This is a genomic window from Labrys sp. LIt4, from assembly GCF_017813775.1.
Lineage (GTDB): Bacteria > Pseudomonadota > Alphaproteobacteria > Rhizobiales > Labraceae > Labrys > Labrys okinawensis_A.
The window spans coordinates 1-57671 of sequence record NZ_JAGIPY010000004.1 but is presented as its reverse complement, the minus strand read 5'-3'; the positions used below and the strand labels follow the sequence as shown (position 1 = coordinate 57671).

General features: G+C 64.6%; 45 protein-coding genes. 21 read left to right on the top strand and 24 right to left on the bottom strand.

Annotation, left to right across the window (positions count from 1 at the left end; genetic code table 11):
• Positions 1 to 177 precede the first annotated feature (177 nt).
• The 4 genes from J8I29_RS08630 to J8I29_RS08615 form a co-directional block, all read right to left on the bottom strand.
• The gene (locus J8I29_RS08630; protein WP_209431341.1) at positions 178 to 666 is read right to left on the bottom strand and encodes a DUF417 family protein; all 489 of its coding nucleotides are present in this window, start codon (positions 664 to 666) and stop codon (positions 178 to 180) included.
• 170 nt (positions 667 to 836) lie between these two features.
• Positions 837 to 1427, bottom strand: coding sequence for a PqiC family protein (locus J8I29_RS08625; protein WP_105860850.1), 591 nt, complete (start codon positions 1425 to 1427; stop codon positions 837 to 839).
• Positions 1427 to 3130, bottom strand: coding sequence for an MlaD family protein (locus tag J8I29_RS08620; protein WP_105860849.1), 1704 nt, complete (start codon positions 3128 to 3130; stop codon positions 1427 to 1429). The genes J8I29_RS08625 and J8I29_RS08620 overlap by 1 nt, the downstream gene beginning before the upstream one ends.
• Positions 3127 to 4413 (bottom strand): paraquat-inducible protein A, encoded by a 1287-nt coding sequence (locus J8I29_RS08615; protein WP_181161025.1) that lies wholly within the window; start codon positions 4411 to 4413, stop codon positions 3127 to 3129. The genes J8I29_RS08620 and J8I29_RS08615 overlap by 4 nt, the downstream gene beginning before the upstream one ends.
• Before the next feature lie 392 nt (positions 4414 to 4805).
• On the opposite strand from J8I29_RS08615, the gene J8I29_RS08610 reads away from it, so the two are divergent.
• Positions 4806 to 5696, top strand: a complete 891-nt coding sequence (locus J8I29_RS08610; RefSeq protein ID WP_209431340.1) for a choline kinase family protein — start codon at positions 4806 to 4808, stop codon at positions 5694 to 5696.
• 138 nt (positions 5697 to 5834) lie between these two features.
• Positions 5835 to 8279: an FAD-dependent oxidoreductase gene (locus tag J8I29_RS08605; protein WP_209431339.1), complete on the top strand. Its 2445-nt coding sequence runs from the start codon at positions 5835 to 5837 to the stop codon at positions 8277 to 8279.
• A gap of 170 nt (positions 8280 to 8449) precedes the next feature.
• Here J8I29_RS08605 and J8I29_RS08600 read toward each other — a convergent pair whose 3' ends face one another.
• On the bottom strand, positions 8450 to 9484 hold the full coding sequence (locus J8I29_RS08600; RefSeq protein WP_209431338.1) for an aldo/keto reductase: 1035 nt from the start codon (positions 9482 to 9484) through the stop codon (positions 8450 to 8452).
• A gap of 30 nt (positions 9485 to 9514) precedes the next feature.
• Complete coding sequence (locus J8I29_RS08595; protein ID WP_105860844.1) at positions 9515 to 10696, bottom strand: MFS transporter; 1182 nt, start codon at positions 10694 to 10696, stop codon at positions 9515 to 9517.
• Between the two features lie 115 nt (positions 10697 to 10811).
• On the opposite strand from J8I29_RS08595, the gene J8I29_RS08590 reads away from it, so the two are divergent.
• Entirely contained in the window at positions 10812 to 11720 is a 909-nt protein-coding gene (locus J8I29_RS08590) for a LysR family transcriptional regulator (RefSeq protein WP_209431337.1), read from the top strand.
• A 149-nt stretch (positions 11721 to 11869) separates the two neighbouring features.
• Here the strand turns inward: J8I29_RS08590 and J8I29_RS08585 are convergent, their stop codons facing one another.
• Positions 11870 to 13234 (bottom strand): NAD(P)/FAD-dependent oxidoreductase, encoded by a 1365-nt coding sequence (locus J8I29_RS08585; protein WP_209431336.1) that lies wholly within the window; start codon positions 13232 to 13234, stop codon positions 11870 to 11872.
• Positions 13235 to 13678: 444 nt separating this feature from the next.
• Here J8I29_RS08585 and J8I29_RS08580 point away from each other — a divergent pair, with 444 nt between their 5' ends.
• Entirely contained in the window at positions 13679 to 13885 is a 207-nt protein-coding gene (locus J8I29_RS08580) for a DUF1674 domain-containing protein (RefSeq protein WP_209431335.1), read from the top strand.
• Positions 13886 to 14094: 209 nt separating this feature from the next.
• On the top strand, positions 14095 to 14331 hold the full coding sequence (locus J8I29_RS08575) for a hypothetical protein (protein WP_209431334.1): 237 nt from the start codon (positions 14095 to 14097) through the stop codon (positions 14329 to 14331).
• Positions 14332 to 14349: 18 nt separating this feature from the next.
• Here the strand turns inward: J8I29_RS08575 and J8I29_RS08570 are convergent, their stop codons facing one another.
• On the bottom strand, positions 14350 to 14547 hold the full coding sequence (locus J8I29_RS08570; protein WP_209431333.1) for a hypothetical protein: 198 nt from the start codon (positions 14545 to 14547) through the stop codon (positions 14350 to 14352).
• Positions 14548 to 15009: 462 nt separating this feature from the next.
• On the opposite strand from J8I29_RS08570, the gene J8I29_RS08565 reads away from it, so the two are divergent.
• From J8I29_RS08565 to J8I29_RS08555, 3 genes are all read left to right on the top strand, one after another.
• A complete protein-coding gene (locus tag J8I29_RS08565) occupies positions 15010 to 17490 on the top strand; it encodes a PAS-domain containing protein (RefSeq protein WP_245196814.1) in 2481 nt (826 codons plus the stop codon).
• Between the two features lie 76 nt (positions 17491 to 17566).
• Complete coding sequence (gene tsaE / locus J8I29_RS08560; protein WP_105860839.1) at positions 17567 to 19099, top strand: tRNA (adenosine(37)-N6)-threonylcarbamoyltransferase complex ATPase subunit type 1 TsaE; 1533 nt, start codon at positions 17567 to 17569, stop codon at positions 19097 to 19099.
• Positions 19096 to 19818 carry a nucleotidyltransferase family protein gene (locus tag J8I29_RS08555; protein WP_209431332.1) on the top strand — a complete coding sequence of 241 codons (723 nt, stop codon included), beginning with the start codon at positions 19096 to 19098 and terminating at the stop codon, positions 19816 to 19818. Before tsaE ends, J8I29_RS08555 begins: the two co-directional genes overlap by 4 nt.
• Before the next feature lie 38 nt (positions 19819 to 19856).
• Here the strand turns inward: J8I29_RS08555 and J8I29_RS08550 are convergent, their stop codons facing one another.
• Both J8I29_RS08550 and J8I29_RS08545 read right to left on the bottom strand, forming a co-directional pair.
• Entirely contained in the window at positions 19857 to 20141 is a 285-nt protein-coding gene (locus tag J8I29_RS08550) for a type II toxin-antitoxin system RelE/ParE family toxin (protein WP_209431331.1), read from the bottom strand.
• Positions 20138 to 20437 carry an antitoxin of toxin-antitoxin stability system gene (locus J8I29_RS08545; protein WP_105860836.1) on the bottom strand — a complete coding sequence of 100 codons (300 nt, stop codon included), beginning with the start codon at positions 20435 to 20437 and terminating at the stop codon, positions 20138 to 20140. The genes J8I29_RS08550 and J8I29_RS08545 overlap by 4 nt, the downstream gene beginning before the upstream one ends.
• A gap of 172 nt (positions 20438 to 20609) precedes the next feature.
• Between J8I29_RS08545 and J8I29_RS08540 the strand changes: the two genes are divergently transcribed.
• Together J8I29_RS08540 and gyrB are read left to right on the top strand one after the other, a co-directional pair.
• Positions 20610 to 21227 (top strand): LysE family translocator, encoded by a 618-nt coding sequence (locus J8I29_RS08540; RefSeq protein ID WP_209431330.1) that lies wholly within the window; start codon positions 20610 to 20612, stop codon positions 21225 to 21227.
• Between the two features lie 117 nt (positions 21228 to 21344).
• Positions 21345 to 23771, top strand: coding sequence for a DNA topoisomerase (ATP-hydrolyzing) subunit B (gyrB, locus tag J8I29_RS08535; protein WP_105860834.1), 2427 nt, complete (start codon positions 21345 to 21347; stop codon positions 23769 to 23771).
• Between the two features lie 103 nt (positions 23772 to 23874).
• On the opposite strand, the gene J8I29_RS08530 is transcribed toward gyrB, so the two are convergent.
• Positions 23875 to 24372, bottom strand: coding sequence for a DinB family protein (locus tag J8I29_RS08530; protein ID WP_209431329.1), 498 nt, complete (start codon positions 24370 to 24372; stop codon positions 23875 to 23877).
• A gap of 594 nt (positions 24373 to 24966) precedes the next feature.
• Here J8I29_RS08530 and J8I29_RS08525 point away from each other — a divergent pair.
• The 4 genes from J8I29_RS08525 to J8I29_RS08510 all read left to right on the top strand — a co-directional run bounded on the left by J8I29_RS08525 (position 24967) and on the right by J8I29_RS08510 (position 29591).
• On the top strand, positions 24967 to 25917 hold the full coding sequence (locus J8I29_RS08525) for a phosphoribosylaminoimidazolesuccinocarboxamide synthase (protein WP_209431328.1): 951 nt from the start codon (positions 24967 to 24969) through the stop codon (positions 25915 to 25917).
• Between the two features lie 806 nt (positions 25918 to 26723).
• Positions 26724 to 27797, top strand: a complete 1074-nt coding sequence (locus J8I29_RS08520; protein WP_209431327.1) for an acyltransferase — start codon at positions 26724 to 26726, stop codon at positions 27795 to 27797.
• 460 nt (positions 27798 to 28257) lie between these two features.
• On the top strand, positions 28258 to 28488 hold the full coding sequence (locus J8I29_RS08515; RefSeq protein WP_105860830.1) for a helix-turn-helix transcriptional regulator: 231 nt from the start codon (positions 28258 to 28260) through the stop codon (positions 28486 to 28488).
• A 371-nt stretch (positions 28489 to 28859) separates the two neighbouring features.
• Positions 28860 to 29591 carry a glycerophosphoryl diester phosphodiesterase gene (locus J8I29_RS08510; RefSeq protein WP_105861311.1) on the top strand — a complete coding sequence of 244 codons (732 nt, stop codon included), beginning with the start codon at positions 28860 to 28862 and terminating at the stop codon, positions 29589 to 29591.
• A 4-nt stretch (positions 29592 to 29595) separates the two neighbouring features.
• Here J8I29_RS08510 and J8I29_RS08505 read toward each other — a convergent pair whose 3' ends face one another.
• From J8I29_RS08505 to J8I29_RS08485, 5 genes are all read right to left on the bottom strand, one after another.
• Entirely contained in the window at positions 29596 to 30339 is a 744-nt protein-coding gene (locus tag J8I29_RS08505) for an MBL fold metallo-hydrolase (RefSeq protein WP_209431326.1), read from the bottom strand.
• Positions 30340 to 30589: 250 nt separating this feature from the next.
• Complete coding sequence (locus J8I29_RS30390; RefSeq protein WP_209431325.1) at positions 30590 to 31666, bottom strand: ABC transporter ATP-binding protein; 1077 nt, start codon at positions 31664 to 31666, stop codon at positions 30590 to 30592.
• Positions 31663 to 32454, bottom strand: a complete 792-nt coding sequence (locus J8I29_RS08495) for an ABC transporter permease (protein ID WP_209431324.1) — start codon at positions 32452 to 32454, stop codon at positions 31663 to 31665. The genes J8I29_RS30390 and J8I29_RS08495 overlap by 4 nt, the downstream gene beginning before the upstream one ends.
• Positions 32455 to 32456: 2 nt before the next feature.
• Positions 32457 to 33320, bottom strand: coding sequence for an ABC transporter permease (locus tag J8I29_RS08490; RefSeq protein ID WP_209431323.1), 864 nt, complete (start codon positions 33318 to 33320; stop codon positions 32457 to 32459).
• A gap of 134 nt (positions 33321 to 33454) precedes the next feature.
• Positions 33455 to 34540, bottom strand: coding sequence for a spermidine/putrescine ABC transporter substrate-binding protein (locus J8I29_RS08485; RefSeq protein ID WP_105860825.1), 1086 nt, complete (start codon positions 34538 to 34540; stop codon positions 33455 to 33457).
• Positions 34541 to 34648: 108 nt separating this feature from the next.
• Between J8I29_RS08485 and J8I29_RS08480 the strand changes: the two genes are divergently transcribed.
• Positions 34649 to 35272 carry a TetR/AcrR family transcriptional regulator gene (locus J8I29_RS08480; RefSeq protein ID WP_105860824.1) on the top strand — a complete coding sequence of 208 codons (624 nt, stop codon included), beginning with the start codon at positions 34649 to 34651 and terminating at the stop codon, positions 35270 to 35272.
• 141 nt (positions 35273 to 35413) lie between these two features.
• Here J8I29_RS08480 and J8I29_RS08475 read toward each other — a convergent pair whose 3' ends face one another.
• Positions 35414 to 36712, bottom strand: coding sequence for an MFS transporter (locus J8I29_RS08475; RefSeq protein WP_245196812.1), 1299 nt, complete (start codon positions 36710 to 36712; stop codon positions 35414 to 35416).
• A 238-nt stretch (positions 36713 to 36950) separates the two neighbouring features.
• Here J8I29_RS08475 and J8I29_RS08470 point away from each other — a divergent pair, with 238 nt between their 5' ends.
• On the top strand, positions 36951 to 38618 hold the full coding sequence (locus tag J8I29_RS08470) for an amidohydrolase (RefSeq protein ID WP_209431321.1): 1668 nt from the start codon (positions 36951 to 36953) through the stop codon (positions 38616 to 38618).
• Between the two features lie 94 nt (positions 38619 to 38712).
• The gene (locus J8I29_RS08465) at positions 38713 to 40053 is read left to right on the top strand and encodes a hypothetical protein (protein WP_209431320.1); all 1341 of its coding nucleotides are present in this window, start codon (positions 38713 to 38715) and stop codon (positions 40051 to 40053) included.
• Between the two features lie 39 nt (positions 40054 to 40092).
• Here the strand turns inward: J8I29_RS08465 and J8I29_RS08460 are convergent, their stop codons facing one another.
• From J8I29_RS08460 to xdhA, 5 genes are all read right to left on the bottom strand, one after another.
• Positions 40093 to 40458: a hypothetical protein gene (locus tag J8I29_RS08460; protein ID WP_348535992.1), complete on the bottom strand. Its 366-nt coding sequence runs from the start codon at positions 40456 to 40458 to the stop codon at positions 40093 to 40095.
• A 251-nt stretch (positions 40459 to 40709) separates the two neighbouring features.
• Positions 40710 to 42653 (bottom strand): solute carrier family 23 protein, encoded by a 1944-nt coding sequence (locus tag J8I29_RS08455; protein ID WP_209431318.1) that lies wholly within the window; start codon positions 42651 to 42653, stop codon positions 40710 to 40712.
• 189 nt (positions 42654 to 42842) lie between these two features.
• A complete protein-coding gene (xdhC, locus tag J8I29_RS08450) occupies positions 42843 to 43757 on the bottom strand; it encodes a xanthine dehydrogenase accessory protein XdhC (protein WP_209431317.1) in 915 nt (304 codons plus the stop codon).
• Positions 43750 to 46119 carry a xanthine dehydrogenase molybdopterin binding subunit gene (gene xdhB, locus J8I29_RS08445; protein WP_209431316.1) on the bottom strand — a complete coding sequence of 790 codons (2370 nt, stop codon included), beginning with the start codon at positions 46117 to 46119 and terminating at the stop codon, positions 43750 to 43752. The genes xdhC and xdhB overlap by 8 nt, the downstream gene beginning before the upstream one ends.
• Positions 46112 to 47590, bottom strand: a complete 1479-nt coding sequence (xdhA, locus tag J8I29_RS08440; protein ID WP_209431315.1) for a xanthine dehydrogenase small subunit — start codon at positions 47588 to 47590, stop codon at positions 46112 to 46114. The genes xdhB and xdhA overlap by 8 nt, the downstream gene beginning before the upstream one ends.
• 866 nt (positions 47591 to 48456) lie before the next feature.
• On the opposite strand from xdhA, the gene guaD reads away from it, so the two are divergent.
• Together guaD and J8I29_RS08430 are read left to right on the top strand one after the other, a co-directional pair.
• Positions 48457 to 49788, top strand: coding sequence for a guanine deaminase (gene guaD / locus J8I29_RS08435; protein WP_348535991.1), 1332 nt, complete (start codon positions 48457 to 48459; stop codon positions 49786 to 49788).
• A 335-nt stretch (positions 49789 to 50123) separates the two neighbouring features.
• Positions 50124 to 51581 carry an NCS1 family nucleobase:cation symporter-1 gene (locus J8I29_RS08430; protein WP_105860814.1) on the top strand — a complete coding sequence of 486 codons (1458 nt, stop codon included), beginning with the start codon at positions 50124 to 50126 and terminating at the stop codon, positions 51579 to 51581.
• Between the two features lie 219 nt (positions 51582 to 51800).
• Here J8I29_RS08430 and dctA read toward each other — a convergent pair whose 3' ends face one another.
• Positions 51801 to 53111: a C4-dicarboxylate transporter DctA gene (gene dctA, locus J8I29_RS08425; protein WP_105860813.1), complete on the bottom strand. Its 1311-nt coding sequence runs from the start codon at positions 53109 to 53111 to the stop codon at positions 51801 to 51803.
• Positions 53112 to 53490: 379 nt separating this feature from the next.
• Between dctA and J8I29_RS08420 the strand changes: the two genes are divergently transcribed.
• Positions 53491 to 54453: a hypothetical protein gene (locus J8I29_RS08420; RefSeq protein ID WP_209431314.1), complete on the top strand. Its 963-nt coding sequence runs from the start codon at positions 53491 to 53493 to the stop codon at positions 54451 to 54453.
• Positions 54454 to 54466: 13 nt separating this feature from the next.
• On the opposite strand, the gene J8I29_RS08415 is transcribed toward J8I29_RS08420, so the two are convergent.
• Positions 54467 to 55369, bottom strand: coding sequence for a LysR substrate-binding domain-containing protein (locus J8I29_RS08415; RefSeq protein ID WP_209431313.1), 903 nt, complete (start codon positions 55367 to 55369; stop codon positions 54467 to 54469).
• Between the two features lie 402 nt (positions 55370 to 55771).
• On the opposite strand from J8I29_RS08415, the gene gcl reads away from it, so the two are divergent.
• A complete protein-coding gene (gene gcl / locus J8I29_RS08410; protein WP_209431312.1) occupies positions 55772 to 57547 on the top strand; it encodes a glyoxylate carboligase in 1776 nt (591 codons plus the stop codon).
• The last annotated feature ends 124 nt before the right edge of the window (positions 57548 to 57671 follow it).

The following is a 57671-nucleotide window of genomic DNA, read 5'->3' as shown; positions in this document are numbered from 1 at the left end:
ACATGACGAGCCAGCCTCCGCCGCTGTGACATGGCGGCGAAATTTTCTCGAGACAGACTTCCGAACAAGCGCATTGCGCGCCGGAAGTTGCGATCGGACGGATCGCTAACCGCTATAACCGATTGTTTTGAAACGCTGTCTCGGCCGAAAAGCCGATTGGTGCTTCCGGCAGGTGATTCAAGCCGTCGGTGGCCCTGCGAGCGGCCGCGGCAAAGAGGCCAGAAACAGAACCACGCAGACACAAAGCAGGACGATATCCTTGAATAGGAATTCGCCGGTCAGATTCCAGGCCATCGGGTCGGTCGACAGGCTCCATTGCACGACCCCGGGCGTCGTGAAGAAGAACGACCATGTGATCGCGAAGGTGACGATGCCCATCAGGGAACCGGCGGCCGACAGGATCGGGCTGAAAGCACCCGCCGCAAGCAGCGCCGCAATGACGAACTCGGCAACACCGAGAAAATACGCCTCGCCCCGCAGACCCAGCAGCGACAACCATGAGATGAAGGGGCTGTTGCTGATGAACTGGGCAATGCCCTGAGCCGACTGCAACGTGAATTTTTGCATGCCGAACGACACGAAGATTACGACCATGACCCAACGCAGAATGGCCAGAAAACGATAAGAGCCGCTTCCGTTTTCAGAGGTGTGGAAGAATGTATTCATGCGGGTCACTTCTTTCCTTTTAGGCATATTGATTGCGAGGGCACGCAGATGCGCGTTCCTCGCAAAGCACTACGTTCGGAAAGAACAAGCGTTACGCTGATCCGGAGTTTGGCGGCTCACAATGATGTGTATGGGCGACGCAAGATTCTTGCGTGCGACCCGCGCGCGCCTCAGCGCAGCTTGGCGGCGATGTGTCCGGCGAGCTGGTCGAGGGCCGAACTCATCGCCTCGACCTGGGCGGGTGCTCCGGTATCGGCCGGGGGAACGGCGATATTGGCCTGGGCCGCCGCACTGCGTCCGCCATTGCGGTAATGCAGCCGCCATTGGGCCTGCAGCACCACCACGCCCTGGGCATTGGTGTCGAAACGGCTCACCGAGAGTTCCAGCGTGGCCGATTCCTTGCCCGACAGGGTCTGGCTGGTGGTCACCAGCGAGCCGGCGGGCAGGCGCCGGCGCAGATCCTCGGCCAGCACGCGCTGCACCATGGAGCCCAGCGGCTCACCCCAGCGCTCGAATTCGGAGACGCCGAGCTGCACGTCGCCGGAGCGCCGCACCAGCTGCGGCCGGTCGAGATATTTGGCGACGTCCACCGTCTCGATCGACAGCGAGACCGGCCGGCCCGTCACCCTTTGCCCGCTTTGGGCGGCCAGGGTGTAGATCTTGGCTTCCGGCGATGCGCAGGCCGCAAGCAGAGCGAGAGCCAGGCCGAGGCCCGCGAGGGCCGCGACGCGTCCAGGGCGGCGGGAGGAGACGAACGGCATCAGTTGCTTCCTCTGGTCTTGCCCCGGATCAGGGATTCGGGGTGCTGCTGCATATAGTCGGTGAGCACGCGGATGGAACGCACGGCATCGTCGACCTGCGACATCAGGCGGGTGAGGTCGCGCTTGAAGGCGGACGAACCGCCATAGCCCTGGTCGAAGGAGCCCAGCGTGGAATTAATGCGCTTCATCGACTGCTGGGCGGTGTCGAGCACCGGCTGCAGCCTTTGCATCGCCGGCGCGAGATCGGTCTTGGCCTTGTCGATCAGCTCGCGCGCGGAGGTGAGGGCCGCGGCGAGCGAGCGCAGCGATTCCTTGATCTCCGGCCCGGCGGCCAGATCCTGGAACGACTTCATGGTGTCGTTGGCCTGGATCACCAGCTTGTCCAGGGGCAGTTTCGAGATGCGGTCGAGGATGTCGTTGACCGAACGCAGGGCGGAGTCGAACTGGTTCGGGCTGGTCGGGATGACCGGATAGGTATCGCCGGTGCCCAGTTCTGCCGGTCCGGCCTTGGGGTCGATGTCGAGCGACACCACGCTCTGCCCGGTGAGATAGTTGCTGGTCTTGATCTCGGCGCGCAGACCCTTGGCGACCAGCGACTTCAGCACGGTTTCGGGATTGATTGGGCCGTCCGCGCCGACGAGCTGGATCCGCTGCGGCTCGATCTCGATCAGCACCGGCGCGCGCGGAGCGTTCTTGCCGACGTCATATTGCAGGCTGACATTGACGACCTGCCCGATCTTGAGGCCGTGCCACTCCACGTTGGAGCCGGGGACAAGGCCGCCGACGGAGGAATCGAAGTAGACGAGGTAGCGCAGACGCACGGTATATTTGGCTTCGTCGGCGCTGGCTTGGTCCCGGTAGAGCGTGAACGTCGCCTTGGGAGGCGCGCGCTCGTTCGAGGGCATGTCGATGGGTGTGTCGAAGGCGATGCCGCCCGCCAGCAGGGCCTGGATGGAATCGAGCTGAAGCCGGAAGCCCTGGGGACCCGTGGTGAGGGAGACACCGGATGCGTTCCAGAAATTGGTGCTGGTGCGCACTTCCTTGTCGTAGGGGTCCCGCACGAAGGCGCGGATGGTGATGCCGTCGGCGAGGTTGGAGGAATCGTAACCGAGCACCTGGCCGACCTCGAGGCCACGATGGAAGATCGGCGATCCCGCGCTGATCGAGCCGATCTGGGTGGTCTTCAGGGAAAACTCGGTGCCGGGCGCGTCGGTCGGAATGACCGGGGGAAGCTCCAGGCCGGCGAAGGTGTCGGCCGTCGTGCCGGCCTTGCCCGGATCGAACTCGATATAGACGCCGGAGATGATGGTCGACAGGCCGGAAATGCCGGAACTGGCCGACAGGCGCGGCCTGACGACCCAGAACAGCGTGCCCTCGCGCATCAGCGGTTCGGCCTGCTTGGTCATGTCGGCGGTGACGATGACGTGGCTGCCGTCCGGCGCAAGGGCGATGCTCTTCACCGTGCCGAAGACGATGGCCTTGTAGCGGATCTGGGTCTTGCCCGGCTCCAGCCCCTCGGCCGTGCGCATGGTGATGGTGATCTCCGGCCCCTTCTCCGACAGCGTGACCCAGCCCAGATAGAGCGCGATGGCGGCCGCCACGATCGGGATGAGCCAGATCGCGGACAGGCGGCGACGGCGCGGCGGATCGAGATCCGGCGTGGCCGTGTCGCTGCCGTTCTTGGAGGTGTCAGAGTCGGTCAATGGCCCTTCTTTCCTGTGTCGCGGCCCGACGCATCGTGGCGGTTCAACACATCCCACATCAGCCGTGGGTCGAATGATTCAGAGGCGATCATGGTGATGATGACCACGCTGGCAAAGGCGATTGCGCCGATGCCGGGCTCGATGGTGGCGATCTCGCCCAGTTGCACCAGCGCCACCAGGATCGAGATCATGAAGATGTCGATCATGGACCAGCGCCCGACGAACTCGATGATCCGGTAGAGCACCGTCCGATCCTGCAGGCGCCAGGTCGAGCCGCGCTGGGTTGTGATCAGCAGCACCATCAGGCCCACCAGTTTGAGCACGGGAACCAGGATCGAGGCGAAGAAGACCAGCGCGGCCAGCGGCCACAAGCCGGCATCCGCCAGGGCGATGACACCGCTGATGATGGTATCGGGCTCGCCATGTCCGAGCGAGATCACCGTCATGATCGGGAAGAGATTGGCCGGGATGTAGAGGATGGCGGCGGTGATCAGCAGGGCCCAGGTTCGGGTCAGGCTGTTGGGCTTGCGTTGATGCAGGGGGGCCGAGCAACGCGGACAGGTCCCATGCCCTGAAGCGGGCAGGTTGGAAACGAGCCAGCAGGCTTCGCACAGGGCGGTCGGCCGCCTGGGGTCTACTTTGGGCGGTGGCGGGGCCAGCCCCTTGCGCGCAAAGCTGCGCCAGATGGTTTCGTCGTCCAGGAGCGCGCCGGTCGCCACCGTGACCAGCATCAGTGCCACCACGGCGAACACGGCGGGGCCGAGATCGACATGCGCGAGATCGATCAGCTTCACATAGGCCACGAGAAGGCCGAGCATGTAGACTTCGATCATCGCCCAGCGGCCGACGAAAGAGGCGCCGCGATGGACGAGCGGCAGCCAGCGCGGCGGGCGCCTCATCCTCAAACCGGCCAGGACGGTGAGGCGGGCGAGGATCTGCAAGCCGGGCGCCACCAGCATGGTGAAGGCGACGACGATGGCCAGTTCCCAAAGGCCCTGGTCGTAGAGCGCCTTGATGCCGGTGACGAGGCTGGCCACCTGCGCGCGACCGGAAATCTCCAGCCGGATGAAGGGCAGGAAATTGGCCATGGCGAAGCAGATGGCCCCGGCCAGGCTATAGGCATAGGCATGGCTCAGCGAGATGGCGCGGAAATGTTCAAGCGTGGCGCCGCAGCGGGAACAGCGCGCCCGCATGCCGTCCTGAAGCGGCGGCACGTCATGCAGCAGCCCGCAATCGTGGCACTCCATGATCTGGGTGGCACTTCGCGTCGTCGGGGTGATCACCCGATCTGTCCGGCCGGTCGCCATATTACCGTTGCACTCGAATCACAAAAGAACTCCGGCCTTACCGCAGCGTCATTTCATCAATGGAGATTGCGAATCTTCCCTGAAGTCTCCCTTCGGGTCGACCGTAACTCCGATGTCTTGCACCCGAAGGGCTCTTTCCAAACATTCGCAAGCGGGCGACTGCATTGCCGCAATACGTCGCCCCCGGTCCCTTTTGTCGCATACGGCGCGAAAAGCCAAGGCTTAGACGCTTCTGGAATTGGCAGGCGCCGGCTTGGAAGACGCCGCCGGGGCTTCGTCACCCCGGCCATTTCGGGCATGCCGTCTGGACGATTTGATCCCGATCGGGTTAGGTTGCCATAACATTGAATAAACCATCCGGAGCTGCCATGCCCACGGTGCCGCTTCACAGCCCCCGCGAGAAAGCGGCGGCCTTGGCCTGCTGGCGCGGCAAGGTCGAGCCGCAGCCGCTCGGCGGCGGCATCACCAACACCAATTTCACCGTGGTGGACGGCGACGGCAAATATGTCGTGCGGATCGGTGACGACATCCCTCTCCATCAGATCAGCCGCGCCAACGAACTGGCCGCCAGCAAGGCCGCTTTCGCCGCCGGCATCTCGCCGGAAGTGGTGCATCACGAGCCGGGCGCGCTGGTGCTGCGCTTCATCGAGGGGCGTACCTTCACGCCGCAGGACGTGCGCGATCCCCGCAACCATCAGGCCATGATCGAGCTCATCAGGCGCTGCCACCGCGAAATGCCTCGTTTCTTCCGGGGGCCGGCGGCGATCTTCTGGGTGTTCCAGGTCCTGCGCGACTATGGCCATACGCTCAGGGAAGGGGCCAGCCGGCACCTGGCGCTCTTGCCGCGCCTGCTGGCCGAGAGCGAGCGCCTGGAGAAAGGCGTCGGTCCCGTCGACATCGTCTTCGGCCACAACGACCTGCTGGCCGCCAATTTCCTCGACGACGGCAAAAGGCTCTGGCTCGTCGATTGGGACTATGCCGGATTCAATTCGCCCTTGTTCGATCTCGGCGGCCTCGTTTCCAATTCCGAGCTCGATGTGGCCGCGCAGGACAGTCTGGCAGAGGCCTATTTCGAGCGTCCGCTCGACGACGGGTTGCGCCGCCGCCTGGCCGCCATGACGGCGGCCTCGCTGCTGCGCGAGACGATGTGGAGCATGGTGTCGGAAATCCACTCCACCCTCGATTTCGACTACGCCGCCTATACGGCCGAGAATCTCAGGCGCTACGAGGCGGCGTATCGGGCGTGGCAGGATGGGTAAGATCCGCCCGGCGTGCCGATCTCCAGATCGGCGTCCTTTTACGACGAACGAAGCGTTTCCCAGAATGCCGATCTGGAGATCGGCACACCAGGATTGGTGCGCTGAACCTAGGTAGGTCCGCGCTCCCAGGAGATCTCCATGTCCGACCTGCCCTCTTCCGCGAAAATCGTCATCATCGGTGGCGGCATCATCGGCTGCTCCACCGCCTATCATCTCGCCAGCATGGGGCTGACGGATGTGCTGGTGCTCGAACGCGGCAAGCTCACCTCTGGCTCGACCTGGCATGCGGCCGGGCTGGTGGGCCAGCTCAGGACCAATGCCAACATCACCCAGCTGCTCGGCTATTCCGTCGCTCTCTATGACCGGCTGGAGCAAGAGACGGGCCTTGCCACCGGCTGGAAGCGCAATGGCGGCCTCAGGCTCGCCTGTAATCAGGAGCGCTGGACCGAGGTGAAGCGCCAGGCCACCACCGCGACCTCCTTCGGCCTGGAAATGCAGCTGCTCAGCCCGAAGGAAGCCCAGGATCTGTGGCCGCTGATGCAGGTGGACGACGTGGTCGGCGCCGCCTTCCTGCCGACGGACGGGCAGGCCTCGCCCTCCGATATCACCCAGTCGCTCGCCAAGGGCGCGCGCATGGGCGGCGTCACCTTCCGCGAGGGCATCACCGTCACCGGCATCGAGGTCGAGGGCGGCGTCGCCAAGGCCGTGCTGACCGACCAGGGCCGCATCCGGGCTGAAAAGATCGTCCTTTGCGCCGGCCAATGGTCGCGCGAGATCGGCCGCATGGCCGGGGTCAACATACCCCTGGTGTCGATGCAGCACCAATATCTGATCACCGAGCGGATCGAGGGCGTCACCTCCAATTTGCCGACCTTGCGCGATCCCGATCGCCTGACCTACTGGAAGGAGGAGGTCGGCGGCCTGGTGATGGGCGGCTACGAACCCAACCCCAAGCCGTGGGCCAATACCGGGGCGACCGAAAAGTTCGAGTTCCAGCTCCTGGAGAACGATCTCGACCATTTCGAGCCGCTGATGGAGCTCGCCATCGGCCGCGTGCCCGCCATGGAAAATGCTGGCATCAAGCAGTTCATCAACGGTCCCGAGAGCTTCACGCCGGACGGCAATTTCATCCTCGGCGCCGCGCCGGAAACCAAGGGCGTCTATGTCGGCTGCGGCTTCAACGCCTTCGGGATCGCCTCGGGCGGCGGCGCCGGCATGGCCCTGGCCGAATGGGTGGCGAGGGGCGAACCGCCCTATGATTTGTGGGCGGTCGACATCCGCCGCTTCGGCAAGAATACGCTCGATACCGGCTGGGTGCGCCAGCGCACCATGGAGGCTTATGCCAAGCACTACACCATGGCCTGGCCCTTTGAGGAGTATCAGTCCGGCCGTCCCCTGCGCCGCTCGCCGCTCTATGACCGGCTGAAAGCCCAGGGGGCGGTGTTCGGCGAAAAGCTCGGCTGGGAGCGGCCCAACTGGTTCGCTGCTGCAGGCGAGGAGGCCAAGGACGTCTATAGCTATGGCCGCCAGAACTGGTTCGAGGCCGTCGGCCGCGAGCACAGGGCCTGCCGAGAGGCTGCCGTGGTGTTCGACCAGACCTCCTTCGCCAAGTTCACGGTGAAGGGGCGCGATGCGGACAAGGCCCTGTCCTGGCTCTGCGCCAACGACGTGATCAAGAAGCCGGGCAGCCTCACCTATACCCAGATGCTCAACCGCAAGGGCGGCATCGAGACCGATCTCACCGTCGCCCGCCTCGGCGACGGCAGCTACTACCTCGTCACCGGCACCGGCTTCGCCACCCATGATCTCGACTGGATCCGGCGCAACGTTCCTGACGGGCTCGACGTGCAGGTCGAGGAGGTCACCTCCCAGTTTTCCGTGCTGGTGCTGATGGGCCCGAAGGCGCGCGAGATTCTCGGGGCGCTCACCAGCGAGGATCTTTCCAACCAGGCCGCGCCCTTCGGCAGCGCCCGGCCGCTTCACATCGCCGGGGCACGCATCCTAGCCCTGCGGGTGACCTATGTCGGCGAGCTCGGCTGGGAACTGCATGTGCCGATGGAATTCGCGCTGACGGTCTATGACGCGCTGATGGCCGCCGGAGCCCCGTTCGGCCTCGTCAATGCCGGCTATCGCGCCATCGAATCGCTGCGCCTGGAAAAGGGCTACCGGGCCTGGGGTGGCGAGATCGGGCCGGATCATTCGCCCCTGGTGGCCGGGCTCGGCTGGGCGGCGAAGCTGAAGAAGGGCATCCCCTTCCTCGGTCGCGAGGCGCTGATCGAGCAGGCCGCCAAGCCGCTGCCGCGCCTGCTGGCAGGCTTCACCGTCGACGATCCCGCCGTGATCCTGCTCGGCCGCGAGACCATCTATCGCGACGGCAAGCGCTGCGGCTGGCTGGCCTCCGCCGGCTATGGCTACACGGTGGGCAAGAATATCGGCTACGGCTATGTGCGCGATCCCGCCGGCGTCGATGCCGACTATGTGCTTTCCGGGAACTACGAACTCGAAGTCGCGACGGAGCGGGTAAAGGCGCGGGTGTTCCTCGAGCCGCTTTACGATCCCAGGATGGAGCGGGTGAAGGGATAGGGGAGGTGTCCTCTGGGACCGCCAGCATCCTGCTGGCTCTGCTTTCCCGCAAATGCGACCTTTGCGGGTATTCGCTGCCGACGAAGAGCCAGCAGGATGCTGGCGATCCCAGGAAAAGCGCCTCGCCGGGACAGCGAGGTGCTTGCGGTTATTGGCGGTAACGCGCCCCCTTACACCGCCGGCGGGTTCAGCCGGGCGAAGCCTTCCTGGCGGCGATAGGGGAAGTAGGGATAGGCCGCTTCCACGCTGCTGGCGGCATCGAGCTTCTGCCGCTGCTCGGGCGTCAGGCTCCAGCCGATGGCGCCGAGGTTCTGCCTGAGCTGGTCCTCGTTGCGGGCGCCGATGATCACCGAGGATACGGTGGGTCGGCTGGTGAGCCAATTGATGGCGATCTGCGGCACGCTCTTGCCGGTTTCCCCGGCCACCTCGTTCAGGGCGTCGATGACGCGGAATAGGCGTTCGTCATCCACCGGCGGGCCGAAATCGGCGGTCTGGTGCAGCCGGCTTCCTGCCGGCAGGGCCTGGCCGCGCTGGAGCTTGCCGGTGAGGCGGCCCCAGCCGAGCGGGCTCCAGACCAGGGCGCCGACACCCTGGTCGAGGCCCAGGGGCATCAGCTCCCACTCATAGTCGCGGCCGATCAGGGAGTAATAGGCCTGGTTGGCGACATAGCGCGTCCAGCCATGCCGGTCGGCGATGGCGAGCGACTTCATGATCTGCCAGCCGGAAAAGTTGGAGACACCGAGATAGCGCACCTTGCCGGCACGGACGAGGCCGTCCAGCGTCGAGAGCACCTCTTCGATCGGCGTGCCCGCATCGAAGGCGTGCAGCTGCAGGAGATCGATATGGTCGTTGCCGAGGCGGCGCAGTGCAGCCTCGACGGAACGGATGAGGCGTTCCCGCGAGGTGCCGTAGTCGCCGGGCCCGTCGCCCATCGGCAGGGCAGTCTTGGTCGAGATCAGCACCTCGCTGCGCCGGCCCTTGATGGCGGCGCCGAGAACTTCCTCGGAGGCGCCGTTGGAATAGACGTCGGCGGTGTCGAACAGGGTCACGCCGGCCTCCAGACAGATGTCGAGAAGGCGGCGCGCCTCCTTCTCATCCGTGCTGCCCCAGGCGCCGAACAGGGGCCCCGAACCGCCGAAAGTACCGGCACCGAAACTGAGGACCGGCACCTTCAGGCCGGATAAGCCGAGACGACGATAGTCCATGGTGATGTCCTTTCGAAAAACGCAGCAGGATCAAACCGACTGGCCGATCGGTTCCGGATGGCGGTCGAGGGCGGCGCTCCACAGCGTCAGCAGGAGGGCTGCAACAACCAGGGCGGCGCCGACCAGGGGTGTCAGCCCGAGGCCGAGCGGGGAGGCGACCACCAGCCCGCCGACCCAGGCGCCCAGGGCGATGCCGAGATTGAAGGCGGCGATGTTGAGGGCCGAGGCGACGTCGACGGCGGCCGGTCGATGGATCTTGGCGAGCTGCACCACATAGAGTTGCAGGCCGGGCACATTGGCGAAGGACAGGAAGCCGAGGGCGGCCAGAGTCACCAGGGTCAGCACGGGTGAGGTCGCGGTGAAGGCGAAGGCGGCCAGCACCGCGGCCTGCAGAGCGAACAGGCCGATCAGCGCCTTGGCGGGATTGCGGTCGGCGATGCGGCCACCCACGAGGTTGCCTACGGCGATTGCCGCGCCATAGAGCACCAGGATGAGGCTGACGCTGCCGGCGGCAAAGCCGGTGATCTTCTCCAGGATCGAGGCGAGATAGGTGAAGGCGACGAAGGTGCCGCCATAGCCGAGGGCCGTCATGGCGAAGACCAGCAGCAGGCGGCCGCTGCCGAGAACCCGGACCTGGTCGATCAGCCGGGCCGGGGGGGCCTTGCGGAGCGTGGCCGGCAGCAGCACGGCGATGGCGATGAAGGCGACCAGGCCGAGGCCCGCGACGCCCCAGAAGGTGGCGCGCCAGCCGAAGCTCTGGCCGATGAAGGTGCCGAGCGGCACGCCGGTGACGATCGCCACCGTCAGGCCCATGAACATCATGGCGATGGCCGAGGCGCGGCGATCGGGCGCGACAAGATCGGCCGCGATGGTAGCGCCGACCGAGAAGAACACGCCATGGGCGAAGGCCGAGAGCACGCGCGCGACCAGCAGCAATTCATAGCTGGGGCTGAGCGCCGCGGCGCTGTTGCCGGCGATGAACAGCGCCATCAGGCCGAGCAGCAGGCCCTTGCGGCCGAGACGCCCGGTGAGGGCGGTGAGGATGGGAGCGCCGAAGGTCACGCCGAGGGCGTAGACGCTGACGATCAGGCCGGCGAGCGGCAGAGTGATGCCGAGATCGGCGGCGACCGTCGGCAGCAGGCCGACGATCACGAATTCCGTAGTGCCGATCGCATAAGCGGCGATCGTGAGGGCAAGGAGGGCGAGGGGCATGAGAATGGTCCCGAAAAGGGTGAATGCTTGTCGGGCCAATATGATCGCTACGCATTGCCACGATAATCAGGCATAATGGATGAATAGCTTTGAATTAAATTCATAAGAGGCTGTCATGGACAACCGGGCCGGCGAAATGGAAGTGTTCGTCACCGCGGCCGAATTGCGTAGTTTCTCGGCGGCGGGGCGCAAGCTGCATCTCTCGCCCTCGGCGGTCAGCAAACTCGTCACCCGCATCGAGGATCGGCTCGGTGCCCGCCTGCTGGTGCGCACGACGCGAACCCTGCAGCTCACCCCCGAGGGAGAAACCTATCTTGGCCGCGCCCAGGCCATTCTGGCCGACATTGCCGAAACGGAGCGGATGATCTCGAGCGGGGGGCAGGTCGTGCCATCGGGGCGGCTGCGCGTCAGCGCCTCGGTGGGCTTCGGGGCGCGCTGCGTCGTGCCGGTGCTGCCCGACTTCCTGGCGCGCTATCCCAAGGTCGAGCTCGACCTTTCCCTCACCGACGAGGTCATCGACCTCGTCGAGGAGAAGGCCGACATCGCCATCCGCTCAGGAGCCCTGCGCGATTCGACGCTGAAGGCGCGCAAGATCCTGGAGAGCCGGCGGGTGATCACCGCTTCGCCCGGCTATCTCGCCCGTCATGGCATGCCCGCCAGGCCCGAGGATCTCGAGCGGCATAATTGTCTGCTGTTCAACTTCCGGCGCGGCCTCGACAGCTGGCCCTTCCGCGATCCCGGTTCGGCTTCCGTACGACACGTGCAGGTTGCCGGCAATCTCAAGGCCAATAATGGGCCGACCATGCGCAAGCTCTGCCTGGACGGCCTCGGCCTGGTGCGCCTCGGCCGGTTTCATGTCCAGCCCGACATCGATGCCGGCCTGCTGGTGCCGCTCCTGGAGGACCACAACCCGCTCGACGTCGAGCTGATCCATGCCGTGTTCGTCGGCCACGATCACCTGGCCGCCCGTATCCGCGCCTTCGTGGATTTCCTGGCTGAAAGAATCGGGGGAGCGGGGCACTGAACCCCTGGGATCGCCAGCATCCTGCTGGCTTTTCCTCCCACCATGCAGCGGTTCCAAGAGCCAGCAGGATGCTGGCGGTCCCGGGAAACGCGAACGCCGGCCCCGCATCGTCTCGGGCCGGCGCCGCAACTGCCTCTCATCGAGAGGCGTTACGCTACCTTGGTGGCTTCCGCCGGCTCGGTGCGCAGATAGGTCTCCAGGCTGTCGTCGAGCGCCTCCACCCAGCGCGTATGGTGTTTGGGGGCCATGGTGCCGGTCATCAGCGAGCGGTAGCCATGGTCACGGAAGCCCATGATGTCTTCCATCTTGTGGTGCTCCCACTCCATGAAGGTCTTGTTGGTGGCCTCGATGTCGAATTGCGGATAGTCCGTCTCGGCCAGCAGCTCCTTCACATAGTCGCCCTGGTACCAGATCATCTGCTCGGCATTCTCGAGGGTTTCCTCGCGGGCCCGCCATTTGTCGAAATTGGCCTTGAGCTCGGCTTCAGGCGGCAGCTCGATGCGGCCCATCATCACGTCGCGGGCCCACCAGGCTTGCACGTCGAACATGTTGAAGGTGTAGAACTGGTCCTGCATGCCGATATAGAAGAGCTGCGGATTCTGGTCGAAGATCACCCCCTTGTAGAGATGGTCGGCCCATAGCCTGTTGGCGGTCTTCAGGCGCAGGTCGTCCGGCAGGAACGGGAAGTGATGTTGATAGCCCGTGCATAGGATGAGGGCGTCGACCTCCTTGCTGGAGCCGTCGGCGAAATAGGCCGTGCGGTTCTCCAGGCGCTGCAGCAGCGGACGCTCCTCGAAATTTTCGGGCCATTTGAAGCCCATCGGCTTGGAGCGGTAGCTGGTGGTGACCGACTTCGCGCCGTATTTCCAGCATTGCGAACCGATGTCTTCGGCTGAATAGCTTCGGCCGACGATCAGGATGTCCTTGCCCTTGAACTCCAGGGCGTCGCGGAAGTCATGGGCATGCAGCACGCGGCCGTTGAAGCTCTTCACACCCTCGAAATAGGGTACGTTCGGCGTCGAGAAATGGCCGGAGGCCACCACGACATAGTCGAACTCCTCGTCATACATGCGGTCTTCGGTGCGCTCATGCGCGGTCACCGTGAACTTCCTGGTGCCCTTGTCGTAGCGTACCATGCGCACCGGGGTGTTGAAGCGCACCCATTTGCGCACATCCGCCTTCTCGACACGGCCCTTGATGTAGTCCCAGAGCACGGCGCGCGGCGGGTAGGATGGGATCGGCTTGCCGAAATGCTCCTCGAAGGAGTAGTCGGCGAATTCCAGGCATTCCTTGGGGCCGTTCGACCAGAGATAACGGTACATGCTGCCATGCACCGGCTCGCCATATTCGTCGAGGCCCGTGCGCCAGGTGTAGTTCCACAGCCCGCCCCAGTCCGATTGCTTCTCGAAGCAGACGATTTCGGGAATGGCAGCACCCTTGCGGGCCGCCGATTGGAAGGCGCGGAGCTGAGCCAAGCCCGAGGGACCGGCACCGATGACGGCTACTCTTGTCATATATTCTTCCCCTCTGCCGTTATGGCGGTTGGTTTGAGCGTCTGGATTTCGTACTTGTTGACGCTGCGCCCGCCTCCTCCGAAGCCGGCGCAGCGCTATTCGCCGCCCTTGGCCTGATGGGGCTTGCTCGCATCCGCCGGATGGAAGAGGCTTTACGGCATGCATCCAAGCCCCGCAGACTTCACTGCGGATAATATTTATTTCCTGACTATAATCTCACCTGCCGCCATGACAAGTCGGCTCTTCGTTTTTTTGATTCGCGCTCCCATCTATGGAAGCCTGCGGTGCGCATTTGCCCTCCCCGGCATCGTGGACCTCGGTTCCCGAAGGTCAGCCTCATGGCCGGTGGGAGCGGGCGGGGCATTGTTCGACGCCGCGGGCGAAATCGAGCCGATTTTCGCAGAAGTGCTTGATCGAACATAGCATATTGGCGATGGAGAACCCATGTCCGCTTCTGAATCCGATACGCCTCCCCATGCTGCGCCCGGCAAGGTCTTGAGCGAAGCGGCCAAGCGCGCCCTCACCGAGGCGGCCGAGCGCCGCAAATCGGAGAAGCCGGCCGAGCGTCCGCGCGAGATCAACGGCCGCGACGGTCCCGAACCCGTGCGCTATGGCGACTGGGAAGTGAAGGGCATCGCCTCCGACTTTTGAAACCGCCGTTACCAGAACGGTGGCTTTCTGCTGACCATGGAATTGCCACAAGTATTTCTGACGTGTTTCTGGTCTATCCCTATCCGTCAATTCGCCATCACGAATAATTCACGCATCGTATGCTTCTCGTGAATTGCACGTCAGGACATCGCCTCGTAGATTAGGATCATTGCTTGTTCACCTTGCTGTGAATTTTCAAGGAGATGATCATGAAGATCTTTACGATTTCTACGATTGCGGCGTTTGGTATTGTTGTTGCTACGACGGCCGCGAATGCCCATGGCCATCTGGTTACCGGGCCTGAACTCTATGGCGCACCCGCGACAACTCAGCAGATGGGTGAGAATGACCATCAGGCTGGCAAGAACGATAGCGCAGTCCAGCCCCGCAAGGTGAATGCCGTCCGGCACGGGGCGCACCGGCTGCGCAATAGCGAGGCCTATTGAGGCCGTTCGCGCCGGATTTCATTCACCAAGGTGTAAGAAGAGGTTCTTTTCCACCACATCATAGTGAAGCGATATGGCACCGCCGCCCCGTTCCTCGGGGCGGCTTTTTTGTTGGCGGGCCGATCCCTGTTCCCTCGGCGATTTCCGCCGGCAATCGAGGCTTGTTAAGCCCGTGGTAACCATGATCGGTGCCAAGATGACGGGTCGCTTCGTCATGTCTGGCTCCCCTGTGGGGAGCCTGCACCCGCAAATTTCCTTGCATGCCGCCGAATGACCTCTTCCGGCGGGAGTCAAGGGGAGGGTAAAGTGAACTGATTCGGAGGACGGGTTCACGGTCATCAAGGCCGCGAAGCCGGGCTTCCGCGCAAGGCCGGACGTCATTCGCAGTGACGACCGGTACCCTTTGCGGGCAGGACCGGTCTTCATTCGGTCCGCGCTGCCCGCAGATGTGCGAGGGCGTGGCATGTCGGTGCTCGCGCCCCTGGCAGACGGGGTCGCAGCAGCCTGGTGGTTTCCGCCCATCCCGAGGAGGGGCGAAGGCCGCAGCGGTCCTGCCAACGTCGCGTTGCGTTTCAGGGTGAGCGGAACGTCATTCGCCGGCGCCTGTCCGGTACCGAAGGGATTCGTCGAAACAAGATGCGACAGGACAGACGGCAAGGCAGGCGCAAGGAAAGGGAATTGCCGAGGTGGCCCCGGCTGCCGGCCCGCCTATACGTCGGCATTTTCCTGGCCGTCGTCCTGCCGGTTTCCGCCGCACTGGCCGCCGACACCGTGCCGGCAGCATCGGGCCTGTTCGGCAATCTCACCAGCGCCGACCGCCGCATCCTCGCCATGCTGGCCCTGTTCGCCGGCCTGCTGATCCTGGCGACGGGTCTTGCCGTGTTCTATCTGCGCGCCCGCAATGCCTGGCTCAAGCGCGACCGCGCGGCCAAGGCCGAAGCGCAGGCGCTTGCCGCGCGCGCCGAACGCGCCGAAGCGCTGCTGATGTCCGAACCGCAGCTGATCGCGGTCTGGTCCGGCACCGAGGACCTGCCACTGCTTTCCGGAGAGTTGCCGGGGGTCACCATCTCGCCCTCCCGGCGCGGCCTGATCGGAACCGGCTGGCTCGATTATCACGATACCCGCACGCTGGAAGAGCATATCGCGGCACTGCGCGGGCGCGGTGAGAGCTTCCATATGGTGGCGCGCTCGCGCCATGGCGGCTATGTCGAGGCAGATGGCCGCGCCATTGGCGGACGCGCGGTGCTCAGACTGCGCGACGTCACCGGCGATCGCCTGGAACTCGCCCGTCTGGCTGACCGGCATCGCCGCGCCAGCGAGGAGATCGAGGCGATTCGCTCACTGCTCGACGAGGCGCCGGTGCCGCTCTGGCTGCGCAATGCCAATGGCAAGCTGGTCTGGGTCAACAAGGCCTATGCCAGGGCGGTCGACGCCCAGGACGAGAACGACGTCCTCAGCGGCGACGTCGAGCTGCTCGACCGGCCGGCCCGCGAGGAAGCCAATGCCGCGCGTCTCGAAGGCAAGCCCTTCCTCAAGCGCGTGCCGGCAGTGGTCGGCGGTGCCAGGCGCACGCTCGATGTGATCGACATTCCCTCCTCCCGCGGTTCGGCCGGCATGGCGATCGACGTGTCGGAAGTCGAGACGATGCGGGCCGATATCGGCCGCCAGATCGAGGCGCATGTCCGCACGCTCGATCAGCTCGCCACCGCCGTGGCGATCTTCGACGCCGACCAGCATCTGACCTTCTATAATGCTGCCTTTGCCGCGCTCTGGCAGCTCGACGCGGCCTTCCTCGACGGCAAGCCCACCGACAGCGAGATCCTCGACCGCCTGCGCGCCCAGCGCCGCCTGCCCGAGCAGGCCGACTTCAGGGCCTGGAAATCGAAGCTGCACGAGGCATACCGGGCCTTCGAGCCCGCCGAACATTGGTGGCATTTGCCCGACGGCCGCACCTCGCGGGTGGTCACCACGCCCAACCCGGCCGGCGGCGTCACCTATCTGTTCGAGGACGTCACCGAGCGCATCGATCTGGAGGCCCGCTACAAGGCCTTGTCGCGCGTCCAGGGCGAGACGCTGGAAAACCTGAAGGAGGGCGTCGCCGCCTTCGGATCCGATGGCAGGCTGCGCCTGTCCAATCCCGCCTTCGCCGCGATCTGGCGGCTGCCGCAGGAGATGCTGGAGCAGCGCCCCCATATCGACGACGTGGTGTCGCGTTGCTCGATCCTGTTCCGCGACGAGGCGGTGTGGCAGGCGCTCAAGGGCGTGATCACCTCCTTCGGCGATGCCCGCCATTCCACCGACCAGCGCATGATGCGGGTGGACGGCACCGTCATCGACGTCGCCACCGTGCCGCTGCCGGACGGAGGCACGCTGGCCACCTTCACCGACGTCACCGATTCGGTGAATTTCGAGAACGCCCTGGTCGAGAAGAACGAGGCGCTGGAGGAAGCTGCCCGCCTCAAGAACGACTTCGTGCATCACGTCTCCTACGAGCTGCGTTCTCCCCTCACCAACATCATCGGTTTCGTGCAGCTGATGGCCGATGGCGCCGCCGGGCCGCTGAACGAGAAGCAGCGCCAATATGCCGGCTACATCAAGACCTCGTCCGATGCGCTCTATGCCATCATCAACAACATCCTCGATCTCGCCACCATCGATGCCGGCGCCATGACGCTGGACCTCGGCAAGGTCGACATCCGCGAAGCCATGCAAGGCGTGGCGGAGGCGGTGCAGCCGCGTCTGGCCGAGACCGGCGTCAGGCTGGAGATGAAGGCGAGCCAGGCGATCGGCAATTTCGAGGCCGACGGCCAGCGCGTGCGCCAGGTGCTGTTCAACCTGCTCTCCAACGCCATCGGTTTCTCGCAGGCCGGCGGCACCGTGACGCTCTCGGCCCTGCGCAAGGGCCAGGAGATCGTCTTCCGCGTCGAGGATCGCGGCCGCGGCATTTCCCAGGCCGTGATCGACCGCGTCTTCGACCGTTTCGAATCGCATGGCGGCTCGAGCGGCCACCGCGGCGTCGGCCTCGGCCTGTCCATCGTGCGCTCCTTCGTGGAACTGCATGGCGGCACGGTCGAGCTGGTCTCCGAGGAAGGCCGCGGCACCATCGTGACCTGTCGCTTCCCGGTCGACGCATCCGTTCACAGGGAGGCGGCGGAATGACGAAAAGCCTGCCTGTCGGCATGGATCGCCCTCCGCCCCCCAAGATTAAGCTCCGACGATCTGAAGGCCCAGCCCATTGACCGATCTCCTGACCCACCAATGGACCGTCGACCTGCCGAGCGAAGCGGCGACCGAGCTGCTGGCCCGTGACTTGGCGGCTACGCTGCGGGCCGGTGATCTCGTTACCCTCTCGGGCGATCTCGGTGCCGGCAAGACCGCCTTTGCCCGCGCCCTGATCCGCGAGATCGCCGAGGATCCGGAGCTGGAAGTCTCCAGCCCCACCTTCACGCTGATCCAGCTCTACGACACGCCGACTTTTCCGATCGTGCATGCCGATCTCTATCGCATCGGCCATGCCAGCGAGCTCGACGAATTGGGCTGGGACGAGGCGCCCGACGGCGCGCTGGTGCTGGTCGAATGGCCGGAGAAGGCGGGCGAGACGCTTCCGGCCGACCGGCTCGACATCCGTTTCGTGCATGCCGGCCGCAGCGAGACCGCGCGGCGCGCGACGCTGACGGGGACGGGCGACTGGTCGTCCCGCCTGCGCCGCTTTTCCCAGACCGGCGATTTCCTGCGCCATGCCGGCTGGCAGGATGCATCGCGCGAGCATGTCCAGGGCGATGCCTCGACCCGCTCCTATGCCCGGTTGAGGCGCGGGCAGAATACCGTGATCCTGATGAATTCGCCGGCCCGTACCGACCGCACCCCGGTGCGCTACGGCAAGACCTACAGCCAGATCGCCCATATCTCCCAGGATGTGAAGCCCTTCGTGGCGATGGCGAAGGGCCTGTCGGAACGCGGCTTCTCGGCGCCGCAGATCCTCAAGGAAGATCTGCTGCACGGCCTGCTGCTGCTGGAGGATTTCGGCACGGACTTCATCGCCGAGGGCGGCAAGCCGGTGCCCGAGCGCTACGGCGTGGCCATCGACCTGCTCGCCCGCCTGCACGGCATGGATCTGCCGGATACGCTGCCCGTGGCTTCCGCCATCAATCACAAGATCCCGCCCTTCGACCATGGCGCCCTCGATATCGAGGTCGAGCTGCTGATCGAATGGTACATGCCGATGATCGGCGCGCCTCAACTGTCGCAGCGCAATCGCGACCATTTCACCGCGCTCTGGCGCGCGGCGCTCGCGCCCGTCGTCAAGGGTGAGCAGAGCTGGCTGCTGCGTGACGTCCACTCGCCGAACCTGATGTGGCTGCCCCAGCGCGAGGGCATCAAGCGCATCGGCCTGCTTGACTTCCAGGACGCGATGATCGGTCCGCCGGCCTATGACGTGGCCTCGCTCTGCCTCGATGCGCGGGTGACGGTGGATCAGGAACTCGAACTCCAGCTCCTGACGCGCTATGTGAAGGCCCGCCGCAGCGCCGATGCCGCCTTCGATCCCGCCGGCTTCGCGCGGGCCTATGCGGTGATGGCGGCCCAGCGCAACACCAAGCTGCTCGGCCTGTTCGCCCGGCTCGACAAGCGCGACGGCAAGCCTGCTTATCTCAAGCATATTCCGCGCATTCGCGCCTATCTCGATCGCGCTTTGGCCCATCCCACCCTGGCCGACCTCAGGGAATGGTTCGAGACCTTCGTCTTCGCGATGGAAGCCAGAGTATCATGAGCCGCCCCTTTTCGACCGCCATGCTGCTGGCCGCCGGCCTTGGCAAGCGCATGCGTCCCCTCACCGATATCCGCCCCAAGCCGCTGATCGAGATCGCCGGCAAGCCGCTGATCGATCATGTGCTCGATCGCCTTGCCGCGTCCGGCGTCGAAAAGGCCGTGGTGAACGTTCACTATCTCGCCGAGCAGATGGAAGCCCATCTTGCTGGTCGGCAGCACCCGAAGATCCTGATCTCCGACGAGCGGGCGGGCCTTCTGGATTCCGGCGGCGGCGTGCGCAAGGCCCTGCCCCTGCTCGGCAAGGCGCCCTTCATCGTCTGCAATTGCGACAGCTTCTGGATCGAGGGCCCGCAGAACAATCTCGAGGCCCTCGAGGCGGCCTGGGATCCCGAACGCATGGACATTCTCATGCTGGTGGCCGCGACGGCGACCAGCGTCGGCTTCGACGGGCGGGGCGATTATCATCTCGACAGCGCCGGCCTGCTCTCCCGCCGGCGGGAGAACGAGACCGCGCCCTTCGCCTATGCCGGCGTGCTGCTGATCAAGCCGGAATTGTTCGAGGGGACCCGCGAGATCTTCTCCCTGAACCGCCTGTTCGATGCGGCCGAGACCAAGGGGCGGCTGTTCGGCCGCCGCCTCGACGGTATCTGGCTGCATGTCGGCACGCCTGAAGCGGTGGGAGAAGCCGAAACCAAGATCGCACAGTCGATGGTCGAATAAGCCCATTCCGGAAAACGCGCAGGGTAAAGGCAACCCTGTCAAAGAGCGGAAGGCCGGCGCTGCGCGCCATGGAGAAGGCGGAGAATGACAACGACATCGCCTTCGATTCCGTAGGCAGCGATAAAGGGCGTGCCGCCCACCACCAATTCCCGAGTACCGGGGACGCGACCCGGCCTTCCCAGGCGAGGGTGATCAGCGAGCCGCAGAACGGCAACTTCGATGGCATCGCCCATGTCAATGGCGGCCCAAAGATTGCGTTCGGCGATGAAAGCCAATTGGCTTTCTCGATTTTGCTCCGCAATCGGCAGCCATTCTATTCTCATCGGGATTTTCCACCGGCGCGCTCGACTAATTGCGCTCGCTGGCGCCGCCAGTTGTTCGATACCTCGTCCTGCGAGATGCGTGCCACGCTCGGGTCGTCCGCCTCTCGCATGGCTTGCGCCACCTCGGAGCGAAACCAAGCGTCATGCTCTCGGGCCTGCTGCTGGCGCTCAATGAACTCGCGCATCAATTCGCGAACGACCTGCGAGGCCGGACGATGGGCGGCTTCAGCCTCGGCCATGAAGGCGTTGCGAAGCTCGGGCTCCAGCTTCAGCGTGAACATGGTCTCCTTCGACATGCCGGACCTCTCGATATCTAAACGATACTATACAACGTATATACGACGTATAGTACCTTTCAAGCAATCTTGTGGCCATTAGCCTGTCGAGGCCAGCATGCAGGGACAGTGCGCGCAAAGCTTCCCACTCCGGCCGCGACCGGCTATAAAGGCCTCCCACCGGAGCCTTTCCATGCTCGATCCCACCGCTCTCGCCGTCTATGCCGGCGCGCTGTTCGTGGCCGCGGCTCTGCCGGGGCCGGGCGTCGCGGCGCTGGTGGCGCGCGTGCTCGGCAGGGGCGTGCGGGAGAGCCTGGGCTTTGCCGTCGGTATCGCCCTTGGCGATCTGGTCTGGCTCGGTTTCGCCGCGGCGGGCCTGGCCGTGCTGGCGCAGAGCTTTTCGGGCGTCTTCCTGGCGATCAAATATGCGGGCGTTGCCTATCTGCTCTATCTGGCCTGGAAATTATGGACGACGGCGAACCTCGCCCAGGTCGTCGAGCGCGATGCAAGCCGCGAAGGCGGCTGGCGCAGTTTCCTCGGCGGCCTGTCGATCACGCTCGGCAATCCCAAGGTGATGGTGTTCTACACCGCCCTTCTGCCCAACCTGATCGATCTCGGCCGTCTCTCCCCGGCAAGCTTCGTCGAGCTTGCCATCGTCACCGAAGCGGTGCTCGCCTCCGTGTTCGGCTTCTACATCGTCCTGGCCGGCCGGGCTCGCTCCCTGTTGACCAGCCCGCGTGCCATGCGGCTTCTGGCAAGGAGTTGCGGCACCATCATCGCCGGCACGGCGGTGACGATCGCCACGCGATGAAAGATCGCCGTCATCCACCGATAAATATCTGATAAATCACAAAAATGTGCCGTTTTGGCATGAAATTCGGCACGGGAATCCCTATATTTCCTTCCGAATCAAGGAATGAGTTGCTCAATGGCTGAACCCGCTTTGTCCGAAACGCCCGAAAATGACTACGGCGCCGACAGCATCAAGGTGCTCAAGGGCCTGGATGCCGTGCGCAAGCGCCCCGGCATGTATATCGGCGACACGGATGACGGCTCGGGCCTGCATCACATGGTCTATGAGGTCGTCGACAATGCCATCGACGAGGCGCTGGCGGGCCATGCCGACATCGTCACGGTGACGCTGAACCCCGATGGCTCGGTCACCGTCACCGACAATGGCCGCGGCATCCCCACCGCCATCCATCCCGAAGAGGGGGTGTCGGCGGCCGAAGTGATCATGACCCAGCTTCATGCCGGCGGAAAGTTCGACCAGAATTCCTACAAGGTCTCGGGCGGCCTGCATGGCGTCGGCGTATCCGTGGTCAACGCTCTCTCCTCCAAGCTCACCTTGCGCATCTGGCGCGACGGCGGCGAGCACGTCATGAGTTTCAGCCATGGCGATGCCGATGCGCCGCTCAAGATGGTGGGACCGGCCGGCGACAAGCGCGGCACGGAGGTGACCTTCCTGCCGTCGACCGAAACCTTCACCAAGACCGAATTCGACTATGCCACGCTGGAGCGGCGCCTGCGCGAGCTCGCCTTCCTCAATTCCGGCGTGCGCATCGTGCTGACGGATCGCCGCCATGGCGGGGAGAAGAGCGAGGAGCTGATGTATGAAGGCGGCCTCGACGCCTTCGTGCGCTATCTCGACCGCTCCAAGACCGCCCTGGTGCCGGCGCCGATCTATGTGAAGGTCGAGCGCGACGGCATCGGCGTCGAGGCGGCGATGTGGTGGAACGACAGCTATCACGAGACGGTGCTGTGCTTCACCAACAACATCCCCCAGCGCGACGGCGGCACCCATCTCGCCGGGCTGCGCGCCGCGCTGACCCGCCAGGTCACCTCCTATGCCCAGTCCTCCGGCATCTCCAAGAAGGAGAAGGTGGAGATGACGGGCGACGATTGCCGCGAGGGCCTGACCTGCGTGCTCTCGGTGAAGGTGCCCGATCCGAAATTCTCGTCGCAGACCAAGGACAAGCTGGTCTCCTCCGAGGTGCGCCCGGTGGTCGAGAGCGCCATGAACGAAGCGCTGTCGACCTGGTTCGAGGAGCATCCGGCCGAAGCCAAGACCATCGTGGGCAAGGTGGCCGAAGCCGCCGCCGCCCGCGAAGCGGCGCGCCGCGCCCGCGAACTCACCCGCCGCAAGGGCGTGCTCGACGTCGCCTCCCTGCCCGGCAAGCTCGCCGATTGCCAGGAGCGCGATCCGGCCAAGGCCGAGCTCTTCATCGTCGAGGGTGACTCCGCCGGCGGCTCGGCCAAGCAGGGCCGTGCCCGCGAATACCAGGCCGTGCTGCCGCTGCGCGGCAAGATCCTCAATGTCGAGCGCGCCCGCTTCGACAAGATGCTGTCGTCGGAACAGATCGGCACGCTGATCACCGCGCTCGGCACCGGCATCGGCTCGGAGGAGTTCAATCCGGACAAGCTGCGCTACCACAAGATCATCATCATGACGGACGCCGACGTCGACGGCAGCCATATCCGCACGCTGTTGCTGACCTTCTTCTTCCGCCAGATGCGCGAGATCATCGATCGCGGCCACGTCTATATCGCCCAGCCGCCGCTCTATAAGGTATCGCGTGGCAAGTCCGAGCAATATCTCAAGGACGAGCGGGCACTCGAGGACTATCTGATCGATACCGGCGTCGAGGGTGCTGTCCTCCGGCTCGGCGGCGGCGAGGAACGCGCCGGCCAGGACCTGCGCGCCGTCATCACCGATGCCCGCGCCATCCGCACGCTGCTGGGGCAGCTCCACAGCCGCTATGATCGCGTGGTCGTGGAACAGGCGGCCATCGCCGGCGCACTGAATATCGGGGTGGTCGCCGATCCCGAGCAGGCCCAGCAGGCCGCCGAGGAGACGGCGCGGCGCCTCGATGCCATCGCCGAGGAATTCGAACGCGGCTGGACCGGCCGGGTCGACAAGGGCGGCTACGTCTTCGAGCGCATGGTGCGCGGCGTCAAGGAAGCCCATACGCTCGATGCCCAATTGCTCGCCACCGTCGATGCCCGCCTTCTCGATGAGCGTGCAACGGCGCAGCGCGAGGTCTATGGGGTTCCTGCCAGCCTTACCCGCCGCGGCGAGGAGACCGAGATCCACGGCCCCGTTGCCTTGTTCGAGACGCTGACCAACGCTGCCCGCAAGGGTCTGTCGCTCCAGCGCTACAAGGGCCTCGGCGAGATGAATCCCGACCAGCTCTGGGAGACCACGCTCGACCGCAATGTCCGTTCCCTGCTCAAGGTGCAGGTCAAGGAAGTGGTCGAGGCCGAAGACATCTTCACCAAGCTGATGGGCGACATCGTCGAGCCGCGCCGCGAATTCATCCAGGACAATGCGCTGACGGCCCAGGTCGACGCCTGAGCCGCGAGCCCGGCGCAATTTCTCGAAAAGTCGAGGTCCGCTCCGCCGGGGAAGCGGATCTTCACCCTGGACCGGACGCCCGGCTGCGGCGCGGGCCGGTTGGCTATGGCAGCATCTCGAGGTCGGTCGGCCCCGGCAGCGTCCCTGTTGCCGTCAGCATCGCGTGGATCTGGCCGCGGTGGTGGGTCTGATGGTTGAAGAGTTGCATGACGCACAGAGCCCTTGGCTTCTCGACCCGCGTTGAACCTTCACCGGGACGCCAGGCGACCATGCCGGCGAGATCCGCGTCGAGCAGCCGGGCTGCCCACGCCTCGATCTCTTCGTCACGGCGCGAACGGAGCGTCTTGAACTCGTCCCAATCCGATGGGCTCGTGAGCGAGTGCTCGATGTGGTCCTCCGGGCGCTCATTTCCCTTCAAGCGCTGCAGGATCAGGGCATCGGCCCAGTAGAGATGGTTCAACGTCGCTGCGATCGATCGGAAGAAGGCGCCGCGGTCCTTCCAGCGATCCTGATGGGTGAGCCCATCGGCGGCCGTGACCAGGGAGGTGTTCTGCCAGGTGTTGTACCTTGCCATGAGGCGGCAATAGGCGGCTGAGATCATCGTCTCGGGCTCCTTTGGTTGAACGGAGACTGGCTGCAGGTCTCCAACGGCGGGCCTGCGTGATGGAAAATGACGGCGGGTGAGTTTTGCGGGACGGCCGCCAATGGCTGGTGCGAGCGGCAGCCGCCGGCGTGGGAACGGACCGCGCGGCGGGCAAACCTATAGCGTTTTGCGATTAGACGGAGTCACCTAGAATCGGAAAGACGCGTCATAACAATGAGTTAGAGCAAATAAGCGTTCACGCTTGAACGCGCTTTGCTCTAGCGAATGCAAGGATGGCGGGGAGGAGGAAGGAAAGGGGCGGTTTGCTCTGAAGCCGCCAAAGTCGCGCCTAGTCATCCGGCGTTCGATAGGCCTGAGGCCTCATGGACTGGTCTGACCTGTCCTGGCTGAGTCTATGGGCTCAGTCATCGAAACGGATCCGTTTCCCCGCGATCCGTTGCCCATGATAATAGCAGAACTCCGGGGCGAATTGAACCCTGGAATCGCCTCTTGGCCCCGACGTCCGGGAATCGCCCGGAGCGGCCTGCGGGTGTGACATGACGGGCTGGCCATGTCATAAGCGGCTTTCCCATGCCTCGACACGGTCTTCCCATGCCAAATATTGCCGCTCTGCAAGATGCCTTCATTCCGGAATTGCCGAATTACTATCGCGGCAAGGTCAGGGAGAACTATGATCTTGCCGATGGGCGCCGCATCATCATCGCCACGGACCGCCTGAGCGCCTTCGACAGAGCGATCGCCAGCATTCCCGGCAAGGGGCAGGTGCTGACGCAGACCGCACGCTATTGGTTCGAACATACCGGCGACATCTGCCCCAATCATGTGCTCGACTATCCCGATCCCAATGTCGTGGTCGGGCGGAGATTGACGATCCTGCCGGTGGAGATCGTGGTGCGCGGCTATCTCGCGGGCACGACGGGGACTTCCATCCTGACCCTCTACAAGCAGGGCCAGCGCGAAATGTACGGCACGCGCTTTCCCGACGGGCTGCGCGACAACCAGGCCTTGCCGCAGGCGGTCATCACCCCCACCAGCAAGGCTTTCGACGGCGGGCATGACGAGCCGCTTTCCGCCGACGAGATCATCGCCAAGGGTCTGCTCACCCCCCGGCAATGGGAGGAAGTGTCCGGTTATGCCCTCGCGCTGTTCGCCCGCGGCCAGGCCATGGCGCGGGAGAAGGGGCTGATCCTGGCCGATACGAAATATGAATTCGGCACCGACGGGGAGGGGCGCATCATCCTGGCGGATGAAATTCATACGCCCGATTCCAGCCGGTACTGGTTTGCCGCCAGCTATCCGGCGCGTTTTGCTGCCGGTGAAAAGCCCGAAAGCTTCGACAAGGATTTCGTGCGCAACTGGGTGGCCGCCCGCTGCGATCCCTATAAGGAAGCGATCCCTGCCATCCCTCCGGAACTGATTGCCGAAACCTCGAAGGTCTATATTCAGGCCTATGAGACGATAACCGGGCAGGTTTTTGAAAGCCCTGGCGATCGGGTTAATCCATTGGACCGCATACGCCGCAATCTCGCCCGTTACTTCTAGAGCGGTGTCCGATCACGCCGGATCGAATATCGTTCATGATTCCCAACAGATAGACACGTCTTTCCGATCCAGTGGAATCGGAAAACACTGTAGGCCACAGAGCCGAAAGGCGGATGCCGACTGCCACAAATGTCCGCGATATCAAATATTCGCGACATAAGGACCGATGCTGCAGGGAATTCGGCAAACCGGCATCTTTTCAGTTTCTTGGATGCGCGCCCCCGCGACGGAGCGCGCAAGCTTTGGCGCTGCCTGCGGCAGAGGGTCGAGACACCATTACTTGTTGGATGCATGCGGAGCGGCGTGGAGACTTTCTGCCTCGGCTCGGGTTTCCCGTTGGTACGGTCGCGTTGCATATCGTTAATTTCGATTGAATTGTCATGTTCATTTCCTAAATAAAACAAATTTTTGAATATGTATTAAATATCGTCCTTAGTAATTTCGAACTACTTCCCATGTGTCTAAATAAAGTTTTACCTCATTGGGTTTGCTATTGGCAGGGTATGTTGCAATTATTGGAATCGTGTGCAAGAATTCCTTTGCGTTATGGTGGAGATCGTAGCCGGAAGGAATTTGCGCCGGCAATGAAACTCGGCCGGTCGGATGGGAATGCAGCCGGCAGCGGCGAGACGCTGGCCGAGCCCGCCCATGCGGCCCCATAACCATTGTCGGCAGGGCCGATGGCCCTCGAGCCTCCCCTGTTTCAAGGAGGCTCCGCGAATCGTAAAGACGCGTGAAAACAAACAGTTGGAGCCAGTGGGCGTTCGGGCATGAACGCTTATTGCTCCGCACAGGACGAGGTCAGGATGCAGCGTTACTCCGTGGTCCCCGGCAACCAGGCTGCCAAATCGCATTTCCTGCTGCTCGACGGGTTACGTGGCTTCGCTGCATTTTGCGTGATGCTGATCCATCTCGGCAGCTGGCTGGCCGTGCCCTGGATCGCCAGGAACAGCTATCTGGCAGTCGACCTGTTCTTCTGCCTGAGTGGCTATGTGCTGTCCTATGCCTATATGGGTCAGGCCCGTAGCATGGACAGTTTCGAATTTCTGCGCGTCCGTCTGCTGCGCCTGCTGCCGCTGACGGTGCTCGCCCTCGTCATCAGCGCCTCCTACCTGGTCGCCCGCGGAGCCTTCGAGCATGCGCCGGTGCCCTATGCCGAACTGCTGAATGCGCTGATGCTCTCCACCTTCAGCCTGCCGAACTTCAGCGCTCCCGCCGAGATCGGAGGACCAAGCTTCTTCCCGCTGAACGCTCCACAATACACCATCCTGCTCGAACTCACCGCGAATCTGGTGTGGTGGCGCCTGCGGCACACCAATCTGGAGAAGGTCGCCGCCGCCATTGCCTTGGCCTGCCTGTGCGTCCTGGTGGTCACCGGCCTGGGTGGGGATACCCCGAATACCTTCCTGGCCGGCTTCCCGCGTGTCGGAGCCTCGTTCTTCATCGGCATCGTGCTTTATCAGATGCGGGACAGGTTGCCGGCGTGGCGGGGATGGACGATGACCTTCTGGCTGCTGGTCGGTGCGATGGCCGTCCTGTTCTTCTGGCCGACCGAACTGCCGCGGGTCGTGCAGCTCACCTGGGTCGCACTGCTCTCGCCCGCCCTGGTGGTCGTGGGCGCCAGGCTTCAGTGTTCGGGCGGGCTCGCCTCCTTCTGCTCGGTGGCGGGCACGGTATCCTACCCGCTTTATTGTCTGCATTTCCCGATCTTCTGCTGGATCAACGGCCTATACCGCTCCTTCTTCGGTGCGCAGAATTTCTATGTCGAGGCTCCCATCGTTGCGGTCGTCGCGATCATCGGCAGTTTGCTGGCGCATTACTGCTACGATGTCCCCATCCGCCGTTATCTCGGTGCTCGCTCGAGGCGCGTGCATGCGTGAGAGCCCCTTGGCTCCAGCGCCTTGTTTCGAAAGCTCTTTTGCCGTCGCAGGCAACCGAGCCGAAACGCGGGATCCGCCCCGCCGGAAGCGCCTGCAAACGAGGCTTGATCTCACGGGCATGAGCTGTCACTATCCGCGCCCGATAGCAGTGGCAGGCGGGGTGCATCCCGCCGTCAGTCGAAATGCCTGATTCGCTTCTGTTCCAACCAAGACTGATCAAAGGCAATACCTAAGGAAAGCGCCGTTCTTCCAAGGCCTTTTTCCGTGTTTGATCGATATTGCAAAGCTGAAACAGTAACTTAAGTAGTCCCTCCCGCAGTTGTGTGCTCGCAATGCACATGTCGCGCAGACCGATACTTGGCAAATCGTTAATTGGAAGGCATGTTGTGCCGCCTTCACCATCCAGGACGGGAGACAAATACAAAATCCATTTCCCCGGTTCTCAACAAGGAGGATTTACATGTCCCATACCGGAAGCGATCATACCCTTGCCCAGACCTGCACCTCCTCGGTGCCCGTCGGTGCGGACCTCTTCAGGCAGGTTCGTGAAGCAAAGGGATACAGCAGGGAGGACCTCGCGGTCACCTGCGGTCTCACGGTCGATGAGATAGAAGACCTCGAACTGGGCAACAATGCCAGCCCCGCCCATCTGCGCCGCGTCGCGGCCGCACTCGGCCTGCCGAGCGAATAACCGGCTGAGCCTCCCTTCCGAACCGCCTCAAGGGCCTGACGACCGAATTGCAGTGTAGGCTTTCCGAGGTGGTTCAACCCGGCGGATCCGGTACCGCTAGAGTTCATTCAGTCGTCTCGTGACCCAAGATTCCAGGCTGGCGTTCTCCCGGGGGTGAACCAGCGGATTCGGGTATGGTCCATAGGACCGTCTCTCACCGAAAATCTGAGCCAAAATTGCATCCCCGCATTCCATCGAATGCGGGGATGCCGGTATCATTCTGCCTGTCTCCGCGCGAAGAGGTGGGGGCAGCAAAGTTCGTGACCTTGCCATTGCCGGCGCTTCGGGCCATGGAGCTTGTGATCCTCTCGATCTGCTTCTGGAGACCGGCGATGCCCCTCACCCTCCCCCGTGTCATCGGGCATCGCGGCGCCGCCGCGCATGCGCCGGAGAACACGCTCGAATCGATCCGCTGCGCTGCGGCCTTCGGCGTTGCGATGGTCGAGATCGACGTGCAGCTCAGCAAGGACGAGGTGCCCGTCGTCATTCATGACGATACGCTGGAGCGCACCACCACGGGCCGCGGGCCGGTCATCGATCTCACCTGGCGGGAGCTCCAGGCTCTCGATGCCGGCGCGCCGTTCGGCCGCCCCTTCGCCGGCGAACGCATTCCGGACCTGCCGTCCGTGCTTGCCTTGTGCAAGGAACTGGAACTCGGCCTCAATGTCGAGATCAAGCCCTCGCCCGGCACCGATGTCCGCACCGCCGAAATCGCCTTGAAGACGATCGATGCCTTCGGACCGATCGGGGCGCCGCTGGTTCTCTCGTCCTTCTCGGTCGAAAGCCTGGAAGCGGCCCGGGATCTCGCCCCGCATCTGCCGCGCGGCTATCTGATCTGGGAGCGGCCGGCCGATTGGGCCGATATCGCCGACAGGGTGGCCGCCGCCTCCATCAATTTCGATCATGAACAAGAGACGCCCGAGAGCATCGCCGCCTACAAGGCCACCGGGCGCCCGCTGCTGTCCTATACCGTGAATACCGCCGAACGGGCACGGGAACTGTTTGCCTTGGGGGTCGCCGGCGTGTTCACCGACTTCCCAGGCCGAATCCTGCGGGTGGCATGAAGCGTCAGGCCGGCGGCACAGTCCTGCCCTTGCCTTCCAGCCAGGCGCGGATGAGCTGGCGGTAGCGTGCGCCGTCGAAGCTTGGAAAATGCCCGCCATGCACGATGCGAACGGGCAGGCGCAGCAGCCGTTCCATCGAGGCCACATAGTCCTGCGCATTGGCGTGATAGGTGTCCTCGATCAGCGGGCCGTCATAGAGGATGTCGCCGGAAAACAGCGTCGCCGTGCGTGCTTCCCACAGCGCGATGCCCCCCGGCGAATGGCCCGGCGTGTGGATGACCTCGAAGACGCGGTCGCCGAGGTCGATGACGTCGCCGTCTTCCAGAAGCCGGGTCGCCGGCGCCCGCTTCACCGCATAGCAGGCCGAGCAATAGGGCTCCGGCGGCAGGGCATCGAAGATCCCATCGGTGACATAGGGATCGGCCAGGGTGTTCTGCCGGGTCGGATTGGCGAGGAGGTCCGCCTCGGCGGCATGGACGGCCCGGCATTCGAACTCGTGATGGCAGCCGATATGGTCGAAATGGGTGTGGCTCGCCACGGCGATCAGGTCGCGCTCGGTCACCAGCGGCACCCATTCGCGCAGCGAGACGACGCCCATGCCGCTGTCGATCAGCATGTCGCGGTCGCGCCCGCGCACATGCCAGATATTGCAGCGGTAGAATTCCTGGATATAGGGCTCGCCGATGGCGGTGACGTCGTCGGCAAGACGCCGTACCTCATACCATTTGTCGGGGCTGATCCGCTGCATCGGGCGTTTTCCTGCATTTGGTTCGTCGCGTTGCGCTGCCCCTCACCCTTACCCTCTCCCCGTAAACGGGGCGAGGGGGACTTCGGCGATGCGGTCGTTCGAAAACCGTATCATCTCGCCCAACGGTCGGGCGAGACGAAAGGCCTGAGGATCGATCGCGACGTCTGCGCCTCCTCGCCCCGTTTACGGGGAGAGGGTAAGGGTGAGGGGCTACGCGACCCTAACAATAAGGAGCAAAAACCAATTCCGGTCAGGGCAAGATCACCACATCGTCCGGCTTGACGGCAAGCGACAGGGACTGGCCTTCGGAGAGTCTGGCCGATTGCGGCAGATGAGCCACCAGGGCCGGCCCGGCCGCCGGCTGGAGATGGCAGCGGTAATGCGTGCCGAAAAAGGCTCCGCCCGTGACCCTGGCCTCGCCCAGCGAGATTGTCGGACCTGCCTCGTCTGCCTCCGGGCGGAAATGCTCCGGCCGGATGCACAGCGTCACCGAGCCATGCCTGCGGGGCTCGCCCGTGGTGAAGCCGGCGCTGGGCAGCACGAGGCTGCCGAGGGCGGTGTCGATGCGGGCCTGATTACCCCGCAGATCAGCGACCTCGCCGGCAATGAAATTGGCCTCGCCCATGAAGCCGGCCGAGAACAGCGAGCGCGGCCGCATATAGACCGTGGCGGGCGGGCCGACATCCTCGACATGGCCTGAATTCATCACCACGATGCGGTCGGCGATGGCCATCGCCTCCTCCTGGTCATGGGTGACATGCACGAAGGTGGTGCCGACCCGTTTCTGGATCGCCTTCAATTCGTCCTGCATCTGGCGCCGTAGCTTGAGATCCAGCGCCCCGAGCGGTTCGTCGAGCAGCAGCACGTCGGGGTCGACGGCGAGAGCCCGGGCGAGGGCGACGCGCTGGCGCTGGCCGCCGGACAATTCATGCGGTTTCTTCGCGGCAGCCTTGTCGAGGCCGACCAGGCCGAGATAGCCGAGCGCCTTCTCGTCGCGCTCCGCCCGCCCCATGCCGCGCATGCGCAGGCCGAAGCCGACATTGTCGATGAGGCGCATATGCGGGAAGAGGGCATAGTCCTGGAACATGGTGGTGGTCGGCCGCCGCGCCGGCGGCACGTTCGTCATGTCCTTGCCGCCGATCAGCACCTGCCCGGAGGTCGGCGTCAGGAAACCGCCCAGGATCGAGAGCAGCGTGGTCTTGCCGCAGCCGGAGGGTCCGAGCAGCACGATGAACTCGCCGGCCGCGATCTCGAGCGAGACGTCGTCGAGGGCGGTGAAGGCGCCGAAGGTCTTGCTGGCGTTGCGGACGGAAACCGAGGCGGTCATGATTTTTTGGCCCTTCCGAAGACGGCGAGTTCGACGACGACCAGCACCAGGATGGAGATGAGGAAGACCAGCGAACCGATGGCGTTGGTCTTGGGATTGAGGCCGGAGCGCAAGAGGTTCCAGATCTCGACGGGCAGAGTGACGTCGAAACGCGAGAGCAGGAACGCGATGATGAACTCGTCCCAGCTGAAGGTGACGGACAGGAAGAAGGCCGCGAGGATCGAAGGAGCGAGCATCGGGGCGGTGACCAACGCCATCACCTTGATGTCGCTGGCGCCGAGGTCGCGGGCCGCCCGCTCGATGTTGATGTGGTGGTCGCCCATCGAGGAATAGATGATGGCAAAGCAGAGCGGCAGGTTGATCACCACATGGCCGATGCCGACGGTCCACAGCGAGAGCGGCAGATGCAGGGCGTTCAGTACCGTCAGCAGGCCGAGCGCGATGATGAGATAGCTCACCGTCATGGGCGCGATCAGAAGGCCGCGCTGCAGCGCCGAGCCGGGCAGCCTGTAGCGCGCCAGCGCATAGGCGGCGAGGAAGCCGAGGAGGCAGGCGACGATAGAGGAGCCGATGCCCACCAGGAGCGAATTGAGCATGGCCGCCATCAGCTTGCCGTCGGCGAAAACCGCCCGGTACCATTGCAGCGAGGCACCATTGAAGGGCGGCACCGGCAGGCGGCCGTCCTGGAAGGAGAACAGCACCAGCACCGCCACCGGCAGGAAGATGAAACCGAAGATCGCGACGGCATAGAGGCCGCTGAGAATGTCGGCGAGGATCTTGCGCGTCATGCTCAGGCCCTCTCGATCTTCAGCCAGCGCGCGCAGGCGACATAGGCCAGCGTCACCACCGCCATCAGCACGATCGACAGGGTGGCGGCCATGGGCAGATCCGCCCGGCGCCCAAGCTGCAGCATGATGATCTGCGGCAGCACCAGCTCATTGTTGCCGCCGAGGATCTGCGGGGTGACGTAGTCGCCGATGCAGAGCACGAAAGTGAGGAAAGCACCGGTCATGATGCCGGGCAAAGTGAGCGGCAGCACCACATGCCAGAAGGTCTGCAGGCCGTTGGCGCCGAGATCGGCCGCGGCCCGCCGATAGTTCGGGGAGAGCTGGATCAGATTGGCGTAGATGGTCAGCGTCAGCAGCATCACGAAGAAATGCACGAAGCCGATCACGGTGGCGGTGCGCGTCGAGGCGAGGTCGAGCGGCTCGGCGATCACGCCGAGCGCCGGCAGGGCCTGGTTGATCACGCCGGCCTTGGAGAGCACCAGCAGCCAGGCATAGGACCGCACTACATAGGAGGTCCAGAACGGCAGCACGGCCAGGATGAGGGCGAGGCGCTGATAGCGCTTGGGCACGCGCTCGGCGATGATCCAGGCGAGGGGATAGGCGAGCAGCACGGAGAGCACGGTCACCATCGCCGTGATCTCCAGCGAATTGACCAGGCCCTTGAGCAGGGATTCCTTCTGGAAGAAGGCGAGGTAATTGTTCAGGTTCCAGCTCTGGATGATCTGGCCGCCCTGCAGCGACCACAGGCTCATCGCCGCCATGAAGGCGAAGGGGACGACGAAGAAGGCCAGCGTCCAGCCCAGCGCCGGCAGGACGAAGCCCCAGGCCTTGCGGCGCTCGGCCGCCTCGAGGCTGGATGCGGTCATGGTCGATCCCTTATCCCGGGTGCGCGGACGTCCCGTCCGCTCTTCCTATCCGCGAGCGTAGCGCTTCCAAGAGCGGCCGTCGCGACAATCGGCAAAGCCGATTGCGCGGCTACGTCCGCGCACCCGGAAAGAATTCACTGCTGCATCATGTCGGTCCAGGCATCCTGCATCTTCTTGTCGAGCTCGGCATTGGGCGCGGGATAGAGCTGGGCCTTGGCGAGATAGCCGGCCTGGTCGTTCCAGCGCAGCGCCGTCTTCTGGGCATCGGTCAGATGGTCGCCGGCCTTCTTGTTGGCGGGCATCGCCCAGTAGCAGGAGGAGGTGGCAAGGCGCGCCTGGCCTTCCGGGCTGAGAATGTACTGCACGAATTTCAGGGCGAGGTCCTTGTGGGCGGAATCCTTCATCACCCCGATGGACTGCGCCCAGCGTACGGCACCCTGGTCCGGCACGGTCCAGTCGAGATTGGGCTTTTCGGCTGCGAGCGCGGCGGTGATCCATTCGCCGCCGCCGACCAGGATGTCGACTTCGCCGGTGGCCAGCGCCGTCTGCGAAGCGGTGACCTCGCTGACCTGCTTGGAAACCTTCTTCATGGCGGCAAGCTTGTCCTGGATGGCCGGCAGGTCGGCCTCCGACAGCTCGGCCGTCTTCTTGCCGAGGCCGACCTGAACCAGGCCCATCACCGGCATGTAGTAGTCATAGATGGCGATACGGCCCTTATACTTGTCGGACCACATCACGCTGAGGTCCTTCATGTCCTTCGGGTCGACCTTGGTCTTGTCGTAGGAGATCGTGTTGTAGCCGAACTTCTCGGTGGCGGCGTAGATCTTGCCGTCCTTGCTGTTCTGCGCCTCCATGCGCACTTCCGGGAAGGTATCGGCGAGCGGCAGCGCATCGGCCGGCATTTCGGCGAGGAGGTTCTGGTCGACGGCGCGCTTGACGTCGATGGCGTCGATCACCAGCACGTCCCAGTCGCCCGGACGGGACTGGGCGATGATGGAAAGGCCCGCACCGGTGCCCTCATAGGTCTTCAGGTTGACCTTGACGTTGTTGGCCTTCTCGAACGGCTCGATCAGGGCCGGATCGGTATGGTCGCACCAGACGAGGGCGTTGAGCTGGTCCTCGGCGCGGGCGGATGCGGCGGCAGAGAGGCCGGCCGCGCCGGCGAGAACGGAGGCGAGGAGGAGACGGCGCGCGGGGGCGCGGCTTGCGGGCGATGTCATGTCATACCTCTGGCTGGCGGCACGTCTTGATGGTGCTCTAATAAAGAAATTGAGTGAGTTCATTTTTTAAGTCAATATCAATTTTAGAATACGTTCAGAGGATGCGGCATGGCGGGATTACGCGCAAAGCAGAAGGCGGACAGGAACCGGCGCATTCTCGAGGCCGCCACCCGCCTCTTCCGCGAAGGGGGCTATGACAGCGCCAGAATCGAGGATATCGCCGACCTCGCCGAGGTCTCGGTGGGCACGCTCTACAATTACTACCAGAACAAGGGCGACATCCTGCTCGCCGCCGTCACCATGGAGGTGGAGGAAGTGCTGGAGGCCGGCCGCCGGATCGTGGCCAATCCGCCGCCGACCGTACAGGCGGCCCTGCAGGCCCTGATCGCGCAATATTACGACCATTCCCTGGTCTATCTCTCCAAGGAGATGTGGCGGGTCGCGATGGCGCTGTCGATCCAGCAGCCGGACAGCCCGTTCAGCCGGCGTTACACCGAACTCGACCGGCGGCTCTGCGGGCAGGTTTCCAGCCTGGTGCTCACCCTGCAGAAGCGCGGCGCCGTGCGTGCGGATGTGGACGCGGCGGCGGTCGGGGAGATGTTCTTCAACAATCTCAACCTGATGTTCATCGAATTCGCCAAGGACGAGGCGATGCCGCTGGATGCGCTGAAAGCCCAGGTCGAACGGCAGAACCGGCCACTGTCGGGCTTGATCGCGAGCGGGCAGGCTTGAGTGCGACAGCCTTCCCCCCGTGCGGGAGAAGGTGCCCCGAAGGGGCGGATGAGGGGAGAAACTCGACTTTTACGAGGGATGCGCCAACACCCCTCATCCCCCTGCCGGGACCTTCTCCCGCAGGGGGAGAAGGACTTACACTCAGCTCTCGACCTGCAGCACCTTGTCCTGCCCGGCTTCCAGGGCGCTCCAGGCGGCGAGGAGGGCGAAGGCGATGAACAGCAGCGTCGGCGCGGCGAAGCTGCCGGTGATGCCGCGCAGCAGCCCGGCAAGCAGCGGGCCGAAGCCGGCGATGATGTAGCCGAAGCCCTGCGCCATGCCGGACAGGCGGGCGGCGACATGCGCATCGGGCGAGCGCAGGATGATCAGCGTCATCGCCACCGCGATCAGACCGCCCTGGCCCATGCCGCAGAGGATGGCGCCGATCCAGGCGAGCGACAAAGGCAGCCAATAGCAGGCGGCAAAGCCGACGGCGCCGCAGGCGAGCAGCGCAAGGCAGACCAGGCGCTGGTCACGCCCGCGCATGGCCAAGGGCGGCGTCGCCAGGCAGGCCAGCATCTGCACCACCACGGAGCCGGACACCAGAAGCCCCGCACTGGTGCCTTCCATGCCGCGATCGCGCAGCATCGGCGCCATCCAGCCGAAGACGATATAGGCCATGGCCGATTGCAGGCCCATGAACAGCGTGACCTTCCAGGCGAGCCTGTCGCGGAACAACCCCTTGACGGCCGGCCTGGCGGACGCATGGTCGTGGCCTGCCCCGAGGGCTTGCGGCGCCCAGATCAGGGCGGCTGCGAATGCGGGCACGCCCCATAGGGCCAGCGCGGCAGGCCAGTTGCCCGACAGCGCCTTTTCGAGCGGCACGGTAAAGGCCGCGGCGGCGGCCGCGCTGCCGCACAGCGCCATGGTGTAGAGCCCCGTCATCAAGGCGATCCGCCTGGGGAAGTCGCGCTTGACCAGACCCGGCAGCAGCACGTTGATCATGGCGATGCCGGCGCCGGCCAGGAAGGAGCCAAGAAATAGGAAAGCAGCATTTCCAAATCCACGCAGACCGGTACCGAGCGCGATGACCAGCATGCAGGCCAGGATGACGCGCTCGGCCGAGAAGCGCCGCGCCAGATTGGGAGCCGGGAAGGAGAAGACGCCGAGGCAGACCACCGGCAGCGTGGTCAGCACGCTCGACCAGAATGCATTGAGGCCGGTGTCGCGCACGATCTCGGGAAGCACCGTCGACAGGCTGGAGAATACCGCCCTGAGATTGGCGGCAATCAGCACCAGGCTGACGCCGAGCAGGATGTGTGCCGCGATGCTCGTTCCGCCGGGCTCCGGCCCCTCCTCGACATCGATGAGAGGCTCTCCCGGCGACGGATGAAGCTCCTGAGGGAGGTCCTGGGAGCCCGCAGAATGCCGGAGCTGATTCTCAAAGGATCTGTCGGTCAAATAATGTTCGATTCGAAATGGAGGAAAGTCAGGGGCAGCCGGGATCGGCAAGACGGCGCGAATGCTCTTACCAATAAAGGCATCCACCGGGGTGCTCAACCGGGCTGCGTCCCGATGGGTGCAGGGGAGACATGCGCCAAAACGCGGCAGGCGCGCGGCCTCTCGCCCGCTTGCCCGGCCTGCCGGAATAGGCTCTCTTGCCCGCCACATTTGCAACGGCGGAATTCCGGGGGCGCGCATGCCGCAGGCCGATCTCATCATCCACAATGCCCGCATTCTCACCATGGATGAGGAGCGGCCGCGCGCGCAGGCCCTGGCGGTCGCCGGCAACAGGCTGCTCGCCGTGGGCAGCGACAGCGAGATCCTGGCCCTGGCGGAGGAAGGCACAAGGCGCATCGATGCCGGCGGCGGCACCGTGCTGCCGGGCTTCAACGAGGCCCATATGCATATTTTCGGCGGCTCGGTTTCCCTGACCCAGCTTTCCCTGTTCGGGGTGAAGGGCTTCGAGGCCCTCAAGGAGGCGGTCACCGCCTATGCCGCCGCCAATCCCGATCTCGGCCTCCTCGTCGGCCTGTCGGCCGATTACACCATCCTGTCCGACACGGAGAAGGTCAGCCGCCACCATCTCGACGCCATCCTGCCGGACCGGCCCTTCCTGATGCTGGCGCCAGACCGCCACACCGCCTGGGCCAACACGGCCGCGCTGAAGGCGGCCGGCATCCTGGAGGGGCGCGACGTCGGGGTGGGCAACGAAATCGTCATGGGTGAGGACGGCCTGGCCACCGGCGAGCTCAAGGAAGCCAATGCCATCGATCCGGTGGCGGAAATGGGCATCACCGCCGGGCGCGACCATCTGGGCATCGGCACGGGCGGGGATCCCGACCATGTCACGCCGGAGGAGCGGGCGTCCGATCTCGCACTGATCCGCCGGGGCCTGGCCTATTGCGCCGAGCTCGGCCTCACCAGCGTGCAGGCCATGGACGGCAATCTCTACCAGCTCGAGATCCTGGAGGAGATCGAGCGCGAGCATGGCCTGCCGGTGCGCGTGCGCATGCCCTTCCACATGAAGAACTTCATGGATCTCGGCATGATCGAGGCGAAGGCGGCAAGCTGGCGCCGGCGCTTCGACAGCGACAGGCTGCGCTGCGATTTCGTCAAGGTCTTCGTCGACGGCGTCACCGAATCCGGCACCGCCGTGATGGTGGACGACTACGCCGACCAGCCCGGCTGGAAGGGCGAGCCGCTGTTCACGGGCGAGCATTTTGCCCGCGTCGCGGTCGAGGCCGACAGGCTTGGCCTGCAGGTCGCCGTGCATGCCATCGGCGACGGCGCCGTGCGCATCGTGCTCGACGGCTACGAAGCCGCCCGCAAGGCCAATGGGCCGCGCGACAGCCGGCATCGCATCGAGCATATCGAGGTGGTGCATCCCGACGATATCGGGCGGTTTGCCGAACTCGGCACGGTGGCCTCCATGCAGCCCACGCATCCGCCCGGTTCGGCAGGCCTGCCCCTGGAGCCCTATCTCAGCCGCATCGGGGAGGCGCGCTGGCCGCTCGCCTTCGCCTGGCGGACCCTGAAGGACGCCGGCGCCCGCATCGTCTTCGCCACGGACTGGCCGGTCTCGCCGCTGTCGCCGCTGGCCTGCATCCAGGACGCGATGACCCGCCAGCCCTGGAAGGAAGGCATGCCCGACCAGCGCCTCAGCCTGGCGGAGACGCTCGGCGCCTATACCAGCGAAGGCGCCTGGGTGGAGTTCATGGAAGACCGCAAGGGCCGGCTCAAGCCCGGCTACCTCGCCGACATCGTCGTCCTTTCCGGCGATATCGAGGCGACGCCCGCAGCCGAGCTGGCGGCCCTGCGTCCGGTCGCGACGATCTGCGACGGCAGGATCACCCACCAGACCTGAACCCTTCACGCAGCCGTCACGAGCCTGATCGTTAATTGTCTCCCGGGCGGCCGCGCCGGAGGAGGCTGCCGGGTCTCGATGTCGGGGGCGCATGATGCCGGACCGCAAGAATGCCGTCATTCTCACGCACGGCATGGGCGAGCAGATGCCCATGGCGACGCTTCGGGGTTTCGTCAAAACCGTCTGGACCGACAATCCGGACATCCACGCGCGCCGTCCGTATGATCCGCCGGATACGGGAAATCCGGTCTGGTGGAAGCCGGATACCCGCAACGATTCCAACGAGCTCTATCGCATCACCACCCGTGCGGGCAGCGGTCAGTCGGGGGGCAGGGGGCCGCGCGTCGATTTCTTCGAGTTCTACTGGGCCGATCTCACGGCCAGCAACACCACGGCGCAAATCCGCGATTGGTTCATGTCGCTGTTGTTCCGCTGGCCGAGCCAGGTTCCCGCCGACGTCTGGGCGGTCTGGCTGCTGCTCTGGATCCTGACCCTCCTCGTGCTGGGCCTCGTCGGGCTGCAGGCCCTGGCTCAAATGCTGGATTGGAAGCTCGGGATAGGTGTCAACCTCGCGCTCGGGGTTATGACCTTCTTCGGCGCCTTGTTCCTGCGTGCCGTCGTGGCCACCTTCGGCGACGTGGCGCATTATGTCCGTGCCAAGCCCGCCAATATCCAGGCGCGCCGCGAGATCCGCAAGAGGGGGCTCGAGCTGCTGCGGACCTTGTCGAAGAGCGGCGAGTATGACCGCATCATCCTGGTGGGCCACAGCCTGGGCAGCATCATCGCCTATGACCTCATCCGCATTCTCTGGGCCGAGGAGATCCCGGCGCGGACATTCGCGCCGGGCAGCAAGGCGGCGGCCGCCTTGGCGGCGCTCAAGGTGGCCGCGACGGGCCTCGATGCCGATCCCTCGAACCGTGAACGCCTCGACAAATACCAGAAGGAGCAGAACGCTCTCTTCCGCTGCCTGCGCGATGCCCAGGCCGATGTGAAACAAAGCTGGCTGATCTCCGATCTCGTCACCCTCGGCAGCCCGCTCACCCATGCCGAGTTCCTGATGGCCCGCGACGACAAGGTGCTGGCCGAGGACAAGGAGGCGCGGCGCCTGCCGACCTCGCCGCCGGCCGTCGAGGTCGACGGCGATTACGCCTATTCCGTGTCCAATCCGGCGGCGGCGATGCGGCTGCATCACGCCGCCCCGTTCGCGGCGGTGCGCTGGACCAATATCTACGACCCGGCCAAGGCTATCCTTCTCGGCGACATCATTTCGGGGCCGCTCCGCGAGAATTTCGGCAACGGTGTCCGGGATGTCTCCGTCACCATGGGCCGGCGATATCTCCGCCGTTTCTTCACCCATACCTGCTATTGGGAAAAGGACGGCGCCGAGCAGAGCCTTGCGGCCCTCAGGCTGGCCTTGAAGCTCGACGAACGCTGAGCCGGCTCCTTCCAAGACCGGCCCAGCGCCTGCGAGGGATCAGGATTTCTTGGGCTTCTTGTCCGGCAAGGGCAGGCTTGCGGCCTTGGAGTTGGAAGCCTTTGCGTCGGAAGCTTTGGCACCGGAAGCTTTGGCCTTGCGAGGCCTTTCTTCCGCTGTCTCTTCGGCCTCTTCCGCGCTGCTGTCGGCCAACCTATGCTTGATGGCCAAAGCATAAATCGTGTTCAGGACATTTCGATCAGTCAACGTCGGGTCGCTGAGGGCAAGGAAACCTGCCCTGGCGATCCGTTTGCTGTTGGCCTTCGAGACGCGCCCGACGATATACGTATAGAGAGCCTCGTCGGAGAGGCCAGACGTTGCTCCTTCGATCAAATATTCATAAATTTTCTTCTTGGTGTCACCCACGTGCCGGTCCTTCGATTGTGAATCGGGCAGACCATGCGTCATCGGGCTGTCACAAACAACCCTGCCGGGGCAGCCCCCCTGCAAGGCGAAGGTTACAAATGCAAAAGGCCCCCGGGCAGGCGGTGCCGGGGGCCTTCTTCGCGGTCCGCCTCATGGCGTTTTGCGACTAGACGGAGTCAGCTGGAATCGCAAAGACGCGTCAGAACAAAGAGTTGGAACAAGGAAGCGCGCACGCTTGAACGTGCTTTGCTCTAGGCGAACCGTTCCTGCAATTGCACCAGATGGGAGGTCGCGATCGGATTGGCGTTGGCCACCAGCTTGTCGAAGCGGACATTGGCGATCTTGGCGATCTCGATCAGGCCGGAGGAGCGCTCGACTGTCGGCGAGTTGGCCATGCGCGACCAGCCGCTCGCCAGCACCCGCTCATAGCGCTCGACCTCATGCGCGCAGATGATTAGCGGGAAGCCGAAATGCTTGCGGTAGGCCCCGGCCAGCTTGTTGACCTCGGCCAGGTCCTCATTGTCGAGGCCGGCATCGGAATGGTCGAGCAGATAGACATTGCCGGCGTCGCCTTCGCTGCCGAGATCGGCAAAGGAATTCAGCAATTGCAGCTGTTCCTCGGCCGAACCGGTGAGCAGGGCGTCATGGAAGGCCGAACGCAGCGCGATGGTGTCGGCGAAGGGACGCAGCGCATAGGCCCGCTCCAGCACCCAGGGCGTGTTCTCGACCAGGCCGCCGAAGGTCTTGGCGAACTCGGCGCTGCTCATCTTGTTGACATCGGCCAGGGTGACCAGCGTGCCGCCGGGGCGACCGGCCACGGCGGGGCTGTGCACCTTGCCGACATGGTTGAAGATGATGTTCAGGGCGATGGCGGAGATGGCGCCCAGCGTGATGCCCGAACCGAAGATGATCTGGGCCCATTGCGGAAAGGCGTTGGCGACGAAGGGCTGCGCCGTCACCAGCATGCCGAGACCCACGCTGGTCGAGACGATCACGATGTTGTTGTGGTTGTTGAAATCGACCTTGCTGAGCGTCTGGATGCCCACCACGGCCACGGCCGCGAACATGGCGAGCGCCGCGCCGCCGAGCACCGGATGCGGTATGCCGGCGACGATGGCCGCGGCCTTGGGCAGCGAACCCAGGATGATCATGATCACGCCGGCGGCGACGATCACCCAGCGGCTCTTGACCTGGGTGAGACGCACCAGGCCGACATTCTCGGCAAAGCAGGTATAGGGGAAGGAATTGAGCACACCGCCGATGAAGGTGGCGAGGCCGTCGGCGCGGATGGCACGGCCGATATCCTCGGGGGCGATGCGCTTCTTGACGATCTCGCCGGTGGCGAAGACGTCGCCGGTGGTCTCGACCATGGTGATGATCATCACCACCATCATGGACAGGATCGCGGTGATCGAGAAGGTTGGCCAGCCGAAATAGAAGGGCGAGGTGTAGCCCACCCAGCCGGCATTGGCGACCTCGCCGAAATGCGCGTCGCCGAGGGCCCAGGCTACCAGGGTGCCGGCGACCAGGCCGATCAGCACCGCCACCGTTTGCATGAAACCGGTGAACACGCGCTGGATGCCGACGATCAGCGCCAGCGTGCCGAAGGCGTAAGCGAGGTTCTTGAGCAGGACCGGGTCTTGCATCGCGTTCGGGCCCTTGCCCACCACGATATCGTTGGCTGCCACCGGCAACAGCGCCACACCGATGATGAGGATCACCGATCCCGTCACCACCGGCGGGAAGAAGCGGGTGAGCCTGGCGAAATGGGAGGCGACGGCGAAGGTGAACAGGCCGGCCACCAGCACCGAGCCATAGATGGAAAGCAGGCCTTCGGTGCCGCCGCCGGCGGCGAGGCCGATGGCGATCATCGGGCTCACGGCGGTGAAGGTCACGCCCTGCAGCAGGGGCAGCCGGACGCCGATATTGCCGATGCCGACCGCCTGGATGATGGAGGCGATGCCGCAGGTGAACAGATCGGCATTGATGAGGTGGATGAGCTGTTCGGGCGAGAGCTTGAGGGCGCTCGCCACGATGATCGGCACCAGCACCGCGCCGGCATAGAAGGCCAGCACGTGCTGGAAGCCGTAGGTCGCCAGTTTGGCGATCGGCAGGACCTCGTCGACGGGATGGACCCTTGAGGTCCCTTCCGAGGCGGTACTTGCCGACCCGTTGGTCTGTGTCAGCGTCGTCATTGAGACATCTCCCCTCCTGATCGTTACGATCGGCCGTCGCACCGGCCTGAGCGGAGTGTCGACGGCTATTTCAGTGCTGTGGCATGGGCGTGCAGAGGCGATCCTCGCCGCGAGCGGGAGAAGAGCGCCGGGTACTTCAGGGACATTCCAGGGACGGTTCTGGCCGGGGGGCCGGTATGAAACCGGGTGTCAGCCGGTCGTGGTCGCGATACCCGCCTTGGCCGAAGCCCAGGCGGGCCGTTGCAGCCTGGCCGCGCGCTGGGCGAAGCATCGCACCAGCTCGGCCGCCGTCAGGCTGGCAATGATTTCGGGGCGCTTGTCGTCGACATCGGCGCCGCCGATCGGGCAGGTCAATTCACCGAGCATGGCGAGGGTGCCGCTGTTGCGCAGGAACTGGCTTTCGAAACGCTTGCGCTTGGTCTTGGAGCCGATCATGCCGACATAGGCGGCGTCGCGGCGTTCCAGGGCCGCCTCGGTCAGGCGGTAGTCGAGCGCATGGCTGTGGGTGAGGATGATGTAGGCGGCGCCGGCGGGGGCGTCCGCGATGGCGTCGGCCGGATCCTCCAGATGCCGCACGCGGCAATTGTCGGGCAGGCCGGCGAGCATCTCCGCGCGATCGTCCACCAGCGTCACGGCGAAGGGCAGCAGCGAAAGCATGCTCGCGAGCGCCCGGCCGGTATGGCCGAGCCCGAAGACCAGCACCGGCGGCCTGTCGTCCAGGAGCTTTGCCTCGCGATCGCCGAGCCAGGCGGCCAGCCTGGCGGTCACTGGCTCGAAGCGCAGGGTGACATGGCCGCCGCAGCACTGGCCCATCGTCGGGCCGAGCGGGAGGTCCATGGTCTGCGAGACCGGGCCGGCGCCATCCCTGCCCTCGGAGAGCCATCCTTCTTTGCCTTCGGCAATCATAGAGCGGGCCACGTCGATGGCATGGAATTCGAGATGGCCGCCGCCGATGGTGCCGGCAACCGCATCTGATGTCACCAGCATCAGCGCGTCGACGCCGCGCGGCGTCGAGCCCAGTGCCGCCGTGATCTCGACCAGGATGCCCTGGCGGCCGTCGGCCTCGATCGTGGCGAGGAGCTTGCCGATCTCGAGATCAACCATGGCTTCCGTTCCTCTCCCGCACCTTGGCGCGCATCGCCTCGACCGCGAAGAGGACGCGCTCGGGCGTGGCGGGCGCATCGAGATCGGGGAAGATCTTGTAGTCGCCGATGCTGGCCACTGCGTCCGACAGGGCATGCAGGACGGAGATCGGCAGCACCAGTGGCGGCTCGCCCACGGCCTTGGAGCGGTGGATCGAGGGCATATGGTTGGGCTTGTTGAGCAGCTCGATGTTGAAGATGCGCGGCCGGTCGGAGGCCACCGGGATCTTGTAGGTGGAGGGCGCGTGGGTGCGCAGGCGCCCCTTGTCGTCCCACCACAGCTCCTCGGTGGTCAGCCAGCCCATGCCCTGCACGAAGCCGCCCTCGATCTGGCCGATGTCGATGGCCGGATTCAGCGAGGAACCGACATCGTGCAGGATGTCGACGCGCTCGACCCGGTATTCGCCGGTGAGGGTGTCGATCGTGACTTCCGAGGCGGCGGCGCCGTAGGAATAATAGTAGAAGGCGCGGCCGCGCCCGGCCTTGCGGTCCCAATGGATGTCGGGGGTGCGATAGAAGCCGGAGGAGGAGAGCTGGATGCGGTTGCTGTAGACTTCCTTGACGAAGTCCGGCCATTCGATCTCGCGGTTGCCCACCCGCACGCGGCCGGGCAGGAACTCGACCTGGTCGGCGGGAACGCCGTGCTTTTCCACGGCATAGGCGATCATGCGCTCCTTGATGTTGTTGCAGGCATTCAGCGCCGCCATGCCGTTGAGATCGGTGCCGGAGGAGGCGGCCGTCGGTGAGGTGTTGGGCACCTTGGCGGTGGTGGTCGGCGTGATCTTGACCATGTCGAGATCGATCTGGAAGGCCTGCGCCACCACCTGGGCCACCTTGATGTAGAGGCCCTGGCCCATCTCGGTGCCGCCATGGTTCACGCTCACCGACCCGTCGGTATAGACGTTCACCAGGGCGCCGGCCTGGTTCTGCCAGCTATTGGTGAAGGAGATGCCGAACTTGACCGGGGTGAGCGCGATGCCGCGCCGGAAGGGGCCGCCGCGGGCATTCTCCCTGAGATTCTCGGCGCGGATTTCGGCGCGCCGGGCCTGGTAGTCGCTGGATTCCTCGAGCTTGGCGATGATCTCCGCCGAGAGGTCCGCCTCCACCGTCTGGTGATAGGGCGTGAGGTCGCGGTCGGGTCCGCCATAGAAGTTGAGCTTGCGGATCTCCAGAGGATCCTTGCCGGTGGCATAGGCCACTTCCTCGATCAGGCGTTCGGCGCCGACCACCCCCTGCGGTCCGCCGAACCCGCGAAAAGCGGTGTTGGAGACGGTGTGGGTGCGCCAGGGCTGGGCGTTGAGGCGCACGGCCGGATAGAAATAGGCGTTGTCGGCATGGAACAGCGCACGATCGGTCACCGGGCCGGAGAGGTCGGCCGAGAAGCCGCAGCGAGCGGCGAACAGGATGTCGACGGCCAGGATGTGGCCTTCGTCGTCGAAACCGACCTCATAGTCGATCACGAAATCGTGGCGCTTGCCGGTGGCGACCATGTCGTCGTCGCGGTCGGGCCTGAGCTTGACCGCCTGGCCGGTGCGCCGCGCCGCCAGGGCAGCGATGGCAGCGAAAATGTTGCCCTGGGTCTCCTTGCCGCCGAAGCCGCCGCCCATGCGGCGGATCTCGCAGGTGATGGCGTTGCTCGGCACGCCGAGCACATGCGCCACCGCGTGCTGGATCTCGCTGGGATGCTGGGTGGAGGAATAGACGGTGACGTCGCCGTCCTCGCCCGGCACGGCAAGGGCGATGTGGCTTTCCAGATAGAAATGCTCCTGGCCGCCGAGATTCATCGAGCGCTTGATGCGCCGGGGGGCGGCGGCCATCGCCGCATCGAGATCGCCGCGGTTGAGGCTCATCGGCTCGGCGACGAAATCCTGGCCGTTCTTGCGGGCGGCGGCGATGTCGAGAACCGCCGGCAGCTCCTCATAGGTGATCCTGGCCTTGGCGGCGGCGAGGCGCGCCTCGTTGCGGGTGCGGGCGATCACGGCGAAGATCGGCTGGCCGTAGAACATCACCTTGCCCTCGGCAAAGACCGGGTCGTCGTGATGGTTGGAGGGGCTGATGTCGTTGACGCCGGGAATGTCGGCGGCCGTGAGCACCAGCTCGACGCCGGGGCTGTCCTTCACCGCCGAGAGGTCGATCTCCTTGATCAGGCCATGGGCGCAATGCGACAGGCCGAGGGCGGCGTGCAGCAGGCCGGCCGGTTCGGGCATGTCGTCGATATAGAGGGCCTCGCCGGCCACATGCTTGTGGCCGGAATCGTGGCGGGTGGATTGGTAGACGCCGCCGGTGACCTGATCGCGATTTGCAGCGAAGACGGGCTTATGCATGGGCGTCACTCCGGAGGATGCCGGCAACCCGGTGAACGGAACCGGTGGCCGTCTCGGCCTGGAAACGGCGGATCAGATTGGCGGCCACCGTCGAGCGGTAGCGCGCGCTGGCCCGCCAGTCGTCGAGGGGCTTGAAATCGCTGGCCAAAGCGAGGGCTGCGGCCTCGGCGGCCTGGGCGTCGAAGGCCCGTCCGGCAAGGGCCGCCTCCGCGGCGGCGGCGCGCTTGGGGGTGGCGGCCATGCCGCCGAAGGCCAGCACGGCGTTGGTGGTCAGCCCCGCCTCGTCCTGCTCGAGGCGGAAGGCGGCGCACACGGCCGAGATGTCCTCGTCGAAGCGCTTGGAGATCTTGGAGACGTGGAACAGCGTGCCCGGCCTGGGCTTGGGCACGATCAGGGCCTCGACGAAATCGCCCGGCTGGCGATCCTGCTTCTTATAGGCGATGAAGAACTGCTCCAGCGGCACGGTGCGCCGCTCGCTGCCTCGCCGCAGGATCACGCTGGCGCCGAGGGCGATCAGCACCGGCGGGGAATCGCCGATGGGCGAGCCATTGGCGACATTGCCGCCGATGGTGCCGGCATTGCGCACCTGCTCCGAGCCGAAGCGGCGGATGAGTTCGTCGATCTGCGGGTCGAGTCCGCCCAGCGCGGCGCGGGCGTCGCTGACCGAGGCCAGGGCGCCGATGACCAGGTGGTCGCCCTTGTCCTCGATGCGGTCGAGCTCGCCGATGCGGCCAAGGGCGATCACGGTGGCCGGACGCATCAGCATCTTGGTGATCCACAGGCCGACATCGGTGGCGCCGGCAACCAGGGTGGCATCGGGATGAGCGGCCGTGAGTTCGGCGAGCTGGTCGGCGGTGGCGGGGGCGAACAGCCTGCGGCCGCCTTCGGAAATCTCGATGACCTCCCGGTCGGCGAGGCCGGCCAGCTTTCGGGCGACCTCGGCGCGGCCGACATTGAGGGAATCGGCGCTGGAGGCCTCGATCTCATAGGCCCGGTCGAGCGCCGAGATGATCGGGCCATAGCCGGTGCAGCGGCACAGATTGCCGGCGAGGGCTTCTTCGATGCGTTCGCGCGAGGGGGCCTGCGCGGCGCCGAGCCACAGCGCGGTCAGGGACATCACGATGCCGGGCGTGCAGAAGCCGCATTGCGAGCCGTGCAGCTCCACCATGGCCTGCTGGACCGGATGCAGGCCGCCGCTGGCCTTCTTCAGATGCTCGACGGTGACGATGTGGCAGGCATCGAGGGTGGCCACGAAGCGGATACAGGCATTGATGGCTTCATAGCGCAGTTCGCCATCACGCAGCCGGCCGATCAGCACCGTGCAGGCGCCGCAATCGCCCTCGGCGCAGCCTTCCTTGGTGCCGACGAGCCGGCGCTCGTTGCGCAGCCAATCCAGCAGCGTCAGCGTAGGGTCGAAGCCCTCCAGCGAGAACTCGCGATCGTTGAGTAGGAATCTTACGGTTCGGCGCATGATCATCCGTGTGGTTTGGCGAGGTCTTTTGGCCGGCTTTCCGGCTTTCCGGCCCTGCAGCATAGTCGATGAAGGCACTGAAGCGAGCCAGGCGAATTGCCCGATCCCGAACATATCACTGCATGCCCGACGACTGGCGATCCGAGAACGGATGCACGGCGGCGAGCATGCCAAGTGGCTGGAACCGGGACTGGAGCCCGGCCGATCTCGAGCGAGATCGGAATCTGATCGGAGGGGTCGATCCGGCCTCCCTGCGCCGGTAATTTCCTCCCAAGGTCTCCTCGTCGGGCTCGCTTCGGAACAAGGCACGTTCGGCTTGAACGCCTGCCTGCACCAATTCGTTGCTTCCAGGCCAATCCGGAGGACTGGCCGGGGCGCCCTTGCGCTTCATGCCGATGCCGGCAGGCCGCAAGGTGCTTGAGCCTCTTTGTAGCACTTATAATTTCCCGACGGGCCTTGCAGCGGTAGACGGGCGTCATATGAAGGACTTCCCAATAAAATGTGACAATCGCCCGGCCAAGATATGGTTATGATGTCTCGCACGATCGGTGGGCCAGGCCATGGGATCTTGACGCAGTTGCAGGACCGACGCTCATGCTCGCATTGAAGACTCAGCGTCTTCACCCGAGCAAAGCGCGTTCACGCCTGGGCGCTCATTTGTGCCGACGCCTTGTTTCGAGGCGTTTTGCGATTACGGCCGACCCGTTGATCGCAAGGCGCCTTAGAGCATTTTCCAGAAAAGTTGACAGACTTTTTGACAAAGAAAATGCATGAAAAACAATAGGTTAGAGAGAAAGGGCGGTTAGGGTGAACCGCATTTTGCTCTGATCGGGCGCCCTGCGCGCCAGCCAGAAGGAAGCGACGTTGTGACGACGAAGGATATCTCGCGGGCGGATACGGCCCTGCGCGGCCGCCTGCTCTGGTTCGTGGAGCGCCCCGAGGAGCATGGCGCGGGCGCCGTGCGCTATATCGAGGACGGCCTGCTGGTCCTGGCCGGCGGCATGATCCTGGCGGTCGGCGAGACGTCCGTTCTGCGCCCGGCCCTTCCCGCCGGCGCCGCAATCCACGATCATTCGGGCCGGCTGATCACGCCGGGCTTCATCGATCCCCATATCCATCTGCCGCAGACCCAGGTGGTGGCCTCCTGGGCCGCCCAGCTGCTCGACTGGCTCAACACCTATACCTTCGTCGAGGAGCAGAAATATGGAGATCCGGCGCATGCCGCGCGCGGCGCCGCCTTCTTCTTCGACGAACTGCTCTCCAACGGCACCACCACGGCTGTCGCCTTCTGCTCGGTGCATTCGGCCTCGGCCGAGGCTTTCTTTGCCGAGTCCGAGCGCCGCAACACCCGCATGGCCGCCGGCAAGGTGATGATGGATCGCTATGCGCCCGACGCGCTCACCGACACCCCCCAGTCCGGCTACGATGACAGCAAGGCCCTGATCGGGCGCTGGCACGGCCGGGGCCGGCAGCTCTATGCCATCGCGCCGCGCTTTGCCATCACCTCCACCCCCGAGCAGCTCGAAGCTGCGGCGGCCCTGTCGCGCGAACATCCCGACTGCCTGGTCGAGACCCATATCTCGGAAAATCTGGAAGAGGTCGCCACCGCCAAGCGGCTCTATCCCGAATGCGCCGACTATACCGCGATCTACGAGAAATACGGGCTGTTCGGCCGCAAGTCGCTGATGGGGCACTCGATCCATCTGTCCGAGAGCGAACGCCAGCGCTATGCGGATGCCGATGCGGTGGCCGTGTTCTGCCCGACCTCCAATCTCTTCCTGGGCTCCGGCCTGTTCGATTGGAAGGCGATGCGCGAGCCCAGGCGGCCGGTGCGCATCGGCGTCGCCACCGATATTGGCGGCGGCACGTCCTATTCCATGCTGCAGACCATGAACGAGGCCTACAAGGTGCTGCAATTGCAGGGCCAGCGCCTGGATTCGCTGGCGCTGTTCCATGCGATGACGCGCGGCAATGCCATCGCCATCGGCCTCGATCACCTGATCGGCAGTTTCGAGCCGGGCCATGAATGCGATGCCGTCGTGCTCGATGCCAGGGCGACTCCCGCCATGGCGCACCGCATGGAGACGGTGACCACCCTGCCCGAAGAACTTTTCATCCTGATCACCATGGGCGACGACCGTGCGGTCGAAGAGACCTATGTGATGGGCGAGCCGAAGAAGCCGCGCAAGCGCGGCTGAGACAGCATCCGCCCTGCATCCGCCCACCGTCGCGGATCGGCGACGGTGGGTTTTTTATTGCCGGCCTGCCACGGCCATGGGCGTGCCTGTGGTCCGCGATTGGGCAGCCTGCCTCCGGTTCGAGCAGTATTGGCCGGGGCGACAATCGAGAATGCTCAGTACAGGCAAAATATCGGTTCTTATTGTTCTTATCTTGATTGACTTGCCTCCTGCGAAAGCCCTGACTGCAATATGCAGGATCAAGATTCGATCCCGCAATGACGAATGGAATCGCCGCCGGACATTACCAAACGTCATGCGATGACCTCCGGCAGGCAGGGGCAGGAGAGTTGGCTATGGAGATCAAAGGGGCATCGCCCGACCTCTACAACGAGGATCTGGCGCCGGCGAAAGTCCGCAATTGGGGACCGTTCAGCATCTTCAACGTCTGGACGTCCGACGTGCACAGCCTGTGGGGCTATTATCTCGCCGCCAGCTTGTTCCTGTTCTGTGGCGGCTTCGTCAATTTCATCGTGGCCATCGGCATCGGCTCGCTGGTCATCTACGCGCTGATGAACCTGATGGGCTATGCCGGCGTGAAAACCGGCGTGCCCTATCCCGTGCTGGCGCGCGCCTCTTTCGGCATCTGGGGCGCAAACCTGCCGGCCCTGGTGCGGGCCATCGTGGCCTGTTTCTGGTATGGCGCCCAGACGGCTGCCGCCTCCGGCGCCATCGTCGCGCTGCTGATCCGTTCGGAGAGCTTCGCCCAGTTCCATCGCGACGTGCATTTCCTCGGCCATTCCGGGCTCGAAGTGATCTGCTTCGTGGTGATCTGGGCCTTGCAGCTGCTGATCATCCAGAAGGGCATGGAAACCGTGCGCCGCTTCCAGGATTGGGCGGGGCCGGCGGTATGGGTGATGATGCTGATCCTGGCGATCTATCTATGCGTCAAATCCGGCAGCTTCGCCTTTTCCAGCGATATTCCGCTCGATGTCCTCCTGGAGAAGACCAAGGATGCCGGCGTGCCCGGCACGCCCGGATCCTGGACCTCGCTGTTCGCGGTCGCCGCGATCTGGGTGACCTATTTCTCGGCGCTCTACCTGAATTTCTGCGATTTCAGCCGCTATGCGCCCGACAAGGCGGCCGTGCGCACTGGCAATCTCTGGGGCCTGCCGGTCAATCTGGTGCTGTTTTCCATGGTGGCCGGCGTCACCACCATCGCGGCCTATGACGTCTATGGCGAGGTGCTGCTGCATCCCGACCAGATCTCGGCGAAGTTCGACAGCTGGTTCCTGGCGCTCCTGGCGGCGCTGACCTTCGCGGTGGCGACGCTGGGCATCAATGTCGTGGCCAATTTCGTCTCGCCGGCCTTCGATTTCGCCAATGTCTTTCCGCGCGCCATCGACTTCAAGAAGGGGGGCTATATCGCGGCCCTGATCGCCCTGGTGCTCTATCCCTTCGCGCCCTGGGAAGGCAGCGCCGCCAGCTTCGTCGGCGTCATCGGCTCCACCATGGGGCCGATCCTCGGGGTGATGCTGGTCGACTATTATCTCATCCGCAGGGGCGAGATCGACGTCGAGGCACTCTACCGCGAGGATGGCGAATTCCGCTTCCAGGGCGGCTGGCATGTCAACGCCCTGATCGCGGCCGGCATCGGCGCGCTGTTCTCCTCCATATTGCCCAACCTGACCAACTGGCTTCCGGCCTGGTGGGGCATCTATGGCTGGTTCTTCGGCGTCGCCATTGCGGGCGTCATCTACTACGCCCTGCGCTCCCTGGCGCCGGGCGTGAAAGTCTCGGGCGCGAAGGCCTAGAGCAAAGCGCGTTCAAGCGTGAACGCTTATTTGGTCTATCTCTTTGTTTCGACGCGTCTTCGCGATTCTTGGATGACTCCGTCTAATCGCAAAACGCCATAGGAAGCACCCGGGCGAGGGAGATGCGCGGTTGCCGCTCCCTCGTTCGGCAACAAGGCAGGTTCGATGTCGCCATATCCGGGCCGGGGTGGCGGGAGTGGCCTTCCCATTCCGTCCGCCTCAATCCGCCATGTCGCCGCTCTCACCGAGCACCTTGGCGGCCCTCGGCCGGTCGAGATCACCTTCCCAGGCGGCAATGACCACGGTGGCGACGCAGTTTCCGACGAGGTTGCCGACGGCGCGGGCCATGCCGATGAACCAGTCGACCGAGAGGACGAGCACCAGGCCGATGGCGGGGATAGAGGGGATCGTGTTGAGCGTGGCCGCCAGGATCACGATGGCCGAGCCCGGCACGCCATGGGCCCCTTTCGAGGTCAGCAGCGAGACCCCCAGCACCAGAAGCAGGTCCCCGAGCGACAGCGGCGTGTTGGTGGCCTGGGCGATGAAGACCACGGCCAGCGTGAGATAGATCGAGAAGGCATCGAGGTTGAAGGAATAGCCGGTGGGAATGACCAGGCCGACCACCGATTTGCGTACGCCCAGATGCTCCAGCTTGCGCATCACCTGCGGCAATACGGCGTCCGAAGAGGCGGTCGCCAGGACGATGGCGAGTTCCGCGCGCAGATAGGCCAGGAACCGGAAGATGTTCATGCCGGCCGCCGCCATGATGCCGCCCAGCACGACGATGACGAAGGCGGCGACGGCGGCATAATACAGGGCGACCAGCGAGACGAGCTGCTGCAGCGATCCCACGCCGTATTTGCCGACCGTGTAGGCCACGGCACCGAGGACGCCCAGGGGCGCGAGACGCACGATGAGCGACATGGTCTTGAACAGGATCGTCGCCACGGCATCCACGAAGGAGGAGATCCTTTCCGCCTTCTCGCCGCCCACCAGGGCGAGGCTGGTGCCGAAAAGGATGGCGAAGAACAGGACCTGCAGCACGTCGTTGCGCGCGAGGGCGTCGATCGAGGTGGTCGGGATGATATTGAGAATGAAGCTGCCGACACCCGCGCCCTGCAGCTTGTGCGCATTGTCGGCATAGCTACCCATGGCGCCGGCATCGAGCTTGGAGGCGTCGACATTCATGCCGTGGCCGGGACCGGCGAGCAGAGCCAGCAGCAGGCCGAGGGCGAGGGCCACCGTTGTCACCACCTCGAAATAGATCAGCGCCTTGACGCCGACGCGCCCGACCTTGCGCAGATCCCCGACGCCGGCGATGCCGTTCACCACCACGCAGAAGACGATCGGAGCCACGATCATCGAAATGAGCTTGAGGAAGCCGTCGCTCAGGACCTTCAGCTGGGCAGAGAAGCCCGGCGCGGCCATGCCGAGCACGACCCCGAGCGCAAGGGCCAGGAGGACCTGCAGGAAGAGGGAATAGATCAGTGGTTTCCGGCCGGCCGGGGCCGTAATCGCATCTACAGTCATCGGAATGTTCCTGTCCGAAGAGGCAGCGCTCGGTGGTTGTCCCGCAACCGGCCGGCACGCCACACCTTGCCGCTGGAGTGACGAGCCCACCCCGCGTCGCCGGCGGCGCGCGTCGGGCTCGCGTAGGAAATGCAAGCAAGGAGCATGCCAGCTGATCTTCACCGGAGCTCGCCCGGCGCGACTATTCCGGCAAGAGCGGCCATGCGGCGTCGCCGATCCAATAAGCACCTTTCTTGATATCATTTGCATCAATTTTGTCTAAACTGGTAAATATTTACCGTGCGTCACTTAATATAACTGTCAAATAATACTTCTTGAGAGACATCAAGGCGTCCATATAGACTGTTCCATATACTTCACGGGTCATTCGGGGTGGCCAATGAACTGGAACGGCGCTTTTCCCTTCGACAGCCATGACATGTCGGTGCTGTACACGATGGAGGTTGCCCGGCATGAGGAGCAGCTCAAGCGCGACGCCAGGACTGCGGCGGCCAATGCGGCGCTCGATATCTATGCCGGCATCGACGGCACGGGCTCCTATTCGGACCGGGCCTATGAGGCGGAATTCCAGAACAGTTTTGTGCAGCGCTTGTACCGGAGCTGGGGCAACGAGGCACGATATTACCGGCGGGGCCCGGGCTTTGATGGCGCCTCGACGCCGGCCCTGGGTATCGGCGCCTATCGTTCCGTGCGGGAGCGCTATCGGCACAAGGCGTCTGCACCCAAGCGGGTCTTCCTGGCCGGCTATAGCCGTGGCGGCGCGGCCGTAGTCTATGCCGCTTTTCTGCTCGGGCTGGAGGGCATTCCCGTCGACGGCCTGTTCCTGTTCGATGCGGTCGACAGGCAGCCCTTCAATTCGCCGCTCTTCATTCCGCCCAATGTCCGGGTGTGCTTCCATGCCCGCCGGGATCCGAAGACGGCGTCACGGACCCTGTTCGGCAGCTATGCGACCCGGCGCATGCCGGGCGCCTCCACCATCTACAAGCAGCAATATTTCTTCTGCACCCACGGCGGGATGGGTGGCACGCCTTGGGGTGTCGCCGATCCCGACGGCATGATCAACGAATCCAACGACTATCTGCCGCCCGGCGCCGGCAGTGCGCGGCGTCCTTCCCCTTCGTTGGCGGAACGTCTGGCCGGTGACCGGACGACCCGCGAAATCCTGAAATATACCGCGCCGGGAGCCTATGGCGCCCTGGAAGCCTACGACGCCTACAAATATCACAGCCGGACGAAGGTCACTCTGGCGCAGGAACAGGCCGAGTCGGCAAGGGTGTGGATCTGGATGTCGACGGCCCTGAAGGTCCTGCGCCGGGACGTGGCCGCCATTCCCGTTTCCTGACCTGCGGAAACATTCATTGGCGGCCCGGCTGGGCGCGCCAATCCGCCAGGAAGCGGCGGGCGAAGCCGAGAAAGCGCGCCAGAACCGGGCTGGGATCGCGCTGATAGACCATGCTGACATCGGCGCTGGGGGCGGGCGGCACGAGATCGCGATAGATCACCTCGGGCCGTGACAGGGCGCTGACGCTGCGGGGAGCGAGGGCGACGCCGAAACCGGCCGCGACCAGGCTGGTCAGCGAATAGGATTCGATCACCTGCTGGCTGATGCGCGGGATGAAGCCGGCTTCCACGCAGCATTGCCGCAGATAGACCGCAAAGCTGGAATCGCGCATCCGCAGGAAGACGTGTTCGTCCTCGTGCAGGTCGGCAAGGGCGATGGCGCCGCGCTCGGCGAGGCGATGCCCCGATGGCAGGAAGACGCCGACCGGCTCGCGCCAGGCGGTTTCGCGCACCAGTCCGGCATCCTCCGGCGGCATGCGCAGGAAGCTGATGTCGACGGCCCGGGTCGAGAGCGCATTGAGCTGGGCCTCGGGGGCCATTTCGTGCAGGCCGATCACCACGCCAGGGAACCGGCGCCGATAATCCGCCATCAGCGCTGCGAGCGGCCCGAGCAGCATGGAGCCGGTCGCCGCCACGTTGAGGGCCCCCGTCATGCCCTGGCCGATCGCCTTGACCTGGGTCGCGGCGAGCTCGGCGCTGGCGATGATGCTGCGGGCATGGGCGAGAAAGGCGGTACCGGCCTCGGTCAGCACGACCCTGCGGCTGGTGCGCAGGAACAGTACCGCGCCGAGCTCGTGCTCGAGATCGCGGATCTGCTGGCTCAGCGGAGGCTGCGAGATGTGCAGGCGCTGGGCGGCGGCCGTGAAGCTGAGCTCCTCCGCCAGGGCGATGAAGTAGCGCAGATGGCGCAGTTCCATAGCTGCTACGCGCCCCGGTCATCCCGTGCGCGATGCGGCATGAAATGCTGCTTCGCAGACACGGGACCGCTCGATGAGGGGGGCACTCTGTCCGGCATACGATCCCGGATCGGCAGCGCATCCCTGCGTGCCGCGATGCCTCCGGGATGACGGCGTGGGTACGTACTCTCCATGGCGGTCGCTCATCCATATGTTTGAGATATTGATTATATCGAACCATATATTGGACTAATAGCCCGGTCCCTGCAATCTTCGGGCAGCAAAGAGCGGAAGACACCGCTCCGCCGAACAATTCAACCATGCCTCGGATTCGATCCCGTCGGTCGCGTGCAGGGCGTGATTTCAAAAAGATAGACGCGTCTTTCCGATCCGCGGATCGAAGATGCTTGAGGAGAAACGCTCATGGCCCGCATGACCGCGGCGGAAGCTGCTGTGCACATCATGGAGAAAGAAGGCGCCACCTGTGCCTTCGGTGTCCCGGGTGCTGCGATCAACCCGCTCTACGCCGCGCTGCGTCCGCGCAACCAGATCAAGCATGTGCTGGCCCGCCATGTCGAGGCGGCTTCCCACATGGCCGAGGGCTATACGCGGGCCAAGGCCGGCAATATCGGCATCTGCATCGGCACCTCCGGGCCGGCCGGCACCGACATGATCACCGGCCTCTATTCGGCTGCTGCCGATTCCATTCCGATCCTGTGCATCACTGGGCAGGCCCCGCGCGCCCGCCTGCACAAGGAGGACTTCCAGGCCGTCGACATCGCCGCGATCGCCAAGCCCGTCACCAAGATGGCCGTCACCGTGATGGAGCCAGCCCAGGTGCCCGGCACCTTCCAGCAGGCCTTCCACCTGATGCGCTCGGGCCGTCCCGGCCCGGTGCTGATCGACCTGCCCTTCGACGTGCAGACGGCCGAGATCGAGTTCGATCCGGAGACCTATGAGCCGCTGCCCGTCTACAAGCCCAAGGCCACCCGCGCCCAGATCGACAAGGCCATCGCTCTCCTCCAGGCGGCCGAGCGCCCGCTGATCGTGGCGGGTGGCGGCATCATCAATGCCGATGCGTCCGACAAGCTCGTCACCTTCGCCGAGCTGACCGGCGTGCCGGTGATTCCGACCCTGATGGGCTGGGGCGCGATCCCCGACGACCACCCGCTGATGGTGGGCATGGCCGGCCTGCAGACCAGCCACCGCTACGGCAATGCCACGCTGCTCGCTTCCGACTTCGTGCTCGGCATCGGCAATCGCTGGGCCAACCGGCATACAGGCACGGTGGAGGTCTACACCAAGGACCGCAAATTCGTGCATGTCGACATCGAGCCGACCCAGATCGGCCGGGTCTTCGCGCCCGATTACGGCATCGCCTCGGATGCGGGCGCCGCGCTCGACGTCTTCATCGAAGCCGCCCGTGAGCTGAAGGCGCAGGGCGAGCTCAAGGATCGTTCCTCCTGGCTGGAGGAGTGCCGCGAGCGCAAGAAGACGCTGCTTCGCCGCACCCACTTCACCGAGACGCCGATCAAGCCGCAGCGCGTCTATGAGGAGATGAATAAGGCTTTCGGCCGCGAAACCACCTATGTCTCGACCATCGGCCTGTCGCAGATCGCGGCCGCCCAGTTCCTGCATGTCTACAAGCCCAGGGGCTGGATCAATTGCGGCCAGGCCGGCCCGCTTGGCTGGACGCTGCCGGCGGCGCTCGGCGTTTGCGCCGCCGATCGCAGCGCCTCGGTGGTGGCGATCTCGGGCGACTACGACTTCCAGTTCCTGATCGAGGAACTGGCGGTCGGCGCCCAGTTCAACCTGCCTTACGTGCATGTGCTGGTGAACAACGCCTATCTCGGCCTGATCCGCCAGTCCCAGCGCGGCTTCAACATGGATTTCCAGGTCCAGCTCTCCTTCGAGAACATCAACACGCCGGAACTGGGCGTCTATGGCGTCGACCATCTCAAGGTGGTCGAGGGTCTGGGCTGCCGCGCCATCCGGGTCACCGATCCGGAGAAGCTGCATGAGGGCTTCCTGGAAGCCAAGCGCCTGGCCGCCGAACTGCGCGTGCCGGTGGTGGTCGAGGTGATCCTCGAGCGCGTCACCAACGTCGCCATGGGCACCGATCTCGACAAGGTCACGGAGTTCGAGGATCTCGCCCTCGACGCCGCCGACGCGCCGACCGCGATCGCGCTGCTGGACTGAGACGATTTTCTTTACCCTCCCCTCGATGGGGAGGGTCGGACGAAGTCCGGGGTGGGGTGAGAACCGCTGCCCTGGCCGAGCCATCCCCCCACCCCCACCCGACCCCGCGCCCCCCCCCCCCCAC

Coding starts and splice junctions, on each gene's coding strand:
- J8I29_RS08630 (WP_209431341.1), bottom strand. CDS start 666: ATGAATACATTCTTCCACACCTCTGAAAACGGAAGCGGCTCTTATCGT.
- J8I29_RS08625 (WP_105860850.1), bottom strand. CDS start 1,427: ATGCCGTTCGTCTCCTCCCGCCGCCCTGGACGCGTCGCGGCCCTCGCG.
- J8I29_RS08610 (WP_209431340.1), top strand. CDS start 4,806: ATGCCCACGGTGCCGCTTCACAGCCCCCGCGAGAAAGCGGCGGCCTTG.
- J8I29_RS08605 (WP_209431339.1), top strand. CDS start 5,835: ATGTCCGACCTGCCCTCTTCCGCGAAAATCGTCATCATCGGTGGCGGC.
- J8I29_RS08600 (WP_209431338.1), bottom strand. CDS start 9,484: ATGGACTATCGTCGTCTCGGCTTATCCGGCCTGAAGGTGCCGGTCCTC.
- J8I29_RS08595 (WP_105860844.1), bottom strand. CDS start 10,696: ATGCCCCTCGCCCTCCTTGCCCTCACGATCGCCGCTTATGCGATCGGC.
- J8I29_RS08590 (WP_209431337.1), top strand. CDS start 10,812: ATGGACAACCGGGCCGGCGAAATGGAAGTGTTCGTCACCGCGGCCGAA.
- J8I29_RS08585 (WP_209431336.1), bottom strand. CDS start 13,234: ATGACAAGAGTAGCCGTCATCGGTGCCGGTCCCTCGGGCTTGGCTCAG.
- J8I29_RS08580 (WP_209431335.1), top strand. CDS start 13,679: ATGTCCGCTTCTGAATCCGATACGCCTCCCCATGCTGCGCCCGGCAAG.
- J8I29_RS08575 (WP_209431334.1), top strand. CDS start 14,095: ATGAAGATCTTTACGATTTCTACGATTGCGGCGTTTGGTATTGTTGTT.
- J8I29_RS08570 (WP_209431333.1), bottom strand. CDS start 14,547: ATGACGAAGCGACCCGTCATCTTGGCACCGATCATGGTTACCACGGGC.
- J8I29_RS08555 (WP_209431332.1), top strand. CDS start 19,096: ATGAGCCGCCCCTTTTCGACCGCCATGCTGCTGGCCGCCGGCCTTGGC.
- J8I29_RS08550 (WP_209431331.1), bottom strand. CDS start 20,141: ATGAGAATAGAATGGCTGCCGATTGCGGAGCAAAATCGAGAAAGCCAA.
- J8I29_RS08545 (WP_105860836.1), bottom strand. CDS start 20,437: ATGTCGAAGGAGACCATGTTCACGCTGAAGCTGGAGCCCGAGCTTCGC.
- J8I29_RS08540 (WP_209431330.1), top strand. CDS start 20,610: ATGCTCGATCCCACCGCTCTCGCCGTCTATGCCGGCGCGCTGTTCGTG.
- gyrB (WP_105860834.1), top strand. CDS start 21,345: ATGGCTGAACCCGCTTTGTCCGAAACGCCCGAAAATGACTACGGCGCC.
- J8I29_RS08530 (WP_209431329.1), bottom strand. CDS start 24,372: ATGATCTCAGCCGCCTATTGCCGCCTCATGGCAAGGTACAACACCTGG.
- J8I29_RS08525 (WP_209431328.1), top strand. CDS start 24,967: ATGCCAAATATTGCCGCTCTGCAAGATGCCTTCATTCCGGAATTGCCG.
- J8I29_RS08520 (WP_209431327.1), top strand. CDS start 26,724: ATGCAGCGTTACTCCGTGGTCCCCGGCAACCAGGCTGCCAAATCGCAT.
- J8I29_RS08515 (WP_105860830.1), top strand. CDS start 28,258: ATGTCCCATACCGGAAGCGATCATACCCTTGCCCAGACCTGCACCTCC.
- J8I29_RS08510 (WP_105861311.1), top strand. CDS start 28,860: ATGCCCCTCACCCTCCCCCGTGTCATCGGGCATCGCGGCGCCGCCGCG.
- J8I29_RS08505 (WP_209431326.1), bottom strand. CDS start 30,339: ATGCAGCGGATCAGCCCCGACAAATGGTATGAGGTACGGCGTCTTGCC.
- J8I29_RS30390 (WP_209431325.1), bottom strand. CDS start 31,666: ATGACCGCCTCGGTTTCCGTCCGCAACGCCAGCAAGACCTTCGGCGCC.
- J8I29_RS08495 (WP_209431324.1), bottom strand. CDS start 32,454: ATGACGCGCAAGATCCTCGCCGACATTCTCAGCGGCCTCTATGCCGTC.
- J8I29_RS08490 (WP_209431323.1), bottom strand. CDS start 33,320: ATGACCGCATCCAGCCTCGAGGCGGCCGAGCGCCGCAAGGCCTGGGGC.
- J8I29_RS08485 (WP_105860825.1), bottom strand. CDS start 34,540: ATGACATCGCCCGCAAGCCGCGCCCCCGCGCGCCGTCTCCTCCTCGCC.
- J8I29_RS08480 (WP_105860824.1), top strand. CDS start 34,649: ATGGCGGGATTACGCGCAAAGCAGAAGGCGGACAGGAACCGGCGCATT.
- J8I29_RS08470 (WP_209431321.1), top strand. CDS start 36,951: ATGCCGCAGGCCGATCTCATCATCCACAATGCCCGCATTCTCACCATG.
- J8I29_RS08465 (WP_209431320.1), top strand. CDS start 38,713: ATGCCGGACCGCAAGAATGCCGTCATTCTCACGCACGGCATGGGCGAG.
- J8I29_RS08455 (WP_209431318.1), bottom strand. CDS start 42,653: ATGACGACGCTGACACAGACCAACGGGTCGGCAAGTACCGCCTCGGAA.
- xdhC (WP_209431317.1), bottom strand. CDS start 43,757: ATGGTTGATCTCGAGATCGGCAAGCTCCTCGCCACGATCGAGGCCGAC.
- xdhB (WP_209431316.1), bottom strand. CDS start 46,119: ATGCATAAGCCCGTCTTCGCTGCAAATCGCGATCAGGTCACCGGCGGC.
- xdhA (WP_209431315.1), bottom strand. CDS start 47,590: ATGCGCCGAACCGTAAGATTCCTACTCAACGATCGCGAGTTCTCGCTG.
- J8I29_RS08430 (WP_105860814.1), top strand. CDS start 50,124: ATGGAGATCAAAGGGGCATCGCCCGACCTCTACAACGAGGATCTGGCG.
- dctA (WP_105860813.1), bottom strand. CDS start 53,111: ATGACTGTAGATGCGATTACGGCCCCGGCCGGCCGGAAACCACTGATC.
- J8I29_RS08420 (WP_209431314.1), top strand. CDS start 53,491: ATGAACTGGAACGGCGCTTTTCCCTTCGACAGCCATGACATGTCGGTG.
- J8I29_RS08415 (WP_209431313.1), bottom strand. CDS start 55,369: ATGGAACTGCGCCATCTGCGCTACTTCATCGCCCTGGCGGAGGAGCTC.
- gcl (WP_209431312.1), top strand. CDS start 55,772: ATGGCCCGCATGACCGCGGCGGAAGCTGCTGTGCACATCATGGAGAAA.